The following is a 56250-nucleotide window of genomic DNA, read 5'->3' as shown; positions in this document are numbered from 1 at the left end:
GATATGCCCCTGATGACGGAGAACGGCACCTTCGTCATCAACGGTACCGAGCGCGTGATCGTTTCGCAGATGCACCGTTCGCCCGGCGTGCTGTTCGACCATGACCGCGGCAAGACGCACTCCTCCGGCAAGTTCCTGTTCGCCGCGCGCGTGATCCCCTATCGCGGCAGCTGGCTGGATTTTGAATTCGACGCCAAGGACATCGTGAACGTGCGTATCGACCGCAAGCGCAAGCTGCCGGTCACTGCGCTGCTGTTCGCGCTCGGCCTCAATGCCGAGGATATCCTGCACCACTTCTATGAAACGGTGACCTGGAAGCGCGGCCCCGGTGGCTGGCAGATCCCCTATCAGGCCGAATCCTGGCGCGGTGCCAAGCCCAGCTTTGCGCTGGTGAACGCCGAAACCGGCGAAGAAGTGTTCCCCGCCGGGCAGAAGGTCAGCCCCCGCGCCGCCAACAAGGCGGAAAAGGACGGCCTCAAGACGCTGCTGATCCCGACCGAGGAAATCTTTGGCCGCTATGCCGCCAATGACCTGATCGACGAGGCGACGGGGCGCATCTACATCGAAGCGGGCGATGAAGTGTCGCCCGAGAACCTCGAAAAGCTTGACGCGGCCGGGATCGATCAGCTCGACCTGCTCGACATCGACCATGTCAACACCGGCCCCTGGATCCGCAACACGCTGGAAGCCGACAAGGCCGAAAACCGCGATGAAGGTCTGGAAGCGATCTACAAGGTCATGCGTCCGGGCGAACCGCCGACCAAGGAAACCGCGGAAGCGCTGTTCGAAGGCCTGTTCTTCGATCCGGAGCGTTATGACCTCTCCGCCGTGGGGCGCGTGAAGCTGAATATGCGCCTCGGCCTTGATGCCGAAGACACCGTCACCACGCTGCGCAAGGAAGATATCCTGGCGGTGGTGAAGGAATTGGTGAACCTCAAGGACGGCAAGGGCGAGGTTGACGATATCGACAACCTCGGCAACCGCCGCGTGCGTTCGGTGGGCGAGCTGCTGGAGAACCAGTACCGCGTCGGCCTGCTGCGCATGGAGCGCGCCGTGAAGGAGCGCATGAGCAGCGTCGATGTATCCACCGTGATGCCGAACGACCTGATCAACGCCAAGCCCGCCGTGGCCGCGGTGCGCGAATTCTTCGGCTCCAGCCAGCTCTCGCAGTTCATGGACCAGACCAACCCGCTGTCCGAAGTGACCCACAAGCGCCGCGTTTCGGCGCTCGGGCCGGGCGGTCTGACGCGTGAGCGGGCGGGCTTTGAAGTGCGCGACGTTCACCCGACCCATTACGGCCGCATCTGCCCGATTGAAACGCCCGAAGGCCCGAACATCGGCCTCATCAACTCGCTGTCGACCTTCGCCCGCGTCAACAAATACGGCTTCATCGAAACGCCCTACCGCAAGGTGATCGACGGCAAGGTCACCGGCGAGGTGCAGTATCTCTCCGCCATGGAAGAGCAGAAGCACACCGTGGCGCAGGCTTCGGCGGAGCTCGATGCCGAGGGCCGTTTCGTAGAGGAGCTGATCTCGGCCCGCCAGAATGGCGAGTTCGTGATGGCGCCGCGCGACCAGATCACGCTGATGGACGTCAGCCCCAAGCAGCTCGTCTCGGTCGCCGCATCGCTCATTCCGTTCCTGGAAAACGATGACGCCAACCGCGCGCTGATGGGTTCGAATATGCAGCGTCAGGCCGTGCCGCTTGTGAAGGCAGAGGCGCCGTGGGTGGGCACCGGCATGGAAGAGACCGTGGCGCGCGATTCCGGTGCCGCGATCGGCGCAACCCGTGCCGGCGTGGTCGACCAGGTGGACGCCACCCGTATCGTGATCCGCGCCAGCGGTGATATCGAGCCGGGCCAGTCGGGCGTGGACATCTACACGCTGCAGAAGTTCCAGCGTTCGAACCAGAACACCTGCATCAACCAGCGCCCGCTGGTGAAGGTGGGCGATGTGGTCGAAGCTGGCGACATCATTGCCGATGGCCCCTCGACCGATCTTGGCGAACTGGCGCTGGGCAAGAACAGCCTCGTCGCCTTCATGCCCTGGAACGGCTACAACTACGAAGACTCGATCCTGATCAGCGAACGCATCGTGAAGGACGATGTGTTCACCTCGATCCATATCGAGGAATTCGAAGTCATGGCCCGCGACACCAAGCTGGGGCCGGAAGACATCACCCGCGACATTCCCAATGTGGGCGAGGAAGCGCTGCGCAATCTCGACGAGGCGGGCATCGTCTATATCGGCGCGGAAGTGCACCCCGGTGACATTCTGGTGGGCAAGATCACGCCCAAGGGCGAAAGCCCGATGACGCCGGAAGAAAAGCTGCTGCGCGCGATCTTCGGTGAAAAGGCGTCCGATGTGCGCGACACCTCGCTGCGTCTGCCGCCGGGCGTGGCGGGCACGGTCGTGGAAGTGCGCGTGTTCAACCGCCACGGCATTGAGATCGACGACCGTACCCGTGCGATCCAGAACGAGGAAATCGAACGCCTCAAGAAGGACAGCGAGGACGAGCGCAACATTCTCAACCGCGCCACCTACAATCGCCTGCGCGATATGCTGGTGGGCCAGACCGCTTCGGCTGCCCCCAAGGGCGCGAAGAAGGGCGAGGTCATTACCGAAGCCGTGCTGGACGAAGTCGAGCGCCACGAATGGTTCAAGTTCGCCGTGGCGGATGACCGGATGCAGGCGCAGCTGGAAGCCGTGAAGGCCCAGTATGACGAGGCGATCAAGGCCATCAAGGACAAGTTCGAGGATCGCAAGGAGAAGCTCGAACGCGGGGACGAACTCGCCCCCGGCGTGCTCAAGATGGTCAAGGTTTTCGTCGCGGTGAAACGCAAGCTGCAGCCGGGCGACAAGATGGCCGGCCGCCACGGCAACAAGGGTGTGATTTCGCGCATCCTGCCGATCGAGGATATGCCCTTCCTCGAAGATGGCACCCCGGTCGATCTGGTGCTCAACCCGCTGGGCGTGCCGTCGCGCATGAATGTCGGCCAGATCTTCGAGACGCATCTGGGCTTTGCCGCCCGCGCCTTGGGTCATCAGGTTGCCGCCGCGCTGGACGACTGGCGCGCTGCCAACCCGAACCCCGAAGCGGGCCCGCCGCCCACCGCGGTGGTGGAGAAGCTGAAGGATATCTATGGCGAACAATACCACGCCGATCTCGACAGCCGCTCGACCGAAGAAATAGTCGAACTTGCGAACAATCTGCGTGCAGGCGTGCCGATGGGCACACCGGTATTCGACGGGGCGCGGGAAAGCGATGTGTCCAATATGCTGGTCAAGGCCGGGCTCGATTCATCGGGTCAGTCCACGCTGTATGACGGGCGGACCGGCGAAGCGTTCGACCGCAAGGTGACCGTGGGCATCATCTATATGCTCAAGCTGCACCACCTGGTGGACGACAAGATACACGCGCGTTCGATCGGGCCGTATTCGCTCGTCACCCAGCAGCCGCTGGGCGGCAAGGCGCAGTTCGGCGGCCAGCGTTTCGGCGAAATGGAAGTGTGGGCACTCCAGGCATACGGCGCGGCCTATACCTTGCAGGAAATGCTCACGGTGAAGTCCGACGACGTGGTCGGCCGCACCAAGGTCTATGAAGCGATCGTCAAGGGCGACGACACCTTCGAGGCGGGCATTCCCGAAAGCTTCAACGTGCTGGTCAAGGAAATGCGCTCGCTCGGCCTCAATGTCGATCTGTCATCGCTTACCGATACGGATGATGACGACGGCCTGCAGATCGCTGCTGAATAACAGGGGCGCGGGGCGGCGCTGCGGTGCCGCCCTCAACCCCGCCCCCCTGTTGAACCCTCCCCAAGGGATTTAAGACATGAACGAACTTTCGAAATTCACCAACCAGATCGCGAAGCCGGAAACCTTCGACCAGATCCAGATCGGCATCGCCTCGCCGGAGCGCATCCGGTCGTGGTCGTTCGGCGAGATCAAGAAGCCCGAGACGATCAATTACCGGACCTTCAAGCCGGAGCGCGACGGCCTGTTCTGCGCCCGCATCTTTGGCCCGGTGAAGGATTACGAATGCCTGTGCGGCAAGTACAAGCGCATGAAGTACAAGGGCGTCGTGTGCGAAAAATGCGGCGTCGAAGTGACCGTGACCAAGGTCCGCCGCGAGCGCATGGGCCATATCGAACTGGCCGCGCCCGTCGCGCATATCTGGTTCCTCAAGTCGCTGCCTTCGCGCATCGGCCTGCTGCTCGATATGCAGCTCAAGCAGCTTGAGCGCATCCTCTATTTCGAAAGCTATGTGGTGATCGAACCGGGCCTTACCCCGCTTGAGAAGTACCAGCTGCTGACCGAGGACGAGCTGCTCGATTACCAGGACGAGTATGGCGAAGACGCCTTCAGCGCCGGAATCGGGGCCGAGGCGGTCAAGACCATGCTGATGGACCTCGATCTGGAGCAAGAGCGTCGGGACCTGATGGAGGAGTTGGCGACGACCAAGTCGGCGCTGAAGCCCAAGAAGATCATCAAGCGCCTGAAGGTCGTCGAAAGCTTCATCGACAGCGGCAACAAGCCTGAATGGATGATCCTCGACGTCGTGCCAGTCATCCCGCCGGAACTGCGCCCGCTGGTGCCGCTGGATGGTGGCCGCTTTGCGACTTCTGACCTCAACGACCTCTATCGCCGCGTCATCAACCGCAACAACCGCCTGAAGCGGCTGATGGAACTGCGCGCGCCCGACATCATCGTGCGCAACGAAAAGCGTATGCTGCAGGAAGCCGTTGACGCGCTGTTCGACAATGGCCGCCGCGGCCGCGTGATTACGGGTGCCAACAAGCGCCCGCTGAAGTCGCTGTCCGATATGCTCAAGGGCAAGCAGGGCCGCTTCCGCCAGAACCTGCTCGGCAAGCGCGTCGACTATTCGGGCCGCTCGGTCATCGTGACCGGCCCCGAACTCAAGCTGCACCAGTGCGGCCTGCCCAAGAAGATGGCGCTCGAACTGTTCAAGCCGTTCATCTATGCGCGCCTCGATGCCAAGGGTCTGTCGATGACCCTGAAGCAGGCGAAGAAGTGGGTGGAGAAGGAACGCAAGGAAGTCTGGGACATCCTGGACGAAGTGATCCGCGAACACCCGGTGCTTCTGAACCGCGCGCCCACGCTGCACCGCCTCGGCATTCAGGCGTTCGAGCCCGTGCTGATCGAAGGCAAGGCCATCCAGCTGCACCCGCTCGTCTGTTCGGCCTTCAACGCCGACTTCGACGGTGACCAGATGGCCGTCCACGTGCCGCTGAGCCTTGAGGCGCAGCTCGAAGCGCGCGTGTTGATGATGTCGACCAACAACATCCTCAGTCCCGCCAACGGCAAGCCGATCATCGTGCCGTCGCAGGACATGGTGCTGGGCCTCTATTACCTGTCGATGGACCGCGAGGGTGAGCCGGGCGAAGGCAAGATCCTGGCCGATATCAACGAAGTGCATCAGGCGCTCCATGTCGGCGCGGTGACGCTGCACTCCAAGATCACCACCCGCGTTCCGCAGACGGACGAAGCCGGCAACACCTATATGAAGCGGGTGGAAACCACGCCGGGCCGGATGCTGATCGGTGAATGCCTGCCCAAGAACTTCAAGGTGCCATTCGAAACCGTCAACCGCCTGCTGACCAAGAAGGACATCGGCGACGTGATCGACGAGGTCTATCGCCACACCGGCCAGAAGGACACCGTGCTGTTTGCCGACGCCATCATGGCGCTGGGCTTCCGCCACGCGTTCAAGGCGGGCATCTCCTTCGGCAAGGATGACATGATCATTCCCGAAGAGAAGGAAGGCCTGATCGAAGAGACCAAGGCGCTGGTTGCCGATTACGAGCAGCAGTACCAGGACGGCTTCATCACCCAGCAGGAAAAGTACAACAAGGTGATCGATGCGTGGAGCCGTTGCGGCGACCAGGTGGCGAATGCCATGATGGACAAGATCCGCGCCACGCCCAAGGACGAGAACGGGCGGCAGAAGCCGATCAACTCGATCTACATGATGTCGCACTCCGGTGCGCGTGGTTCGCCGGCGCAGATGAAGCAGCTGGCGGGTATGCGCGGCCTCATGGCCAAGCCGAGCGGCGAGATCATCGAAACGCCGATCATCTCGAACTTCAAGGAAGGTCTGACCGTTCTTGAATACTTCAACTCCACCCACGGCGCGCGCAAGGGGCTGGCCGACACCGCGCTCAAGACGGCGAATTCGGGCTATCTGACGCGCCGTCTGGTCGATGTGTCGCAGGACTGCGTCATCGTGGAGGAGGATTGCGGCACGCAGAACGCGCTCGAAATGCGCGCGATCATTCAGGGCGGCAGCGTGATTGCCTCGTTGGGCGAGCGTATTCTGGGCCGCACCGTGGCCGAGGACATCCTCAACGCTTCGACCGGTGAAGTGATCGTGACAGCGGGCACGATGGTGGACGAAAACATGGTCAAGGCGATCGAGGAGGCCGAAGTTGTGGTCGCCAAGATCCGTTCGCCGCTGGTCTGCGAAGCCGAACAGGGCGTCTGCGCCACCTGCTATGGCCGTGACCTGGCGCGCGGCACGCCGGTGAACATTGGTGAGGCCGTGGGCGTGATCGCCGCGCAGTCCATCGGTGAACCAGGCACGCAGCTGACCATGCGCACCTTCCACATCGGCGGTGCGGCGCAGGTCAATGAGACCAGCCACCTCGAAGCGATCAGCGATGGCAAGGTGATCTACCGCGATATGCCGACGATCACCGACAAGCGCGGCCGCCGGCTGTCGCTGGCCCGCACGGGCGAGATGGTTTTGGTTGACGCCGAAGGGCGTGAACGTGCGATCCACCGTGTGCCTTATGGCACCATGCTGATGCACGAAGATGGCGCATCGGTGAAGGAAGGTGAACGCCTGGCCGAATGGGACCCCTTCACCCTGCCGATCATCACCGAAACCGCCGGTATCGTGCGGTATCAGGATCTGGTCGAAGGCAAGACGCTGGAAGAACGGGTGGACGATGCCACCGGTATCGCCCAGCGCGTGGTGATCGAATACCGCGCCGCAGGCCGCTCCAAGAAGGAAGACCTGCGTCCGCGTCTGACCCTGCTGGGTGAAGCGGGCGGAGAGACCGAGGCGGCACGTTATATGCTGGCTCCCGGCACCACGCTTTCGGTCGAGGACGGACAGGAAGTGGCCGCAGGCGACATTCTGGCCCGTGCCAGCCGCGAAGCGGCCAAGACGCGCGACATCACCGGCGGTCTGCCGCGTGTGGCCGAGCTGTTCGAAGCACGCGTGCCCAAGGACAATGCGGTGATTGCCAAGATTTCCGGCCGCATCGAATTCGTCCGCGACTACAAGGCCAAGCGCAAGATCGCGATCATCCCGGAAGAGGGGGATCCGGTGGAATATCTGGTCCCCAAGACCAAGGTGATCGACGTGCAGGAAGGCGACTTCGTGAAGAAGGGGGACACCCTGATTTCCGGCTCGCCCAACCCGCACGACATTCTCGATGTGCTGGGCGTGGAAGCGCTGGCCGAATACCTCGTGGCCGAAATCCAGGAGGTCTATCGCTTGCAGGGCGTGAAGATCAACGACAAGCACATCGAGGTGATCGTTCGCCAGATGCTGCAGAAGGTCGAGATCACCGATGGCGGCGACACCACGCTGCTGCCGGGCGAGCAGGTTGACCGTCAGGAAATGGACGAAATGAACGCCAAGGTGCCCAAGGGCGGCCGCCATGCCACGGGCACTCCGGTGCTGCTGGGCATCACCAAGGCGAGCCTGCAAACGCGCAGCTTCATTTCGGCCGCATCCTTCCAGGAAACCACCCGCGTGCTCACGCAGGCGGCGGTTGAAGGCAAGAAGGATTCGCTTATCGGCCTGAAGGAAAACGTCATCGTGGGCCGCCTGATCCCGGCGGGCACGGGCGCAGGCCTCAACCGCCTGCGCGTGACGGCGAACAGCCGCGACGCGGCGCTGCGCGCGCAGTATCGCCGCATGGCCGAAGCCTCGCTGCCGGTGGCCGAAGCGGAAGAGCCTGCCGATGCCGTGCCGAGCGAGGACGCGATGAAGGCGGCCATGGCTGCAATGGGCGGCGCTGCGGTGGCGGAAGCCGACATGGACGACAATGCTGCCGAGGATGCGGGCGAGGAGTAATCTACTCTCCGCATACCAGCAGCACGACAGAACAAGCCCCGCCGGAGCAATCTGGCGGGGCTTTTCGCATTCGGGCTTGCGGAACCGATGGCGATGCGCCGAGTATAGCGTCCATGCGTGCACTTCCCGCCTTGGCCGTCATCCTGCTCGCCGCTTGTTCGCAGCAGGCGGCGCCGCCGCCTCCGGCCGTGACCGAGGGCGACGAGCGCCCCGCCGCCATGCCTCTGGCTGAAGTCGCCACCTTGGCAGGCGAATGGCGCGTCGCCGGGATCGATGGGGAGGAGCTGAACGAAACCTATGGCATCGCGCTGAGTGCCAGCGACGCGGAAATCTGGGCGGAGCCGCGCTGCGCCGGCATGGTGCTGGCCTACCGTATTGATGGACTGCGCTATTCCAGCGCACAGGCAGGGGCCGAAATCTCGCCGTCCGAAGCCGGAAACCCGCCCCCGCCGATCTGCGCCATCGCCATGCCGCCGCGCGTGGCGGATGTGTTCACAGCGCTGCGCGAGGCAGACACAATTGGCCGCACCCCCGCAAACGGCATCGCGATTTCCGGGCCAGATCGCAGCGTGCTCTTGTTCAGCCAATAGGGTTTCTTTCAGCCGCCCAAGGCCCCTTGAGCGCGCGCCACCAATCCCCAGATGCACGTTGCCTTGCACAGCGAAAGTATCCCCCCGATGACCGACACCTCGATCCTGTTCCAGCCCTTCGCTTCGTCCAAACTGACCCTCAAGAACCGCATCGTCATGGCCCCGATGACACGCAACATGGCCCCCGATGGCGTGCCGGGGCCAGCCAATGCGGCCTATTACCGGCGGCGGGCGGAAGGCGAAGTGGGCCTGATCCTGTCCGAAGGCACGGTGGTGGATCGCCCGGCCAGCCGCAATCTGCCGCATATCCCCTTCTTCCACGGCGATGCCGCGCTGGCCGGTTGGAAGGGTGTGATCGATGCGGTGCACGAAGCAGGCGGCAAGATGGGCCCGCAAATCTGGCACACCGGCGGCACAACCGCCGACCCCTCTTTCGCACGGCCCGCGCTCGACACGCCCAGCGGTCTCAACAAGCCCGATGAGAAGGTGGGCGAACCGATGAGCGAGGAGGCCATCGCCGATACCGTCCACGCCTTTGCCCGGTCGGCCAAGGCGGCGCAGGCGCTGGGCTTCGACACGGTCGAGATCCACGGCGCGCACGGCTATCTGATCGACCAGTTCTTCTGGGCGGGCACCAACCAGCGCAATGATCGCTGGGGTGGCACCACAATTGGGGGGCGCAGCCGCTTTGCCGCCGAAGTGGTCGCCGCGATCCGGGCCGAGGTGGGCGCGGATTACCCGATCATCCTGCGCCTCAGCCAATGGAAGCAACAGGATTACACCGCGCGGCTCGCCCCGACACCCGCGGAGATGGAGCAATGGCTCGCCCCGCTGGCGCAAGCGGGCGTCGATATCTTCCATTGCTCGCAGCGCCGTTTCTGGGAACCGGAATTTCCCGAAGTCGATGGCGAGGAAGGGCTGAACTTTGCCGGATGGGCCAAGAAGATCACTGGCCTTCCCACGATCAGCGTGGGTTCGGTGGGCCTGTCGAGCGATTTCTTCGGCGCCTTTTCCGGGCAGACATCCGCCGCCGCCGGGCTGGAGCCGCTGATCGCACGCATGGAGCGCGGCGAATTTGACCTGATCGCGGTGGGCCGCGCGCTGCTGAGCGATGCGCATTGGGCGCAAAAGGTGCGCGAAGGGCGGATAAGCGAGCTGGAGGATTTCAACCCGGCGGCGATGGCGGAACTGGTGTGACGCCCCTCACCTAACGCTATTGCGAATTATTCGCATTGCTATCCGGAGAAGAGCAGGTAAAGTTTCTGCGAATCGTTCGCAAGAAAGGTCTGCCATGCCTGCTCCTCGTCCGTGCCGCCCCGATCCGTCCGCAATCAATCCTGCGCGGCGTGCGCTTGTGGATCGCATGGCGCAGCCCCCGCAATTGGCGGACTGCGGCGCCCTGGGGCGCGACACGGTCAGAGCCATTCGCATCCTCGCCGCGCACAGCAGCCGGGGCAGCGATCCCCTGCCCGATTTGCTGCGGCACCTGGGCAGCGTCGATGCGGTGCGCAGCCTGATCGCCTTTGCCGACGCGGCAGGCAATGCCTGGCCCGAACGCGTGCAGGTGCTGCGCCCGTGCTGCGGGCTGGCCTCGCCCGATGAAGTGACGCTGGCCGCGATGGTTGCGGCAGCCGCACGCGCCAACCGGTGGGATTTCGGCCACCAGCTTGCCGGCTTCATCCCGTCCGCGCACCACGATGCGTTATTCGATCTGGCGGTGCGGCTGGCCGCAAGCTGGCGCGGGCCGGAGGGTGGCAGCGTTGCCTGAACGGGCACCCATGCTGGTATTGATCGCGCGCTGCGCTATAGCGGCGCGATCATGGCTACCACCACCCGTTTCGCCCCTTCGCCCACCGGTACGCTGCATATCGGCAATATCCGCACCGCGCTGCACAACTGGCTGCTTGCCCAGAAGGCGAGCGGTCGCTTCCTGCTGCGCATCGACGATACCGATTCAGCGCGCAGCCGCGAGGAATATGTCGACGCGATCCGCGCCGATCTTGCCTGGCTGGGCCTCCATCCCGATGGGGAGGAACGGCAATCGGCCCGGCTGGCGATTTACGAGGACGCGTTCGAACGGCTTAAGGCCGCGGGGCGCGTCTACCGCTGCTATGAAACTGCGCAGGAACTCGACCTCAAGCGCAAGGTGGCGCTGGGGCGCGGCCTGCCGCCGGTTTATGACCGGGCCGCGTTGAAGCTGACCGAAGACGATCACGCCGCCAAGGCCGCCGCCGGCGAAGCGCCGCACTGGCGTTTCCTGCTCAACCATGATGAGCCGATCCGCTGGGACGATGGCGTGCGGGGGTCGCAGAAATTCGACCCGGCGCAGATGTCCGATCCGGTAATCCGCCGCGCCGATGGCAGCTGGCTCTATATGCTGCCTTCGGTGATCGACGATATTGCGATGGGCGTCACCGATGTGCTGCGCGGGGAAGATCACGTGTCCAACACTGCCTCGCAGATCCAGATGTTCACCGCATTGGGAGCCGCGCCGCCCCGCTTCGCGCACGAGGCCTTGCTGGTGGGCAGCGAAGGCAAATTGTCCAAGCGGCTGGGATCGCTGGGCGTTGCCGCCTTTCGGGAGCGCGGGATCGAGCCGCAGGCGCTGATCGCGCTGCTGGCGCGGCTGGGCACGTCGCAGCCGGTGGAACCGGTTGCCGACCGCGCGGTGCTGGCCGCCGGTTTCGACCTGTCCACCTTTGGCCGCGCACCTGCCCGGTTTGACGAGGAAGAACTGGCGCGCCTCAACACCGCGCTGATCCACGCCTTGTCCTATGCCGATGTGGCGGATCGCCTGCCGCAGGGAATGGACGAGGCGGCGTGGCTGGCGATCCGGCCCAATGTCACCGTGCTGGCCGATGCGGCGGAATGGTGGGCGGTTGTCACCGGCCCCATCGCCGTGCCCGCGCCGGACGAGGGCGACCGCGCCTTTCTGCAGGAAGCGGCGCGCACGCTGGCCGTTACAGGGGCCGATTGGGCCGCATTGACCTCCGCCCTCAAATCCACGACCGAACGCAAGGGCAAGGCGCTGTTCCTGCCGCTGCGGCTGGCGCTGACCGGGCGCGATCACGGGCCCGACATGGCAAGCCTCTTGCCGCTGATCGGCGCGGGTGAGGCGCAAGCCCGACTGGAACGCGCGGCGCTCGCCTCCTGATCTTCGCCCCGCGACCGGGCCGACCTCATCGATTGTGCGATGCAAAAAGGGTCTTGGCATCGCGCGTGTTCCGTGCAAATGGGCATGATATACCATTACATAACTAACCTGCGAGTTTGCCCGCCCATGATTCCGTTTTCCCGTTCGCTTGCCCTGTCCGCATCGCTGCTGGCATTGGCCGCGCCCACCAGCCTGATGGCGCAGGATGCCGCCGCCCCTTTGCCGCACACGCACGATCCGCACGGCGCGGAGACAGAGGACACCATCGTGGTGACGGCAGGCGGGCTGGCGCGGCTGGATATGCTGGCAGGCACATCGGTGGTGAGCGAGGCTGAATTGCAGCGCAATATGGCGGGCCAGATTGGCGATGTGCTGGCGCAATTGCCCGGCGTGTCCGCCACCGGCTTCGCCCCCGGTTCCAGCCGCCCGGTGCTGCGCGGTTTACAGGGGGAGCGCGTGCGCGTGCTGGTGGACGGGATCGGCAATATCGATGCCTCCAACACCAGCGTGGATCACGCCGTGTCGATCGACCCGTTGACGGCGGAATCGATCGAAGTGCTGCGCGGCCCGGCCGTGCTGATTTACGGCTCGTCCGCCATTGGCGGCGCGGTGAATGTGATCGACCGGCGGATTCCGCATGAAAAGCCCGAAGGCGGTTACCGCTTTGACGGGGTGCTTTCTGCCGATACCGCCAGCAATCTGCGCGAAGCAGGCGCCAGCCTCGATCTGGCGCTGGGCGATTATGTTGTCTGGCACGCCGATGGCTCCTATCGTGAGACCGGCGACCTTTCGATTGCCGGTTTTGCCCTGTCCCCGCGCCTGCGCGCCCAGTTGCTGGAAGAGGCCGAGGGGGAGGCGGAGGAAGGCCATGACGACGAGGCCGCCGAGCTGATCGAGGCGGCCAATATCCGCGGCCGCCTGCCCGGCAGCGCCACGCGCACCTATTCGCTGGGCACGGGCCTCACCTGGTTTTCCGGGCTCGACAGTTTCGGTATGTCGGTGGGCTATTACAACAGCCTCTACGGCGTGCCGCTCGCTCCCGGAGCGCATCACCATCATGAGGACGAGCATGACGATGATCACGATCACGATCACGACCATGACGATGGACACGAACATGGCGATGAGTCGGTCTCCATCGCCTTGAAGCAATTCCGTGCCGATCTGCGCGGACAATTCCATTTGAGCGACGGGTTCTTCCACGATCTGGTCACGCGCGTCGGCTATTCGAACTACACCCATACCGAGCTGGAAGGCGAGGAAGTGGGCACCGTGTTCGATGTGCAAGGCATCGAAGGGCGGATGGAGATGATCCAGGGCGAACAGTCGCTTGGCACCAACGCCACCTTGCGCGGATCGGTGGGGATACAGTTCTTCCACCGCGATTTCGAGGCTATCGGTGCCGAGGCCTTCGTGCAGCCCAACACCACCGACCAGTTCGCCCTCTTCACGCTACAGGAAGTGCGCAAGGGGCCGTTCGAGGTGGAACTGGGCGCGCGCTACGAACGCACGCGCCAGGAGCTTTCCCCCACCAACACCGTGCGCCGGTTCGATACCGTCTCGGGTGCGCTGGGGCTTTCCTGGACGTTCGATTCCGGCATCCGCACCGGCCTCAATGTCAGCCGGTCGCAGCGCGCACCTTCGGCAGAGGAGCTGTTTGCCGATGGCCCGCATATCGCCACCAGCCAATACGAACTGGGCGATCCCGATCTTGCCAAGGAAGCGGCATGGGGTCTGGAAGCCTATGCCCGCGCCACTTTGGGCGGGGCGGATCTGAGTCTGGCGGTCTATCGCAACTGGTTCGACAACTTCATCTACCTGTCCGATACAGGGCTGGAGGAAGACGAGCTGCCGCTGTTCCAGTTCCTGCAGCAGGATGCGAATTGGTTCGGCGTGGAAGGCGAAGCCAGCTTCCCGCTGGCGCGCCTCGGCGGCGGCACGCTGGTGAGCGATCTGCGGGGCAGCTATATCCGCGCCACGCTGGACGATGGATCACCCGTGCCGCGGATCCCGCCGCTCAGCCTGATGGGTGCGCTCGAATGGCAGGGTAGCGCGGTGGACCTGCGCGGCGAGGTGGAATGGAACGATGCGCAAAACCGCATCTCGCCCGAAGAAACGCCGACCGACAGCTTCGCCCATGTGAACCTGTCCGCCGCCATCCGGCCCTTTGCCGATCAGCGCATCACCGTGCTGCTACAGGCAAACAACATCTTCGATACCGAAGGCCGCCGCCACGCCAGCTACACCAAGGAATTCGTGCCGCTGGCGGGCCGCAATTTCCGCATCAGCCTGCGCACGCGGCTGTAGGCGAACGCAGTTGGAGGCGGCGGCAATTATGGCCCCGCTGCCGCCTCCATCATACTTCGTCGTAATGGAACGGGGCGATGACCGGTTCGGGGAAGGCTTCGTATTCCAGTGACGGCGGCAGATCGGGGGCAAGGCCGCTGATCGATCGCAGCAGCTTCACCCCGCCGCGGTGCCAGCCTTCATCATATTCGCAGTAGAAATTGATGATGCCGTGCAGCGATGCGATGCGCCATTTGCCGCCCTCGCGCTTGTAGCTGTTCTCGTAAGTCGCCTCGCCCCAGCGGCCTTCCTTGCCCAGCCAGCCCACCATCATCAGCGTGCGCCAGCGGCCTTTGGCGGTGCCCGCCGCGCTGTCGATATGGATCACCGGCTGCAATTGCATATGGTTGTAAAGCGTGCCGTGTTCGTAAGGCGGCAGATGGTGCAGGTATGCGCGCACCCGTTCGCGCCCCACAAATATGCCGCGCCCGGCAATTTCCAGCGTGCCATCTGTGGCAAACAGATCGGCCGCATTGTCCCACAGTCCCTTGTCCACATAATAGCCATAGGCGGCCTGCAGGTTCATGAGGTCGCGGTAATCTTCCGCCGCCTGCGCGCGTGCTTCCAGCGCTTCGATCCGGGCCAAAAGCTCTTCGGTGGTTGGCATGGTCTTTCCTCTCCCGTCAGACCGTGAATATCAGAGCCGGGGCAGCGTGACCCCCTGCTGGCCCATATATTTGCCCGCCCGGTCGGCATAGCTGACCTCGCACGGCTCGTTCCCCTGCAGGAACAGGAACTGGCACGCGCCCTCATTGGCGTAGATCTTGGCGGGCAGCGGCGTGGTGTTCGAAAACTCCAGCGTCACATGGCCTTCCCAGCCCGGTTCGAGCGGGGTCACATTCACGATGATGCCGCAGCGGGCATAAGTGCTCTTGCCAAGGCAGATCACCAGAACATCGCGCGGCACGCGGAAATATTCGACCGTGCGCGCCAAGGCGAAGGAATTGGGCGGGATGATGCAGACATCGGTTTCCCGGTCGACAAAACTCTTCGGATCAAACTGTTTGGGATCGACCACGCTGGAATCGACATTGGTGAAAATCTTGAATTCGGGCGCCACCCGCGCGTCATAGCCATAGCTGGACAGGCCATAGGAGATGCAGCCATCGCGCCGCTGCGCCTCCACAAACGGCTCGATCATGCCGTGGGTGAGCGCCTGTTCGCGAATCCATTTGTCCGAAAGAATAGCCATGGCGAAGGGGATTCCCGATGCAGCGGGCAAGGGCAAGGGCGCGGGGCGCAGGCCCGCCAGGTTTATCCCCTATTCCGGCACCCATTCGTAGCGATAGGCATCGCCATCCGCCTTCACGCGGCCTGCGCTGGTCTTGCGGAAATGCGCGGGGAAGCACAGCAGGTCTTCCTCGGCCGCCTTTGCCATCACCCGCTGCCGCGTGGCGCTGGCCTGGCGTGCATCGGCGTCAAACGCGAAGGGCAGATCATAGCGGATCATCTGCAAGGGGTGGTGAATTACATCGCCCCAGAAAATCGCCGCCTCGCCGCCTGCCTGCGCGTGCACGGTGCAGCAGCCGGGCGAATGGCCAAAGGCAGGCTCCAGCCACACACCGTCGCCAATTTCGCGGTGGGCGACATGATCCTCGTCCACCAGAATGCCTTGCCCCGCCTCCATCACCGGCGCGATGGAATCGCGGAAGGCCTCGTAATGCAGCGCCTCGCCTTCGGGGTTCTCCACGAAATAGGCGTAATCGCGCTTCCCGAACAGGTAACGCGCATTGGGGAAAGTGGGCACCCATTTGCCCCCGTCCAGCCGCGTGTTCCAGCCGACATGGTCGAAATGCAGATGGGTGCACATCACCAGATCGATATCTTCCGGCGCAAAGCCTGCGCGGCGCAAATTGCCGAGGTAATCGGTATGGAGCTGGTGCACTTCGGGCAGGGAGCGGTCCTTGTGATTGCCGCAGCACGTGTCGATCAGGATGGTCTGGCCGCCCACCTCGATCACGAAACTGTGCACGCCAAAGGTCATGCGGCTGCTTTCGGGATCGTCGGTCAATTCGTCATCGCCGGGGTCGTACCAGCGTTTCAGCCGCGCCAGATCGGCGGCGGTCACCCCCGGCAACTGCACCAGCAGCGGCGTGGGCGAATCCATTTCGTGCACCTTGTGGACGGTTATCCGCCCCAGTTTGATTGGCTGCATCTGTCTCTCCCGCCGGTGATCCTAGTGCGCGGCACACGCCTGCGCTAGGGTGCGCGGCGATGAAGATCGTGCTGAGCCGCAAGGGTTTTGATTCCACCGCTGGCGGCGGGCCTTCGCCGATTGTGGGGGGCGTGCCCATCAGTCTGCCGATCCCGGCGGGAAGGGGGAGGCCGGGCACATCCTATGCCGCGCTGGGCATGGCAGACCACGCGCTTCGCGCCAGCCGGGGCCGCGTGACGGGCGATGATCTGGCGCATCACGACCCGCTGTTCACCGCTGACGGGCGCTGCGCGCTGGGCCAATGCGGCGCGGCGCAGGCGCATCTGGAAAAGCGGGGTGTGGGGCCGGGCGATCTGTTCCTGTTTTTCGGCCTGTTCCGTGCCGAAGGCGCTGCACCCCATCACCGCATTTTCGGATGGATGTTTGTCGAGGATGTGGTGCGCGTGGGCGATCCGGCCATGGCCAGTCTGGCGGCGCTGAACCATCCGCACGCTTTGGCCGCGCATGGCAGCAATGACGCCATCTGGCGCGGGCCGGGTGGGCGGGCGCGCACAGCGCATCCCGAACTGCAACTCTCCGCCAGCGACAGCCGCCCCAGCCTGTGGCGCGTGCCCGAATGGATCGCGCGGGCGGGCCTCACCTATCATCCCCCCGGCCCCCGCTGGCAGGGCGAGGGCCTGCTGCAAAGCGCCGCGCGCGGGCAGGAATTCGTGGGCGATGCTGGCGATGATGCAGCTGCGCACGCCTGGGCGCATCGGATGCTGGCGCTGATGGCCTAGCCTGCGTCCATTGCGGGCGCGTTGAGCGCGTTGATCGCCTCCACCACCAGCGCTTCGGCCTCCTCGCGCGGCAGACCTGCGGGGATCGGTTGGCCGATGCGGTAGGTAATCGTGCCCGGCACTTTCCACCGCCGGTGATAGAGCGGCCCGCTGTTCACCGCCACCGGCACCACCGGCACGCCCAGCATCTTGTAGAGCGCGGCAAAGCCCGATTTCAGCGGCGGGCGTGTGCCGTGCGGAACGCGCGTGCCTTCGGGGAACAGCACCATGGGGCGCCCTTCCGCTATCCGCTCGCGCGCCTGTTTCAGCATCTTGCGCAAGGTCTTCGCGCCCTCGTCGCGCGCCACTTCGATCCCGCCATAAACCTCTGCCGCACGGCCCCAGCCGGGGATGGCGAACAGCTCCTTCTTGCCGAAGGGTGCGGGGAAATCGAACAGATGCGGCATATCGATCGCTTCGAAAAAGCTTTCGTGCTTCATCACATAGAGCGCCGCGCCTTCCACCATTTCGCCTTCGACCACTACACGGATGCCCAGCAGCCGCTCGGCACAGACGCGGTGCCAGGTGCCCCACGCATCGCACGCCCGGCGCAGCCGCGCGCGGTTGCCCAGATTCAGCACGGCCTTCAGCACGAAAAAGACCGATCCGCCATAAAACGCGATGTAGAACAGGATGTTGCGGATGATCAGCACGCAGGCACTTTCCAAACAGGGGTTCAGATGATGGCCAGAAACCAGGCGGCCAGGAACTTGTGATATTCGCGGAACAGGGTGACGAAGCTGGGCCGTGTGGGCACTCCGTCACGCAGCACGGTCACGCCCTTTGGCAGGCGTTCGCCCAGCTCGATCGCGGCGCGGCGCATATGCCAGTCGGCGGTCACCAGCCGCAGCGAGGCGACTTCGCGGGCCGCCACCCATTCGGCAGCTTCGCGCGCATTGCCGCGCGTGTCGAGCGCGGAGAAGCCCAGCGTGATGCAGCAATCCATCAGCGCCGGTTCCACCCGGTATTCGGCCATGAATTCGGCCGGGCGCACATCGGGATCGACACCGGTGACGAGCATTTGCGGGGATGCGCCCTGCCGCAGCAGGGCAATGCCGCGCTCGATCCGCCCGCCGCTGCCGGTGGGCACCACAATTGCCGCCGTGCGCTCATCCCCCGCAGGGCTGGGCAGTGCCACGCCGAACCAGACGAAACCCAGCGCCCACAGCAGCGCGGCAAAGGCCAGAATGCGCCCGATCACAGGCTGCGCCTCAAGGCGGCGAGCACGGTCAGCCGTGCGGTCAGCATGGCCAGCGCCACACCTGCCAGCGGGACGCAGGCGATCAGCACCCAATCGACGGGGCCAAGGCCGCCGCCTGCGACCAGACCCGATCCCAAGCCTGCAAATTGCTGGCCCAGCAGCAGGATCGCGCCCAGCGCCAGCACCAGGCCCGCCGCTCCGCCCGCCATGGCATCAAGGCCAATCGCGCGCTGAAAGATGGCGGCAATCTGGCTGTCGGTGCCGCCCAGGTGATGGATCACCTCGATCGTGTCGCGATTGGTGCCCAGCGCGCTGCGCGCCGCCAGCCACACGGCCGCCGCGCTGGTGGCCGCCAGCAGCAGGACAAGGCCCAGCGCCAGATATTGCAGCGAGGTGATCGCGCCAAAGACCGGCCGGAGCCATTCGGCCTGCGCATCCACGCGCGCGGCGGGCGCTTGCGTAGCCAGCGTGCTGCGCAGATCCGTCAACCGCGCCTCGGTCACCGCGCCGCGCAGCCGCACATCGATGAGGGCCGGCGTGGGGATTGCCCCCGCGCTGCCGCCTGCCCCCGCGCCGCCGAGCCATGGCTCGATCAGCTTTGCCAGTTCCTCCTCGCTCACGCGGCGCACGCTCGCCACATCGTCACGCGCGGACAGGATGGCGATGGCGGTTTCGGCCTGCCGGTCACGCTCGGCCCTATTGGCCTCGACCACCTGCACCGTCAGCCCGCCCGCGATCTCGCTGCGCGCCTGCTCCGCCAGATTCGCCAGCGCGAGCCCGCCTGCCAGTGCGATCACGGTAAGCGATGTCATGATCGCAATCACCCAGGGCATTGGCCCGGCCAGCCGCGCCTGCGGCAATATGCGCGCCGCATCCCCGCCCAGCCTGTCTGCATGGCGGCGCCAGCTCATGCCTCGAAACTCCCCCGGCGTGGCGGATAGCGCAGCGCGCCGGTGGGATCGGACAGCCGGCCCTTGTCCAGCCGCATGATGAGCGAATCGGGCACCTTGCGCAGCAAATGCACATCGTGCGTCGCCACCACCACCGTGGTGCCGAGCCGGTTGAGCGAATCGAAAAGGCGCAGCAATTTCAGCGCCATGTCGGGATCGACATTGCCGGTCGGCTCGTCCGCCACCAGCAATTGCGGACGCGTGATCACGGCGCGGGCAATCGCCACGCGCTGTTGCTCCCCGCCCGAAAGCGTTTCGGGCCGCGCTTCGGCGCGGTGATCGAGGCCCACCCATTCGAGCATATCGGCCACGGGCTTGCGCACGGCTGCTTCGTCCATGCCCGCAATGCGCAGCGGCAGTGCAACATTGTCGAAGGCGGAAAGGTGCGGCACCAGCCGGAAATCCTGAAACACCGTGCCGATGCGGCGGCGAAAGGCGGGCAGGCGCGCGCGCGGCAGGGTGATCACATCCTGCCCGAACATCCGGATCATGCCCCGCCCCGGCCTTTGCGCCAGATAGAGCAGCTTCAGCAGGCTGGTTTTCCCTGCCCCGCTGGCCCCGGTGAGGAAATAGAAGCTGCCCGGAAACAGCGTGAAGGACACATCGCTCAGCACTTCACGATCCGCGCCGTAACGCAGCCCGACATTGTCGAACTGGACAATGCCCGCCTCGCCCGCGGTCATGCGCGGGTGGTCCGGGAAGGGGGCATGGCGGCAGGCAATGGCATCTCGGCGGGCTATAGCCGGTGTTCGATGTGGAAAAAAGCCACGGCAGGCCGCAACAAAATTGCTCCACAGCTTGTTGCACCCGTCCCCTCTCTCTAGGGTCATGCGTCACGATGCAAATCCAGTGTCCCGCCTGCGCCACACGCTATTTCGTCCCCGACAGCGCCATCGGGCGCGATGGGCGCCGGGTGCGCTGCGCGAAATGCCGGCACAACTGGTTTCAGGAAGGGCCGCCTGCGCCCGGCGAAGGGCAGGATTTGCCCCCCGTCCCGCCAGCCGATGCCGTGCCTGCGCAGGGGCGCGAAGCAGCTGCGCCCGTTTCGCCGCCGCCCCCGCCTCCTCCGCCCCCTCCGCCGCCCCCACCTCCGGCACGCGTCGCGCCCGATCCCGATCTGCCGCCCGCACCCCCGATGATGGAGCGTATCCGCCCGGCAGAGCCGCAATTGCCCGATGCCTCGCCCTTTGATGCCGGGCCGCCGTTCCGCCCCCGGCGCAACTGGTTGAAGATCTGGACATGGGCGGCCGGCATCTTTGCGCTGTTTGCCGCCGGCATCATCTTCGCGGTCAGCTATTGGGGATTGCCCGATTGGGTGCCGGTGACACGGCCCGATTTTGCCGTCGCCCAGCCGGACTTGCAGCTCGATTTCCCGATCGACCAGCAGGAAAAGCGCGAAATGCCCGGCGGGCAGGAATATTTCGCCATCAATGGCACGATCACCAATGTCGGCAGCACCACGCGCCGCGTGCCATCCATTCTGGTGATCCTGCGCGATGCGCGTGAACGCAAGGTGTTCGAGCGCGAGATCGTGCCCGAAAAGACCACGCTGGCGCCGGGCGAGAGCGTGAATGTCACCCGCGCCGTGCTCGACGTGCCGCTTTCGGCGCGCTTCGCCGAGATTGGCTGGAAGGCGCAGTAATCGACCCGTTGGGTCAGGCGCGGCAAAAAGAGCAATCAGCGCGCTTGCAGCACCCCCGACCCTTTGCTAATGGCGCGCTCCTACCTGCCGGGGCCGTGCCATGTGCCGCCCTTGCGATGTGCGGTCGTGGCGGAACTGGTAGACGCGCAACGTTGAGGTCGTTGTGGGCGAAAGCCCGTGGAAGTTCGAGTCTTCTCGACCGCACCAAAACCAGCCGTATCGGGGCGGAATTATCCATACACTGGGTCTGCCTCTCCACCGACCGGCCTATGCTGTCTTTCGACCTAGGCCATCCGGCCAAGGCCGGATGCGCAATTGCCGCAGGCGTGGCGGATCGGCTTATCCGTGGTGCTTTGCCATGGAGCCAGATTGATGCCTGCTTTGCGCCGCCGTTTCCTGTCCTATTTCCTGTCCGTTCCGCTGGCGCTTGCCGCCGCTGCCGCGCCGCAACAGGCGATGGCGAGTGACGAGGCATTCGAATTCTGGCTCAACCCGTCCATCGGCGCTGATCTGGACAGCAATACCGGGGTGGAACTGGAAACCGCCCAGCGCTTGCGTTCGGCAAGTAGCGGGCGGCCCGACACCTATTTTTTCCGCCTGTGGGTGAACCGGGATCTGGCTGACAATGTCACCTTGTCCGGCGCAGTGGAGCAGCGCTTCAACAACGGCGATGATGACGAACGGCGGCTGATCCAGCAACTGTCCACCCGCCATGGCATCCTGCGCACCCGGCTGCGGCTGGAACAGCGGTTCGAGGAAGGGCAGGGCGGGCGCATGGGGCTGCGCCTGCGGCCGCGTCTGGGCGCGAATGTGCCGCTGGATGAAGCGGGCGATTGGTCGCTGAAGGGTGATGCGGAACTGTTCTGGACGTTGCGCTCCACCGCGCCCGGTGGCAGCACGGGCATCACCGGCCTGCGCACGCAGCTAGGTTTTGCCCATGATGTCAGCGACACTCTCTCGCTCAGCCTCATCTATCTGCGGCAGCAGGATTTCCGCGCCGGGAGGCCCGACCGCATCGGCCATGCGCCGCTTATCGGCATTGAATTCGCCTTGTAGGCCGGCAAGCATATCTGGCTGGGCGAAAGCCGCGTCACCGGTTAAGGGCGCGCTACCGGCTACAGCTTGAGGGGGTAAGGGGTGGACCAGATTGCCACATCGCTGATGTCGCCGCCCGTGCTGTTTTTCGTGCTGGGCGCATTGGCTGCGGCGGCAAAATCCGATCTGGCGGTGCCCGAAACCATCGCCAAGGGTATGTCGCTCTATCTGATGGCGGCCATTGGCCTGAAAGGCGGGGTGGAGGTATCGCGCGCGGGCGTGGACGGGCAGTTGGGGCTTGCCTTGCTGGCGGGTCTTGGCCTCAGTTTTGCGATCCCCTTTCTGGTGGCCCCCATTCTGCGCCGGCTTGGCCGACTGGACCGGGTGAATGCGGGCGCGGTAGCGGCGCATTACGGATCGGTCAGCGTGGTGACATTCGTGACCGCCAACCAGATCTATGCCGGCTCCGGCTTTCTGGCGGCGGGCTTCATGGTGGCGGTGCTGGCGGCGATGGAAACGCCCGCGATCCTGTCGGGCCTGGTCATCGCGCGGCGCGAGGCGGGCGGCCGCCTGTTCGAGCCGCGCCTGCTGCACGAAGTGGCGTTCAACGGATCGGTGGTGCTGCTGCTGGGCAGTTTCGCCATCGGGATGCTGCTGGGCGAGGACGGCTATCAGCCGATCCTGCCGCTGTTCACCACCGGCTTTACCGGCGTGCTCTGCCTGTTCCTGCTCGATATGGGGCTGCTCGCCATGCGCCGCCTGATGCAGACCCGTGCGCTGACGGTGCGGCTGGCCATGCTGGGCGTGGCGTTTCCGCTGGTTAATGGCACGCTGGGCGTATTGGCGGGTGTACTGGTGGGGCTGGATGCGCCCTCGGTCGCGGTGCTCGGCGTGCTGGCGGCCAGCGCCTCCTATATCGCGGTGCCCGCGGCCATGCGCCTGTCCTTGCCGCAGGCCGATGCAGGCTTGTATCTGGCGATGTCGCTGGGCGTTACATTTCCCTTCAACATCGTGCTGGGCATCCCGCTGTTCCGCTGGTTGGCCGAAACCCTTACCCCCATGCTGGGAGCCGCGTGATGACCGAGATGACCCGCCGCGAACGGATCGAAGTGCTGGTGGATGCGCCGCTGGTGCGCAAGCTGGCGGAACTGGCGCAGGAAGCGGGTATCACCGGCCATACGCTGTGGCGCGTAACGGGCGGATCGGGCACGGGCGGGGCCTGGAGCGAAGATCTGCTGTCGGGCGCGACGGCCAAATGCCTTTTCCTGGTGATTGCGAATGAAGAGCGGGCCGAAACATTCATGGCCGCGCTTGAGCCGCTGCTCGACAGCCATCAGTTGATCGTGATGCGTTCGGCGGTCGATGTGGTGCGCGCGGCCCGTTTCTAGACTGCCCGTTTGGGATCAGCCGGCCTTCTTCTCTTTCACCGGGAAAGGCGGGATCGGCTGGAGCACGCCGAATTCCTCGGTCAGCGGGGGATGGCCCAGTTCGGGCCAGTCTATCGCCTCATCGGGCATGGCGGTATCGGGCAGGCGATCCAGCAGATTGCGGATCAGCGTCAGCCGCCCCAGCTTCTGATCGTTGAAATCAACGATTGTCCACGGCGCAAACGGCGTGTGGCTGGCGGCCAGCATCTCCTCGCGTGCGGCGGTATATTCGGCATAGAGCGTGCGCGCCTTCGCATCAATGGGCGAGAGTTTCCAGCGTTTGAGCGGATCGGCTACACGCTCGGCAAAGCGCTTCTCCTGCTCCGCCTGGTCGCAGGACAGCCAGTATTTGAACAGACGGATGCCGCTGTCCACCAGCAGCTTTTCGAATACCGGCACGTCGCGCAGAAATTGCGCCACCTGCTCAGGCGTGGCGAAACCCATCACCTTTTCCACGCCCGCGCGGTTGTACCAGCTGCGGTCGAACAGCACGATTTCCCCCGCGGCGGGCAGATGCGGGACATAGCGCTGGAAATACCACTGCGCCGCCTCGGTCTCGCTGGGCTTGGGCAGGGCGACCACGCGGCTCTGGCGCGGATTGAGCCGTTCGCGCAAGGCATGGATCACCCCGCTCTTGCCTGAGGTGTCGCGCCCTTCGAGGATGACGAGGATCTTCTCACCCTTCGCCTTGGCCCAATGCGCCATTGCCACAAGTTCGAGCTGCAGCGGCTCCAGCGCCTCTTCGTAATCGCCATTTTTCATGGCCCGCAATGTTTCACCCTGCGCCCTATCGGGCAAGTGCCAATTGCCCGCACCAGTCGCTGCGGCGGCCCTGCCATTCCTCGGCCAGCCCTTCGTTCACCAGAATCGCGCCAAGGCTTATCCCGCCGCGCCGGACAATCCGCAGCTGGCGGCCATAGCGGTCGGTTGCGCGGCCTTGCGCCTCCAGCGAGAACGGCCCTTCATTGAGCAGTGCCACCAGCCTGTCGCGCGCGGCGCGGCCCCGCTCGGCCTCTGCCGGGCAGGCGGGTTGGCTGATTTCGGGCGTGTTGATGTCGGAAAGGCGGATCTTGTCGCCGCGATACCAGATGGTGTCGCCATCGACCACGCAGGTGATCCGCGCCGCGGTGGTGCAGGGGGCAAAGATGGCGGTCTCCGCATCCTCGGCAGTGGCAGGCTGGGAAAAGGTCGCCAGCAGAAGGAAGGGAAGCGCGGCAAGAGCAAGGCGATGCACTGTCATGCACGGGACGCTGGCCGCCGCCGCCCGTGCCGCCCATCCGCAAGACTACCGGTCCGCAACCACCCTTAACGCACCGCTATGCAGCGCGGCGCAAAGCCATTATGGCGCAGGCCATGGACAAATCGAGCGATCCCCAGATGCTGGCCAAGGCGCAAACGCTGATCGAGGCCCTGCCCTATTTCCAGCGCTATGCCGGGCGCAGTTTCGTGGTGAAATATGGCGGCCATGCCATGGGCGATCCCGAAGCGGCGCAGGACTTTGCCGAGGATATCGTGCTGCTCAAAGCGGTCGGCATCAACCCCGTGGTGGTGCATGGCGGCGGCCCGCAGATCGGTGCGATGCTGAAGAAGCTGGGCGTCGAATCGCAATTCGTCGACGGCCTGCGCGTGACCGACAAGGCCACGGCGGAAGTGGCTGAAATGGTGCTGTCGGGCGCGATCAACAAGGAACTGGTCGGCTGGGTGAACGCTGCCGGGGGCAAGGCCATTGGCCTGTCGGGCAAGGATGCGCGCATGGTCACCGCCACCAAGGTGGCGCGCACGGTGAAAGACCCGGAAAGCAATATCGAACAGGCGGTGGATCTGGGCTTTGTGGGGGAGCCGACTTCGGTCGATACATCCGTGCTCAACACGATCAGCGCGGCCGGCATGATCCCCATCGTCGCCCCGATTGCCAGCGGCGAGGACGGGCAGACCTACAACATCAACGCCGACACGATGGCCGGCGCGATTGCGGCGGCGCTGGGCGCGGCGCGCTTGTTCCTGCTGACCGATGTGGCGGGCGTGCTCGACAAGCAGGGCCAGCTTCTGACCAACCTCAGGCCCGCCGATATTGCCGCCTTGCGCGAAGATGGCACGATCCGCGGCGGGATGATCCCCAAGCTGGAAACCTGCGTCCACGCGGTGGAAGGCGGGTGCGAGGCGGCGGTGGTGCTGGACGGCCGCGTGCCGCACGCCATGCTGCTGGAGTTTTTCACCAGCCAGGGCGCGGGCACGCTCGTGTCGGCGTAAGTCTGCGCAAGCTGCCCGGCGTATTACCCGGTTGATACACTCCCGCAAATTCGGCTAGAACCGCGGCTGTGGGGACAATGACGAACGAAAGGCTTTAACCGCGTGCTGCTCATCACCCTGTCCCAGATCATCGGCTATCTGATTTCCATCGTCATCGTTCTGGTGATCGCGCAATTCGTGCTCAGCCTGCTGATCAGCTTCAACGTGGTCAATATGCAGAACGATTTCGTCGCCGCCATCTGGCGCGCGGTGAATGCGCTGCTGGATCCGATCCTGAACCCGGTGCGCAAGATCATGCCCAATACCGGCGCGATCGATTTTTCGCCGCTGGTGCTGATTATCGGCCTCAACATCCTGGATATCGTGGTGCGCAACCTCGCTTATTCAGCGATGTGACAGCCGCGATGGGCCAGCGGATACACCCTATGGCCACGCGCAATGTCCCCCTCCTCGCCGCAGGCTGCGCCCTGCTCGCCCTGTCTGCCTGTGCCAGCAGCCGCGACCGCCCGCCGCAATCGCGCGTGCCGGGTGGAGAGGCCGCGCAGGCCATGCTGGAACGCGCGCCCGTGCGCCGTCCGGCGCTGGGTCAGCGGGGGGAGCCGGGGATTGTCGCCACGGCCGACCGGGCCTTTGCCCGCGCCGCGCAGGAGGTCGGTCTGTGGAGCGCGTACCGCAGCTTTGCCACCAGCGATGCCGTGCTGCATCTGCCCGATGGCGTGACCGCCGCCGCGCCGTGGCTGGCGGGCCGCGCCGATCCGGCAGCGGCGCCGCAATGGTCGCCCACGGCGGTGTGGAGCAGCTGCGACGGCTCGCTGGCGGTCAGCTTCGGCCGCTATGCCGACCCGGATGGCACGGTGGGCAGCTATGCCGCCATCTGGGCGCGGCAGGATCTGGGCCGCAATGCGCGCGATGCCATGCCCAGCGATGCCTATCGCTTCACCTACAAGCTGCGCGGGCCGGATAATCCGCAGCCCCCGCCGCCCGCGCCGCGCGTGGATGCGGCAATGGCGGGCCCGGATGCCATCGTGGTCGCCGCCATCGGCGTGATCGACGGCAAGGTTGCCGATTGCGCGCGCGGGGCGGTGCCTGCCGCGCCCGGTATTGACGCAGGCGGCACCACCGGCCCGCTCACCACATCGGATGATCGCACGCTGCAGTGGCATTGGGTGCAGGATACCGATGGCACGCGCCGCCTGCTGGTCGATTACTACCGCGAAGGGCGCTGGCAGCGTGCGCTCGATTTCGTGATGCCGCCGGGTGGTGCAAGGCGCTAAGCGCGCTGCTAAGGGAGGGCGATGATCGAACTCTTCCTCTCCGCATTCGTCACGCTGTTCGTGGTGATCGATCCGCCCGGCTGCGCGCCGATCTATGCCGGCCTCACCGCCAATGCCACGCCCGCCGCGCGCCGATCCATGGCGGTGCGCGCCTGCCTGATCGCGGGGCTGATCCTGCTGGGTTTTGCCCTGTTCGGCGCGGACCTTCTGGCGGCGATGCATATCGAAATTGACGCGTTCCGCATTGCGGGCGGCATCATGCTGTTCCTGATCGCGCTCGACATGGTGTTTGAAAAGCGCACCCAGCGGCGCGAAGACCGCGCGGAGAAGGTGAAGGACGACCCGTTGCACGAGGATGTGGCCGTGTTCCCCATGGCCATGCCGATGTTGGCGGGGCCGGGGGCGATTGCCTCGATCATGCTACTGGAAGGCAGCGCGACCGGCCTTGAAGGCACGCTGGTGGTGCTGGCCGCGCTTGCCGCGGTGCTGCTGCTTACTTTGCTCGCACTGATCGCAGCCAGCCCGCTGATGAAGCTGTTCGGGGCAAAGGTGGAGGCGGTTATCACCCGCCTGCTCGGTGTGCTGTTGGCGGCGCTGGCGGCGCAATATGTAATCGACGGAGTGCGGAACTCTTTTTTATGACCTCAGGCGCCAGCGCGGGCATCTGCCCGCTCGGCTATCCTCGCTGCCGGGCAGGCAAGCTGCCCTTCGCTGCGGGCGGCCGTTCGGCCTTGCGGGCCTGCGGACCGCGTGGCTCACGATAAGGCAGGTTGCCGTTGCGGCGACCAGCCGCAGCCAGAGGGCGACCGCCCGCCCACAGGTGTCCCGCATCCCGGCCTTGTGCCGGGGGGAGGGATCAGCACCGAGGACGAAGGCGCGGATGCGCCTTCGCTACTGCAGCGTCACCCGCACTTCATCGGGATCGCCGCGGCCGAAGAATTCCATGAGCTGGATCATCAGCTCGCAGCGCTGTTTCAATGTGGGGGCTTCGAGCAGGGCCTGCTTGGCCGCTGCATCAAACGGGGCGATCTGGCTCATCCCGTTGATGAGCGAGGTGTCATCCAGTCGCGCGACTGAATCCCAATCAACCGAATAACCCTGGGCGTCGGCAAATTTCATCGCCTCGGCTTCGAATGCGGCGCGTTCGCCAAGGCTCAGCGTTTCATGCAGCGGGTCGGCCAGAAATTCGGCCTCGACCTGGCGGAAGGGCGTTGCCACGTCCAGCTCACGCAGGATGCGGAAGCGCGCCTCGCCATGCAGCACGATATTGTAGCGGCCATCCTCGCTCGCTTCGACATCCTCGATCTTGCCTACGCAGCCGATCTGATACAGCGGCGCGCCTTCGCGCATGTCTTGCGGCTGGATCATGCCGATCAGCCGGTCGCGCGCCAGCGCCTCGCCCACCATGGCGCGGTAACGCGGCTCGAAGATATGCAGCGGCAATTGCAGCCCGGGAAACAGCAGCGCGCCCGTCAGCGGGAAAATCGGGATGCGTTTCGGCTTCATCCGAACAGCAGCAGCGACAGGCGGCGGCGCTGGCTGGCAACCCAGGGATCCTCCAGCCCGACCGCTTCGAACATCTTGAGCAGGCGCGCCTTGGCCGCACCCTCGTTCCACGCAGGCTCGCGGCGGATCATGTCGAGCAGCGTATCGGCTGCCTCGTCGCGCGACCCGGCGGCAAAGGCGGCTTCGGCAAAGGCCAGCTGCGCGTCCATATCGGTGGGCCGTTCGGCGGCGGCGGCACGCAAGGCCTGCAATTCGCTGTCGTCCACCTGATTGGCAGCCAGTTCCAGCGCGACCTTCACCTGGGCAAGAGCGGGATCGGACTGCAATTCGGGCGGCAGCGCATCGAATGCGGCCTGCGCTTCCTCCGCCTCGCCATTGGCCAGCAGCGCGCGAACAAACCCGCTCGCCGCCTCGGCACTGTCGGGGGCCATCTGGGCGATCTGCGCGAAGATACCTGCCGCCCGCGCCGCATCGCCTTCGGCCAGCACCGCTTCACCCATGCCGACAAGCTGCGCAATGTCCGCCGCGCCATCATCGGTGCGTGCCGCCGCCGGCTGCACCGGAATCTGCGCCAGGATCTGGTCAAGCGCACCTTTCAGCTGGCTTTCGCTGCGCGCGGGCGTCAGATCGGCCACGGGCTGGCCCTGAAACATGGCATAGACGGTGGGGATGGAGCGGACCTGGAACTGGCTGGCGATGAAGCCTTCCTCGTCCACATTGATCTTGGCCAGCACCACGCCCTTGTCGGCATATTCGGCGCAGACCTTTTCCAGCACCGGCGTCAGCGCCTTGCACGGCCCGCACCATTCGGCCCAGAAATCCACGATGACGAGTTGCGTCATGCTGGGTTCCACCACCTGGGTGCGGAAACGGTCGACGGCTTTCTGTTCGTCGAGGCTGAGGCCCATGCTTGCCAAGTGGCTGCTCCTGCTTGCTGGCATTGTGTGATTGCTTTGTGCCACCCCTATGTGGCGCATTATAGGCATTTGTGAAGGGCGAAGGTGGCGCACGCTGGCAATGCGTTTTGCCTCTTGCGCGAGTCAGGAGCCGGTGTTAGTGGCGCGCCTCCCACCCGGACGCCGCTTCGGGTAGCGCCAGTGAGCGGGCGTAGCTCAGGGGTAGAGCACAACCTTGCCAAGGTTGGGGTCGAGGGTTCGAATCCCTTCGCCCGCTCCAGTTTTCTCCAAGAAAATCAATTGTTTGAACCTCGCGAAGCTCGCGAGGCGCTGGTGACAACGGGCGAGTTCCTAACGATTGTCACCACATTGTCACCGGGCTAGATACGGCTGGGGACAACTCAGGCGTGCTCACTTCTCATCCAGATGGACAATTACGCGTCCGGCGGTTGGATTAGGCCATTCATGCGGGAGTACCAGTGCAGTGATCTGCCCGCTCCTGCACAGAACCAACCACTCGTTTAGCCGCTGATCCCTGGGCTCGAAGCCTGTCCTCCTTCAATCAACCCGTGAAGGGTCCGCTACGCATGCGCGTGCGGCCGCAGCTTTGCTGCGGTGATTGCGTCCAGTCTCCGGCCTGTGGGGCGACTGTCGAGCGGGTTGGTCCCGCTCCTCGACAGGAGCCGCATCATGCCACTTGCAACTGCACAATCGCTTGGCTGGAACCTCTCCCGGACGTTGATGACGGTCATCGTCCTCATCAAGACCGGCCAAGGATATTTCGTAATCCCCGCCGATGAATTCGATGGCGACCCCGAACAGGTCGTTCGTGAATATGACCCATTCGCCCGTTGACCTTAGGCAGAAGCGGACTTTTCGAACCAACTTCCGTCGTGCTAAACTCGCAATGCAGATTGCGCTGAGGTGGTGGTGGCGAGCGCGTCCAGACAGGGGACGCTTATGACCATTTTCCTCATCCTTGGGGCCGCTGCAGGCTTTTACATGCTATGGCTGCTTTTCCGGCTCGCCAGCCTCGCCCTGCCAGTATGCGTCGCGATCGGCACCGGCTTTGCCCTACTCCGCCACGAATTCGGCTATCCGGCAGCAATCCTCGCTGCCTTTGGCGCTGGCATCGCCACGCTGCTCATCGGCCAACTTCTGGTCGTTTTTACCCGATCTCCGTTGCTCAGGCTGGGGATCGCGCTGCTTTTTGCTGTGCCTGCTGCTTTCGCCGGATATCAGGCCGCGCACAGCCTTGGTTCATTGGCAACGAACAGCAGCTCTGTGTTGGCAATTCTCGGTTCGATTGCAGCGTTCGCCACATCCGCTTCAGCCTGGCGAAGTGTGATGGGTGGCAGCGATCATAAAAGCGCAAACTCAGCAGACGACCGGTCGATGAGCAGCAATCCTCATCCGGCCCGGACGATCATCAGCGAATAGGGGGCAAGGCTGTGCTGGCTGAGAGCGTTCGTTACAACGCCACGGGATTTGGCTGGCTTCAACGCCGTCTGAACCGGAAGCCTTACCACGGTGAAACTGCGATCTACGCCAAGGATGCCATTTCCTGCAGGATCGCACCAGTACGGCCTCTTTCGACACGCGCCTATGTCAGCAAGACGCTTCGCTTGGCATACTTGCCGCAACGGTGCGTTTCGGACTTTCTTCCCCCGGCGTGCCGCCGTTCCTCGCGAGGCAAGAAAGACCGATCACCCCGTCCTTCGCTGACGCTACGGGCTGGCGCTGCAGCGTCTGCCACTGACTGACCTTCATCCGCGCATCGAGGCCGCACTGGAGCGGTCCGACTAACGGAAAAAGGAAATACCCATGGCAAAGATCGGCAACTTCAAGAAGGTTTCGGGAGAGCTCCGGGGCCAGATCGCCACTCTTGCACTTCAGGCCAAATCGGTTCGTATCGTCGCAGAGGAAAGCACCAGCCCCAACGCTCCGAGCCACCGCGTCCTCGTCGGCGATATCGAGATGGGCGCCGCATGGGAAAAGCGTACCCAAGATGACCGGCCCTACCTCTCGGTCAAACTTGATGATCCGAGCTTTGTTGCCCCAATCTTCGCCCAGCTTTTCGAAGCCGAAGACGGTAGCCACGATCTGGTCTGGAACCGTCCTGCCCGACGCAGCGATAGCTGAACCGCGAAGTCATCGCCCGGGTAACACCGGGCGATGACGAATCCCTAGTATATTGGGTGGCAGTATATTAGGCTTCCGCCGACCCACGAGGCATGAAGCTTCGGGAGATTTTTGCGACGAATTTAAGGCGAATGCGTCACGCCAGTGGGCTTTCGCAGGAGGAATTGGCGCATCGTGCCGGAATCAACCGCAACTATGTTGGCCTTCTTGAACGCGCGGCCAATTCGCCGACGCTCGACACCATCGAACGACTCGCAGAAGAACTTGGAGTCGCCCCGGCCCGCTTCTTTGATGACCAAGCGGATCATTGACCGGAAGTCGCCTCCACTCCACCGAACCAGCAACGCAAATTTACAATTTCTCAACCGCAGCAAGCAGATGCTGGTGCCTGCTCCTGCGCGGCGTGACATGGGATGGTCCGGGCGTTATGCGGAAAGATGCATAACGCTCTCGCGATTTAGGGAGAAGGATGACCTGCTTCTCCGCTCGCCTTGCGATGAGGCAGCCATTAAACTGGCAGAGCGCCAAGGAGGGACCTATGTCGGCTCCTGATTTTGAAGATCAACCACCGTTGATGGACCGGCTGAGTGCTTATGACGAGGGCCACCTGGTGACATATCTGCGCCTTCTCGACGCTGAGAAAGACGGCGCATCATGGGAAGAAGCCGCGGCGATCATCTTTGCAATCGACCCCGCCAAAGAGCCCGAGCGCGCCAAGCTGGTTCACGACAGCCACCTTGCTCGTGCCAAATGGATGACGCAGACCGGCTACCGTCATTTGCTGGACCCGCGCGCGAACTAAACTCCGGAGCTTCCACCGTTCTGGCGCAATCGATTGTGCCTGCCTCGCAGATAGCGCGCCACAGACTCGAGCACTTCTCGGACCTTGCCGGTAGCATGATCGTCCGACTCCAAAAAACCTCACAGGAGAGCTGTGATGGAGGAGAAGCCCGACTGGCGTTCGGAGAGTTACGCCAAAGCCTTTGAAGCACACGACCGTGCGGACTTCGCGCAGGAATTCCTGCGCCGCAATCCTGATTATCGCGAACAATATGCTCGTGCCATCGACGCAGCGCCGATAGCGCGCAAACGTCTGGCCAAGCACTGGGGGTTGGTCTTTCGCGGCCGACCCTGAACATACCGCCACGCAAAGCCCCGCCATCTGGGACCCCGCCGCATCCGCTACAATCATCCGGCTGCAACCGGATCCAGCCATGACCGGCAGCTTCAATAAGCTTACCGCTGGCAAAGGTGCGACGGTCATCGCCAGCCATATCGCCGATCAAGCGTCACATCTGGTGCTGACATCGAGCAGACGACGCTATCGGCTGACTATCCCAACAGGAGCATCCGATACTGACCCGCTCACCTATATGCTGCCTGCGGACACCTTTTGGGAACTGCGCAGGACCGCAATGTAGGCTTTTCATGAACATATTCATCTTGGTCGGCTGCGTCAGCGACCAGTTTCCCTCGACCCGGGGCCGTCCGAACGCTGGCGTTTGGTGCAATGGTTGAGGCTGCTTGATGCATTGCATGAAGGTGTCAGCGCACGCGAACTCGCAGTTGACCTGATTGCCCGCGATGCGCGCCACTACTCCGCAGCTGAATGGGATGGCTCAAGCGAGCGCAAGCGGATTGGCCGCTGGCACCGCCACGCGCTCGCAGTCCGCGACGGCGGCTACCGTCGCTTGTTGAACGCCATCTGATCGGGACATTCCAGACAGCGCGATATGTCCGTTCACCCAATTCCCTGAAAATCCGATCACTCGCCTCCTGCTCGCCGGTCCAACCCCGTGTGTCCGGCACTTCACAGGAGGATCGTCATGGATGGAGAATTTGTACCCGTCGTTCCGCGCTACGTCCGAACGCCAGACGCAGCCGTTCACCTTGGGCTTTCCGCTCGAACGCTGGAGAAACATCGGTGCTACGGCACAGGCCCAGCCTTTCACAAGCTGGGGCGCCGTATCGTCTATGCCATCGCTGACCTGGACGCCTGGGCACAGAATGGACGCCGCAACTCGACGTCGGACCCTGGAAAAGGCATCTGTCTGTCCGCCCGGCCGGTACGCCGCTGATGCAAGCTTTCGGCACCGCAGCGCAGCTTGAGCTGTTCCGCTCCGCCCCAGGCGAGATCGCAGCGCGGGACGCGCAAGATCTCATGGCGTGGCCATTCTTCAGTCTCGCCAAATCAAAGCGCTGCACACCTATCGATTTTACAATGGGCGCGACGTGGATTTCAGTCGAGGCCGTGCTGGAGCATGGCATGGCAACCATCTGGGACGCCGACATCCTGATCTGGGCGGCTAGCCAGCTCGTCGAGGCCCGCGATGCAGGAAGACCCACGTCGCGCCTCATTGCGGCTCGACCGCACGAAATCTTGACCTTCATCGGGCGCGGGACTGGCAAGGACCATTATGAGCGGCTGCGCGCGGCGCTTGATCGGCTGCAATCCACCACCGTTGCAACGTCAATCCGGCAACAGCACCAACGCCGCCGCCACCGTTTCTCTTGGATCAACGAATGGCGGGAAACACTGGACGACCATGGCCGGGCGACCGGCATCGAGATGATCCTGCCAGACTGGTTCTATGCAGGCGTGCTCGACAGAGGGCTGATTCTGACCATCGACCGGGCCTATTTCAGCCTGACTGGCGGCGTCGAGCGCTGGCTTTACCGGATTGTGCGCAAGCATGGCGGCCATCAGCGCGGTGGCTGGAGCTTCGACGTTCCGCACCTGCATCTCAAATCAGGCGCGCTCTCGCCGCTCAAGCAATTCGCGTTCGAGCTGCGCACGATCGTCCGGCAGCAGTCGCTTCCGGGCTACCATTTGAGCCTCGAGCACAGCTTCGGCCGCGAGCGGCTGATTTTCAAACCCATCCCCGTCGACTCGTTCGTCGCTGCGGCCCGGCGCGTTGGCTTGCCTGTGGAGAAGTTGCCATGACGCTCGGCCTATCGAAAACCGCCAGACTCGGCCCATCGGAAACCCGATCCTCGGCCTATCGGAAACCCGATTGTGCCGGAAACCCGCAGAAATCTGTGGCAAATCGGCTGCTCTCTAACGATGCTAATAGAAAAGAATCCTTCGGATTCTTGCTAACGGCTAGGCCGCCTGTGGAAAAAGCTGGCGCAGCGCCGACGCTTCCAGGCCTCGGGATCGGCGCTTTGCGCTCGGGGTCGGGACGGCAATCATGAGCAGTCCGGCATTGCAACGGTCTGCCGCCAGACCGCAACCACGCAGCGCATTGACCGAGGTCGAACTGACCTGGATCGAGAAGCGTTACGAGCAATGGATCCGCTTCGGCCGCATGGCGACGGATCGGATCATCAACCGCCGCACACGCATCGTCGGCTTCCGTCCTGGGACAACCTTCGCGTTTGTGCGCTGGTTGTCGAACGACTTCGGAACGGTTCACTCCAGCATCGACATCGTCACCGCCGTCAAACCCGGCGAGCCTTACACGACGCTGCCATTCGTGCGCCCGGGCGGTGAAATCCTGTTGCATATCGAAGGCTGGCCCAGGGTCGCACAAGTGCTCCAGGCCATTGATGCCGTAGAAGCTGCCGGGGTCGATCCGTGCGACGCATCACCCGATCATTGGCGCCATGTCTGCAACCGCTTAAGCGCCGGAATGCCGGCTCGCGCCTATACGGATGAGCGCCACGCAGCCTGGCTTCGGCGCAAGGCGCTCGAAGCGTGAGCCGCCGTCCGTATCTGCGCGCGACGATGCTATCGGCATGCCTGTTCAGCGCCGGATTTGCCGCCGTCGCTGTGCTGTCACCGCGACCGCAGTTGATGTGGAACGCGAGCGCCAGCGCGCCCATCGGTCTCTACCGGATCGATAGCGATGCGCCTGTGACGCTCGGCCAGCTCGTCGCTGTCGCGCCGAGCGCCGAGCTTGCCCGATTTCTCGATCGCCGCCGCTATCTGCCGTCCGGCGTGCCGCTTATGAAGCATGTCGCGGCTTTGCCGGGACAGCAGGTCTGCCGCGTCGGTGCAGTCATCACGATCGATGGGCGGCCAATGACTGTGGCCAAATTGCAGGACCGCATGGGTCGCGCGCTGCCTGTCTGGCGCGGCTGCCATCTGATCGGTGCCGGTGAAATCTTCCTCCTCAATCCTGCCCCCGACAGTCTCGACGGGCGCTATTTCGGGGTGCTCCCGGCAGCAGGCCTGATCGGCACCGCGCGCCCGGTCCTCACACGCAATGCACCCGGAGAGCCGCTGCGCTGGCATGTGCCAGACAGACCCACCTCTTCCCCGACGACCAACCAGGAGATCAAGCCATGATGATCGGCGACTTTCAATCCACGCAGGACGGCTTTGCTGGCCGCATCAGGACGCTCATGCTTGATGCTGCTGTGACACTTGTTCCAGCGCCTGCAAACGACAGCGAGAATGCGCCCGACTGGCGCGTTCTGCTTGGCGATGCGGACACCGGCATCGAAATCGGTGCGGGATGGAATCGCACCGGCGAGCGCGCCGGCGCCTATGTCGCGGTGCAGATCGATGACCCGGCTTTTGTCCAGCCTTTGCGCGCCAATCTACTGCGCTCGATGAGTAGGCATGACGAGCATCACCTGCTCTGGTCACGTCCGACACATCGTGATCGGAGATCGCCATGGATCGTCGTTCGCGCTCCGCGAGCAGGCGGCGTCCATTGCGGATCGCATATCGTCTGCACCGCTATCTGCTCCTTCCCGGTCTGTGCCTCGCACTTGGTGTCAGTTCAGTGGCCACACTGCAGGCAGCGTCTGCTACCGGGCCAGACCAGTTCGCGGCCCATCCTTATGCACCGCATGTCGCGGAAGCCTCCCAGCGCTTTGGGATACCCGAACTCTGGATCTGGGCGGTCATGCGGGCTGAAAGCCGGGGCAATTCACGCGCGGTTTCGCCAGCAGGAGCGATGGGCCTGATGCAGATCATGCCAGGCACCTGGGCGATGCTCACCGAGCGCCACCGGCTTGGCTCTGATCCGTTCGATGTCCGCGCCAATATTCTCGGCGGAACGGCCTATCTGCGCGCCATGTGGGACCGATACGGCGACGTCAGCCTGATGCTGGCGGCCTACAATGCCGGGCCGGGCCGGGCGGATGATTATGCAAATGGCCGGCGACGGCTACCCGCAGAGACAGTCAGCTATGTTGCTCAGATCACTCCAAGTCTTGGCATAGCCAGCACTGCGGCCCCTGCTGCAAATCCGGCACCAGCTATGCAATCTTGGCGTCACGCGGCGCTGTTTGCAGCGCGTGACGATGGCGACGCAGAAGTCATGACCGATGCAACTGCCGTGCAGCCGGAGCGCGCGATCAGTGCACCACCACCGGCTTCTCCGCAGCCCAACGAACCGGCTCCCCACCCCCTGTTTATCCCGCTTTCGCCGCGGATCCCGTGATGGTGTTCTCAGTCGCAGTTCTGACGATCACGGCGATGTGCGGGCTAGTTCCGGCGGTTTGGCAGGCATGGGAGAGACAGACCAGTTTTGGAGGGCAAGATAAAAGGACTGCCAGCAGGCTGGCCCTATGTGGTTGGTATGATTGGCAAAATTCGTATGGCAAGAAAGCATGTCGGCCATACACTCATTTGAATTCGGCATTGTTTTCAACGCAAAACAGTATGGCACGCCGCCCATGAGCGCCGATGACAATGAATTTCGCGTCCGGCCGGGAAGGGGGAGGAACAGCGGCAAGGGCGCGGGCCAAAGAGGCCAGAAGCTGGCGGCACAGGTACGCCGTGCTGCAGCACGGTCAGGCCAAACGCGCCTACGCAGAAGTGGGTCGCGAACTGGCCGAAGCTCTGGCAGAGCGGGTCGAGGTCGGCTTGCGCTTGCCGCTATGCGACACCGCTCGCCGGGTCAGCGGCGCGTTACTGTCCTAGCCCGTATCGTCCGGCACAAAGGCGCGCAATATCGCGCCGCGCCGCTCGCTCGCCATATCTCCTATCTCGAACGCGACGGGGTGACCCGCGACGGGCGCGATGCATTCATGTTCGATGCCCGCAGCGACGCGGGTGATCGCGATGTCTTTGCCAAGCGGTGCGAGGATGACCGGCACCACTTCCGCTTCATCGTCAGTCCCGAAGATGCTGGCGACATGCAGGACCTGCGAGACTTCACCCGCGAGTTGATGACCGACATGGCCAAGGATCTCGGCACCAAGCTGGACTGGGTGGCGGTCGACCATTGGAACACCGACAATCCGCACATTCATATCCTAGTGCGCGGTGTGGCTGATGACGGCACCGACCTGATCATCGACCGCGGCTACATCAGTGACGGCCTGCGCCGCCGCGCCGAGGAGCGCGTAACGCTTGAACTTGGACCACGCAGTGAACTGGATATCCGCACGGCGCTTGAACGCGAAGTCGATGCCGAACGGTGGACTGGTCTTGACCGCCAGCTCGTACAACTCGGCGAGGACATGGCGGGCCGTGTCGACCTTCGCCCTGGCAGCGATGGCGAACCCGGCATGCGCCGTCTGCTCATCGGCCGTGCCGCTAAGCTGGAACAGCTAGGCCTTGCGTCCCGCGACGGTCCTGCAGTTTGGACCCTTGATCCCGGTGCCGAGCGCGCCTTGCGCGATCTTTCGGTCCGCAACGACATCATCAAGACCTTGCACCGCGCCATGACCCGGGACGGCGGACGCTTCGATCCATCTGCCCTGGCGCTGCACTCAAAGACGCCCAGCGACCCTATCGTCGGGCGTCTCGTCGAGCGCGGCCTCCAGGATGAACTGGCAGGCAGCGCCTATGCCATCGTCGATGGCACCGATGGCCGCACGCATCACTTACGCTTCGACGACATGGACATGACCGGCGATGCGAGACCGGGATCAATCGTCGAGCTCAGATCATGGGAGGACGCCAAAGGCCAGACCCGGCTCTCACTTGCAACGCGGTCGGACGTCGCCCTTACAGACCAGATCACATCGCCAGGCGCAACATGGCTCGATCACCAACTGGTCGCGCGCGAACCGGTAACAACAGGCGATGGCTTCGGGCTCGAAGTGCGCGACGCGATGGAAGCGCGCGCGCAGCATCTTGAGGCGCAGGGCCTCGCGCGGCGGCAGGGGCAAAGACTGATCCTCGCGCAAGATCTGATCAGCACACTTCGGATCGAGGAGCTTGCGTCGACTGCGCAAGCGATCGCCGCGCGGACCGGGCTTGAGCACAAATCATCGGCGACCGGCGACTACGTCAGCGGCATCTACCGCGAGCGCGTGGCACTGTCGTCCGGTCGGTTCGCCATGATCGATGACGGCATGAGCTTCCAGCTCGTGCCGTGGCGACCAGCGCTCGACAAACATCTGGGGCAACACATCACAGGCACCATGTCGCCCGGCGGAACGGTCGATTGGAGCTTGGGTCGCGGGCGGGGGATCGGCCTGTGACGCACCATTCCCTACAGGACCAAAGCCCATGAATGACAAGATCCTCTGGGGCCAGATACTGGCCGTGTTCGCGATTATCCTGTTCACCATCTGGAGCGCCACCCAGTGGACCGCCGCCGCACTAGGCTATCAGTCGGAGCTGGGAGAGCCGTTGTTCTGGATCGGCGCTTCCCCCATCTATCCGCCTCCGGCTTTCTTCTGGTGGTGGTTCGCATTCGATGCCTATGCGCCCTCAATCTTCGTGCACGGCGCATTCATTGCCGTCTCGGGCGGCTTCCTGTCCTTCATCGTCGCCATCGCCATGTCCATCTGGCGCGCACGTGAACGCCGCAAGGCAGAAACATTCGGCTCTGCCCGCTGGGCCAATGCAGGTGAGATCCGCAAGGCCGGCATGCTCGGCGATGCCGGCGTAATCCTTGGCCGGTTCGGCGGATCGTATCTGCGCCACGATGGCCCTGAACATGTCCTCTGCTTCGCGCCCACACGGTCGGGTAAAGGTGTCGGTCTGGTCGTTCCAACGCTGCTGACCTGGCCGGGATCGGCGATCATTCACGACATCAAGGGCGAGAACTGGCAGCTCACGGCAGGCTTCCGCGCTCGCCATGGCCGGGTCCTGCTGTTTGATCCGACCAATCCCGCTTCCGCAGCCTACAATCCTCTGCTCGAGGTCCGGCGCGGCGAATGGGAAGTGCGCGATGTACAGAATGTCGCCGACGTGCTGGTGGATCCTGAAGGCAGCCTCGAGAAGCGCAACCACTGGGAAAAGACCAGCCACGCTTTGCTTGTCGGCGCGATCCTTCACGTGCTCTACGCCGAGAAGGACAAGTCGCTCGCCGGGGTCGCAGCGTTCCTTTCCGATCCGCGCTGCGGGATCGAAACGACGCTGCACCGGATGAAAGCTACCCGGCATCTTGGAGGCAAAGGTGTCCACCCCGTCGTAGCCGCAGCGGCGCAGGAACTGCTCAACAAGTCGGACAATGAGCGGTCCGGCGTCCTGTCGACCGCAATGTCGTTCCTTGGCCTCTTCCGCGATCCGGTCGTGGCAAAGGTCACCAGTGCATCTCACTGGCGCATCGCAGACCTTATGGCAGGGCAGCATCCAACCTCGCTGTATCTTGTCATTCCGCCAGGCGACATCAGCCGGACCAAGCCGCTGATCCGGCTTATCCTCAACCAGATCGGCCGCCGCCTGACCGAAGACCTCAATCCCGGCAATCGTCCGCAGCGCCTGCTTCTTATGCTCGACGAGTTTCCGGCCCTCGGACGGCTCGACTTCTTCGAAAGCGCGCTGGCCTTCATGGCGGGCTACAAGATCAAGGCGTTCCTGATCGCGCAGTCATTGAACCAGATCGAGAAGGCCTACGGCCAGAACAATGCCATTCTCGACAACTGTCACGTCCGGGTCAGTTTTGCGACCAATGACGAGCGGACCGCCAAGCGTATATCCGACGCCCTTGGAACCGCGACAGAAATGCGCGCCATGAAAAACTATGCAGGGCACCGACTTTCACCTTGGCTAGGGCACCTCATGGTGTCGCGCTCGGAGACGGCGCGGGCCTTGCTTACGCCCGGCGAAGTCATGCAACTGCCGCCCGATGATGAAATCATCATGGCCGCCGGGCTCCCACCAATCCGCGCGCGCAAGGCCCGCTATTTCCTAGACCCGCGATTCACCATGCGTGTGCTCGATCCCCCGAAGCCAGTACATGCCAACATCGGGAAAGCTGCTTCAGATGATTGGTCTGGCCTTGAGCCCATCCAAGCCGAACAGCTTCTCCAGGTTCCCAAGGCCAGTGGACCGTCTACGGTGACTGAGACTTTGACACCCGCCACATCCAGAGCCTCAGTCAAGAAGCGCAACACGAGATTGAAGGCCGATAGTCAGGCCGAGGCCAGCGGCATCCGTCAAGAACCTGGCCTGCCCGAGCATGAGAATATCGCGCCAGAGCCGGATCGTCCCTTCAACCCGTTCGATCCCGACGCCGACTCATCCCCGGACGAGACGGTGCAGAACCGGCAGGCCATTGACCGGGCCATGCGGCGCAATGCCCGCAATGCCTCGCTCGATCCGGATGATGGGATCGATCTGTGAAGAAGCCTGGTCGCCAGAAAATGACATTCCGGATCGACGCCCATCTGGCCCGTCAACTGTCGGAGCGTGCGCGATCCAGGCGGGTATCACAAACGGAAGTGCTCGAAGCAGCGCTCGCTTCGATGCTCACGCCTGACCAAGAGGAGCGGGTCGAGGCTGTGCTGACCAAACGGCTCGACCGGATATCACGCCAGCTTGAGCGCCTTGAATGGCATGTCGAGCTGTCGAATGAAGCGTTCGCGATCTTCGTCCGTTTCTGGCTGACCAGCAATGCTCCGCTGCCGGATGAGGCGATGCGCGCGGCACAGGCAACCGGCAAGAAGCGGTATCAGGCCTTTGTGGAGTCATTGGCGCGGCGGATGGAGGCTGGGCCGAAGCTGCGGGAGGAAGTTGAGGGTTAGGTATGCATCTAGCGCGCCTTATCCGAAGTGAGACTCAGGCGAAATGATCCTAGCCTTGTCTTTCCGTCCTTTTGCAACCCGCAAGCCGTTGATCTAAATCGCCGACCTCTGCTAGGTGAGCGGCTATGGACCTGAAAAACAAACTTTTAAAAGATCTTGACCGCACTGAGGTCGTCGAAGCGCACCTCAGTCTATCGTCTTTCACGGAGACAAAGGACCATATCGTGTACTCCAGCCTGGACGAGGTTGAGCGCGAGATGCGTCAAACTCGCGGCAACATGAACACAAAGCACTATGCTCCGGCACTTTGCGCATTCGCTTTGTTAGACCAAATCGGAAGTTGTTACGAAGACAAGGCGATGCCAGCTCATCAAGCCCAAGGCGGTGGTGCAATCCACCGCGCCCTATATTATTGGGGCGGCTTGCCCCAGCTTGGACCAGAGATAGAGGCGCTTTACGCTTTTCGTAATGGTCTCGTTCATGACGGTTCGCTGACGAGCAAGACCAAAAGAGGGCAGTGGTATATCTTTCGCTACGACGATACCATTCCTGGGCCTGTTGGTCTGGCGAATACCCCTTGGGATGGCACTGCAATAGGGATAGGTTCAGACACTTTGACAAAGATTAATAGCCGCATGCTGACCGATTTGGTGTCAAAGGCTATCTCCGGCGTGCGTGAGTGCCACAAGACGCGGCCAAATGATCTTGACGTTCTCCAAAGCCGAGATGAGATCCTTCACAAATACTGCTTCTGGCGGCGACCTTTGGCCTCAAGCGCCGACGATTGAGCTTCCAACCGATGCGCTAATCGCGCTTCTGCGTCCTAAATCATAGATCTGAAGAGGCAAAGGTAACCCAATTTTGCCGTCCATCTCGGTTGGAGAGCTCACTTGTTTGTGAGGGAGCAGGATCCGCAACCTACGCCCTTCCCTGTTTTTCTGCGCCCCACTACGACGACGCTAAATACTTGTTGAATATGCTCCTTTTCTGCGTCTCTTAATCGTCCCCGTCGAGCAGGACGAACTTGTCCCGCTCCCAAGGCGGGGTATCCGATGGGCGTTGAGCCAGTCAAAATCGAGGCACGTTCACGCGGCGCACGCATGCTGCGCACCGCGATGGGTGCATCGATCTCAACTTGGCTTGCCGATCCGCAGGTCATCGAGATCATGCTCAATCCCGATGGGCGGCTTTGGGTCGACCGTTTGGGTATGGGTCTCTCGGACAGCGGTGACCGGCTAACGGCTGCCGATGGCGAGCGCATAATCCGCTTGGTCGCCCATCATGTCGGGGCCGAAGTCCACAGCGATGCTCCCCGCGTGTCTGCGGAGTTGCCGGAAAGCGGGGAGAGGTTTGAAGGCCTTCTGCCACCGGTGGTGGCCGCACCAACCTTCGCGATCCGCAAACCTGCCGTCGCCGTGTTTCTGCTGGACGATTATGTCAGCGCCGGGATCATGGCTGCGCCGGAAGCGGCCTTGCTTCGTCAAGGCGTAGAAGACCGGCTGAATATCCTCGTGGCTGGCGGCACCGGCACCGGAAAGACGACACTCACCAACGCTCTGCTCGCCGAGGTGGCAAAGACCACGGACCGGGTTGTGCTGATTGAAGACACCCGCGAATTGCAATGCTGCGCGCCGAACCTAGTGGCGATGCGCACGAAGGACGGCGTTGCCTCGCTCTCAGATCTCGTACGATCAAGCCTGCGACTTCGCCCTGACCGGATACCGATCGGTGAGGTCCGGGGTGCTGAGGCACTTGATCTCCTCAAAGCCTGGGGGACGGGCCACCCTGGCGGGATCGGGACAATCCATGCGGGCAGCGCGATTGGTGCGCTGCGGCGCATGGAGCAATTGATCCAGGAGGCGGTGGTCACCGTCCCGCGTGCGCTCATCGCCGAAACAATCGATCTTGTCGCAGTGCTGGTCCGTGATGGGACCGGACGGCGCTTGGCCGAACTTTCGCGTGTCGAGGGGCTCGACCCTGCGACCGGTGACTATCGGCTCACCGCAGTCACTCACACCCAAGGAGATACCCCATGATCCATGCCCTCCGGCGCGGTGCTGACCGCGCTGCGCTTGCCGCTACCGGTGCCTTTGTGCTGCTCGCAACCACTACTCCGGCCTATGCCGGCGGATCGTCGATGCCGTGGGAGGCACCGCTGCAGTCGATCCTTGAGAGTATCGAAGGGCCAGTCGCCAAAATCGTTGCTGTCATCATTATCATCGTCACCGGGCTCAGCCTGGCATTCGGCGATACGTCAGGCGGCTTTCGCCGGCTCATCCAGATCGTATTCGGCCTTTCAATCGCCTTTGCCGCATCGAGTTTCTTTCTCAGCTTCTTCAGCTTCGGCGGGGGAGCACTCATCTGATGACTTCCGCGGACGACATTCCGGGCTTCTACGCACCGGTCCACCGCGCGCTTGCTGAGCCCATTCTCCTCGGTGGTGCGCCGCGAGCTTTAGCGATCGTCAACGGCACATTGGCAGGTGCCATTGGTTTTGGTTTGCGGCTGTGGCTGGCGGGGTTGGCGATTTGGGCTGTCGGTCATCTTCTATCGGTCTGGGCTGCCCGGCGCGACCCACAGTTCGTTGATGTCGCACGTCGCCACCTCAAGTATCCGACTTGGGTGCGGCCATGATGTCGCTCAGGGAATATCGGACCAAATCCGCCAGCCTCGCAGACTTCCTCCCCTGGGTCGCGCTGGTGGGGCCGGGCGTGGTGCTGAACAAGGATGGATCGTTCCAGCGCACGGCGCGCTTTCGCGGACCCGATCTCGACAGTGCCACGCCCGCCGAACTGGTGGCGGTGACCTCGCGCCTCAACAATGCCCTGCGCCGTCTGGGTTCCGGATGGGCTGTGTTTGTCGAAGCACAACGCGTGCCCGCGCAGGCCTATCCGCAGAGCAGTTTCCCGGATCCCGTCTCGGCGCTGATCGACATGGAAAGGCGCGAACAATTCCGGGAGGAGGGCGCGATTTTCGAGAGCAGCTACTACCTTACGTTGCTCTGGATGCCGCCACCGGAAGATGCAGCCCGTGCCGAAGGCTGGCTGTACGAAGGCAAAGCAGCCACCGGCGTCGACCCAACAGAGCTGGTCAAATCATTCACCGATCGCACCGACCGCGTGCTGCATCTGGTCGAAGGCTTCATGCCAGAGACTGGCTGGCTCGACGACGGCGCGACACTGACCTATCTGCACAGCACGGTTTCTACCAAGGCCCAGCGTGTTCGGGTGCCCGAAACGCCAGTCTATCTCGATGCTTTGCTGACCGATGAGCCGCTGACCGGTGGTCTCGAACCCAAACTCGGTAACGCGCATTTGCGCACGCTCACGATCACCGGCTTTCCGACGGCAACCTTTCCAGGACTGCTCGACGAGCTGAACCGGCAAGCCTTCGCCTACCGCTGGTCGACCCGCGCGATCATGCTCGACAAGACTGATGCCACCAAGCTTCTGACCAAAATCCGCCGCCAATGGTTTGCCAAGCGCAAGTCAGTCGCAGCCATCCTGAAGGAGGTGATGACCAACGAGCAATCGGTGCTCATGGACTCAGACGCTTCGAACAAGGCCGCCGATGCTGACATGGCACTGCAGGAGCTCGGCGCCGACCATGCCGGCATTGCTTATGTGACCGCTACTGTCACCGTATGGGACACCGATCCCGCGCTTGCGGCCGAGAAGCTGCGCCTGGTTGAAAAGGTCATACAGGGCCGAGATTTCACCTGCACGATCGAGGGGATGAACGCGATCGAAGCATGGCTCGGGTCACTCCCCGGCCATGTCTACGCCAATGTCCGCCAACCTCCAATTTCAACTCTCAATCTCGCCCACCTGATCCCCCTGTCAGCAGTATGGGCGGGAGCGGAACGGGACGAGCATTTCGGTGACGCCCCCTTGCTTTACGGCAAGACCGAAGGTTCGACCCCGTTCCGCCTTTCTCTTCACGTCGGCGATGTCGGCCATACCCTCATTGTCGGACCGACAGGGGCGGGGAAATCCGTGCTCCTGGCGCTTATGGCGCTCCAGTTCCGGCGGTATGCCCGCGCCCAGATCTTCGCCTTCGATTTTGGGGGATCGATCCGGGCCGCAGCGCTAGGAATGGGCGGCGACTGGCAGGATCTCGGCGGGGCACTCAGCGCCGATGACGAGGACAACAAGGCCGTTGCCCTGCAACCGCTCGCCCGCATCGACAGCCCTGGCGAACGCGCTTGGGCCGCCGAATGGCTGGCCGCCTTGCTCGCCAGCGAAGGTGTAAATGTTGACCCTGCGGCCAAAGAACATCTCTGGTCGGCGCTGACCTCACTTGCGTCGGCCCCTCCATCAGAACGCACCCTCACGGGTCTTGCCGTATTGCTGCAATCGCAGGAGCTGAAGCAAGCCCTCTCGCCCTATCTTGTAGGCGGTCCCTGGGGTCGGTTGCTCGACGCCGAACAGGAACGGCTCGGGAAAGCATCAGTGCAGGCGTTCGAGACCGAAGGCCTGATTGGTGCAACCTCGGCTGCGGCGGTTCTCGCCTATCTTTTTCACCGGATCGAAGGGCGGCTTGATGGCTCGCCCACCATGATCATCATCGATGAAGGCTGGCTCGTGCTCGACAGCCCGGCGTTTGCTGCACAGCTGCGCGAGTGGCTGAAAACGCTGCGCAAGAAGAACGCCAGCGTCATCTTCGCCACGCAGAGCCTGGCCGACATCGAAACCTCGGCAATTGCACCTGCTATCATCGAGAGCTGCCCGACGCGCATATTCCTGCCCAACGAGCGTGCCGCCGAGCCCCAGATCGCGCGGGTGTATGAACGGTTCGGCCTGAACGGTCGGCAGATCGAGATCCTTAGCCGGGCAACGCCGAAGCGCGACTATTACTGCCAGTCCCGGCGCGGCAACCGGTTGTTCGAGCTGGGCCTTGGCGAAATTGCACTCGCCTTCAGCGCCGCATCCTCCAAATCCGACCAGACGCGCATAGCCGAACTCGTTGCCGAACATGGCAGCGAAGGCTTTGCGGCGGCTTGGCTCCGGCACCGCAGCATCGAATGGGCGGCCGAGCTGCTTCGTCCCCTCCCGCCCGCATCCCAGGAGAAGGAACCCGATCAATGAAAATGCCCCTCTTTCGCCATACGGCGATGGCCGTCGGCCTTTCCGCCGCGCTGGTCAGCACCGCGATCGTGGCTGTCCCGGCCCATGCGCAGTTCGGAGGAATAGTCTATGACCCCTCCAACTATGCCCAGAATGTGATGACGGCCGCCCGGTCGCTGCAGCAGATCAACAACCAGATCCAGCAGATCCAGAATCAGGCCACGAGCCTGATCAACGAAGCGCGCAATCTGACCAGTCTGCCGATCTCGACGATTGCGACACTGCAGAGCCAAGTCGACCAGACTCGGCAGTTGCTCCACCAGGCGCAGCGGATCGCCTACGATGTGACCGACGTCCAGCAAGTGTTCAACGGTCGCTACAAGGGCTCGGCCCTGTCGGCGGGACAAGCCCAGATGGTTGCCAACGCGAATGCGCGTTGGCAGGACAGCGTCGGTGCATTCGAAGATGCGATGAAGGTGCAGGCCGGGATCGTAGGAAATCTTGGCGCGACCCGCAGCTCAATCACCACTCTGGTTGGTGCCAGCCAATCGGCCACCGGTGCCCTTCAGGCTGCACAGGCCGGTAACCAGCTGCTGGCACTGCAGACACAGCAGCTCGCCGACTTGACGGCAGCCATTGCCGCGCAAGGCCGTGCCCAATCGCTCGAAGCCGCGCGCAATGCTGCCACTGAGGCCGAAGGCCGCGAGCGCTTCCGGCGTTTCCGGACCCGCAATTGAGATGAGCCGGGTGGTCAAACTTGCCGCGGCAGCAGCATTCGGTGGCTTGCTTGTGGCGGTCGCAGTTGTTTCGACGACCCGGCCGACTGCGCCACCATCGGCTCCGATCCTCGTTCCTGACGAGGCACCGCGCCCCAATGCCTATTCTGCCGAACTCAAGCGCTGCCGGACGATCACCGTGCCGGAAGCCCCCTGCGACGCTGTCTGGGATGCCGAACGCACGCGATTTTTCCACGGAAGGGGCCGTCAGCCATGAATGACACCGGCGTAATCGACCAGTTTCTGGCGGTCTTCACCCAGTACATCGACAGTGGCTTTGGCCTGCTCGGCGGCGAAGTGGCGTTCCTCTCCTCGACCCTGATCGTCATCGATGTGACCATTGCGGCGCTTTTCTGGGCCTGGGGAACGGACGAAGATGTGCTGCAGCGGCTCATCAAGAAGACGCTCTACATCGGCACCTTCGCATTCATTATCGGCAATTTCTCTAGCCTTGCCGGGATCATGCTTCAGAGCTTTGCCGGACTCGGGCTTCAGGCCAGCGGTAGCGGCATGGCCATGGGCGATTTCATGCGCCCGGGCGTCGTTGCTGCCACCGGTCTCGACGCCGGCCAGCCCCTGCTCGATGCGACAGCGGACCTGGTTGGCCCCGTCGGTCTTTTCACCAACTTCGTGCAGATCCTGATCCTTCTGATCGCGTGGCTGATCGTCGTCATCGCGTTCTTCGTGCTGGCGATCCAGGTCTTCGTCACAATCATCGAGTTCAAGTTGGTCACCCTGGCGGGGTTTGTCCTGCTGCCTTTCGCCTTCTTCGGACGCACTGCCTTCATGGCCGAACGCGTGCTCGGCCACATCATTTCCTCCGGGATCAAGGTGCTGGTGCTGGCCGTCATCACCGGCATCGGCACGACATTGTTCGCACAGTTCATCAACGCTGGCCTGGGGGTCGAACCCGACATCCAGCAGGTCATGGCCATCGCCCTTGCCGCGTTGACGCTTCTTGGCCTAGGCATCTTCGGACCGAGCATCGCCAATGGGATCGTTGCAGGGGGCCCACAACTCGGTGCAGGAGCTGCTGCCGGAACGGCGATCGCTGCCGGCGCAACTCTCGCTGGTGGCATCGCTGGTGCGAAACTCGCCGCCGGTGCCGCAGGATCAGCCATGGCTGGTGCCGCCAGTGGCGGTGCTCGCGCCGCAGGTGGGGCTTCCGGCGCCTACTCGGCTGGGGCCGCCGGGAAGTCTGGCAGAGCTGCCGTCACCTCTGGCCTCGGCAACGTCGCAAAGTCCGCAGCAGGCGCAGCGACCTCGCCCCTTAGGCGTGCCGCCGACAACCTCAAGGCCAACTATGCTGCGGCAAGGGGAGGCGCGCCGAAAAGCGCCGCCGCAACTTTATCCTCCGAGGGCCCACCGGCTTGGGCCACTGCCATGCGGCAGCGGCAGGCGATGAGCCAGGGCGCCTCGATTGCGGCGCACACGCTCAAGGGCGGCGATAGCCACTCCAGCGGTCAAGGCCCCGACATCACTGACAAGAGCTGAATTACTCAAGAGGTCCTTCCCATGTTCCGACGCCCATCCATCCGCTATGGTACCAATCCCGAACCGATCACTCCGTACCAACGCGCAGCCCAGGTCTGGGATGACCGGATCGGTTCGGCCCGTGTTCAGGCCAAGAACTGGCGCCTCGCCTTTTTTGGCTGTCTCGTTCTCTCGGGTGGGCTCGCAGGAGGTCTGGTCTGGCAATCCGCACGCGGCACAATCACCCCTTGGGTGGTCGAGGTCGACAAATTGGGACAGGCTCAGGCCATTGCGCCGGCAGATGCCGATTTTCGTCCAACCGATCCGCAAATGGCCTTCCACCTCGCCCGGTTCATTGAGCAGGTGCGCTCCATTCCGGCCGATCCCATTGTGCTGCGGCAGGACTGGCTGAGAGCTTACGACTTCACCACTGATCGGGGCGCACAGGCACTCAATGACTATGCGCGCGGCAACGATCCATTCGCCCAAGTCGGCAAGGTCCAGGTCGCAGTGGATGTCTCAAGCGTCATCCGTGCATCGAACGACAGCTTCCGCGTCGCATGGACCGAGCGGCGCTACCAGGACGGGGCGCTGATCGAAACCTCGCGTTGGTCTGCCATTCTGACCACAGTCGTGCAGCCGCCACGTACCCCGGACGCCCTGCGAAAGAATCCGCTCGGCCTGTTTGTCAACGCCATCAACTGGTCAAAGGAGCTTAGCCAATGATCCCCCATGCGCGCGTGCTGCGCTTTTCGATCCTTCTCTCGGCAATCGCGATCGGCGGCATGCCTGTCCCCGTTTTCGCGAGCGGGGCTCCCGCACGTTCTATGGCGCAGCCGCCGGTGGCCAAACCCGAGCCCACAGACCCGCGCACACGCATCGGGCGTGCGAATGCTGCGGCGCGCGTACAACCGGAGCGGACAAGCTATTTCAATGCGATCCAGCAATATGCCTATGCTGAAGGTGCCCTGTTCCAGATTTACACCTCGCCGGGGCATGTCACCAATATCATGCTCCAGGAAGGGGAGGAGCTGGTTGGGCCGGGGCCGGTCGCGTCGGGCGATACGGTCCGCTGGATCATTGGAGATACAGTGAGCGGCAGCGGCCTCATGCGCCGCGTCCACATTTTGGTGAAGCCGACGCGGGCCGATATCAGCACCAATCTCGTGATCAACACAAATCGCCGCACCTATCACCTGGAGCTGAGCGCCACGACTTCCACCTATATGGCAGCGGTCTCATGGACCTATCCGCAGGACGCCCTGATTGCTCTGCGCAACGCTGAAGCCGAGACCGAGCGCAGCGCCCCGGTTGCCGCTGGGATCGACTTTTCGTCTCTGAGCTTTGACTATCGCTTGTCAGGAGACCGGCCGGCATGGCGACCGGTGCGTGTCTTTGATGATGGGCGGCAGGTCTTCATCGAATTTCCGGCAAGCATCGCCAACGGCGATATGCCTCCTTTGTTCGTAGTTGCTGCAGACGGTTCGGCGGAACTCGTCAATTATCGGGTGCAAGGACGCTACATGGTTGTCGACCGGTTGTTCGATAAGGCCGAGCTGCGCCTCGGTGCTGGCCGCAATGTCCGTCAGGTTCGCATCCAACGCGAAATCCCCCGCAGCAGGGGGCGGGCATGAAAACGCCATCCCATATTGATCCGCCGTCTGCCGACGAGCAGCACGAGGACGAGTCCGATAAGCTGAACGAGGAAGCCCCGGTGGCGCCGTCCAGCCCGGACGGCTTTCGCCTTGGCGGAGAGCCCCCACGCGTAATGCGGCTATCGCGCAAGGCTCTTGCAACGCTTGGCGTGGCTGCCAGCGTCGCTATTGGCGGTTCGTTAATTTACGCCCTTCAGCCCAAGACGCCTGTACCGCCGGAAAACCTCTACGATACCAACAGTCGCAATCGTGCTGATCAGGTAACGGGCGCCCCTGCAAATTATAGCGATGTCCCCAAACTAGGGCCTCCGCTACCGGGTGATCTGGGAAGGCCGATCGTCGCTGCACAACAGGATGGTCAAAATGTCCCGATCCCCCCAATCGGATCGCCAGCCAAGGACACGCCAACGCCGGATCCGAGGCGTGCAGCCGCTGAGCAGGCGCGGGAACGAGCCGCGCAGGAACGCGACAGCGCGCGAACGAGTCAGCTCTTCCTCGCTGGCGGCACTGGCAGTAGTGACAACCGCACACCTTCAGCTGGTGGTCTGCAGTCGGCAATCTCGAACGACGTCCCCGCCGCTTCTCAGGTGCCGACGCCGACCTCCAACCGCCGTGGATTTTTTGAACAGCGCGGAAGTCGCGTGACGGAAAGCCCGGAACGGATCATGCGTCTCAGCTCTCCCCATGTCGTGCAGGCTGGCAGCATCATTCCCGCAGCGCTGATCACCGGCATTCGTTCAGATCTGCCCGGCCAGATCACGGCGCAGGTGACCCAGAATGTCTATGACAGCCCGACCGGACGCATTCTGCTGATACCGCAGGGATCACGCCTGATCGGCGAGTATGACAGTGATGTCGCAGCAGGCCAGAACCGTGTGCTGCTGGCATGGGATCGGCTCATTTTTCCGGGTGGTCATTCGATCTTGCTCGACCGCCTGCCGGGCGCGGATGTCGCCGGCATGGCAGGTCTTGAAGACCGCACCGATTATCACTGGGGCAACATGCTGAAGGCCGCCCTGATTTCCACCTTATTGGGAGCAGGAACAGAACTCGTCGCCAGCGACGACAGCGACCTCGTCCGCGCGTTGCGCTTCGGGACGCAGGATACGGTCAACCAAACCGGACGGCAGGTGGTGCAACGCCAGCTCAACGTGCCGCCGACCCTGACTGTACGACCAGGGTTCGCCTTGAGGATTGTGGTCACACGCGATCTGGTCCTCGAACCATTCCAACAAGGAGTGCCCCGATGACCCGCCTTAAACTCGCTGATCTCGCAGACGAAAAGCCCGTCCGGCTTACCTTGGAAATATCAGCGCGACTGCATCGGGATCTGACGGCGTACGCGCTTGCGGTGAACGGCGGGGATCCCAAGGGCGCCCCCACAGTCGAGCGGCTCATCCCGCCCATGCTGGAGCGCTTCATCTCTACCGACCGAGGTTTCTCGAAGGCTCGAAAGTCGATTCAGGCAGGGTAGCGTTCGTTGATGAGGGTGAAAAAGCGCTGCAGAGCGGGATTTTCATTATCGTCGCGCCAGTAGACCGAAAATTCCAGCCGTGCCGTGCCGTTCTGGTCATGGATTTCCCGGAAATTGAGGTCAGGCCAGGTGACCCCTTGCGATGCTTCGGTCACCACAGTGATGAAGCGTCCGACCGATACTATGCTGAGGACGCTTTCAAGACTGGTGTCCTGGGTGATGATGTTTGGACGATAGCCCTGCTCGGTGAGGCGAGCCGAAAGGAGGTTGGCAACGATGGGCCCTATGCCGCCGCTCGGCACAACGAAAACCTCCCGCCGAAGGTCGGTCCAATAGATTCGATCATTTTCGAGCAACCGGTGGCCATCGAGAAGGGTGACCATGAGCCGATCCGACCAAACCTGGCGTGAACGGACGCCACTCTCTTCCATGCCGGTCGGTGCGACCGCGACATCGATTGTTCGTGATTGCAGGGAATGCATAAGCTTTTCAGGCCCTGCCTCCACCCCGTCGAACTGCACGTCCGGGAACCGAGTCAAATAGTCGGCAAAGGTCTGCTTGAGGTTTCCGGCCATCAACGACGAACTGTAGCCCACCGCAAGGCGGCCCTGTTCGCCATAGCTGACTGCACGTGCCGTGGTTTGCAGATTGTCGATATCCGTTAGGATGCGACGTGCGGTTTCGATGAACACTTTACCCAATTCAGTCGGCTCTGCGCCGCGGGTCGACCGGGTGAAAAGCTTGATACCGAGCTGATCTTCGAGCTGGGTGACACGCTGGCTGAGCGTTGATTGCCGCATGTGGAGAGCTGCTGCGGCTCGGGAAAGGCTACTCATTTCCGCCGTAAGAACTGCGTATCGTAATTGCCGCACCTCAATCGTCATGCTGAACCGCTCCCCTCGCTTTTTAAATCAAGAAGTTGAGCCAGCGTCCAGCCATATTCGTAATGAGATAATAGTTAGGCTGGGATACGCGAGATACGTTTCATCCGAAGACAGAAACTCACTGCCAAGAAACTGTTACTGCCCCTATCGCCCAAAGCGAGCTAATAGGGTCAGTTGCCGTTCACTATGACAAAAAGATGTGGCTACTCTACGGCCTTCTCCGAAAACCCGAGAGTGTTCGCATTCTCGATGAGGGTCCGAACTTTCGCACGGTCCAGGCCACCCGGCACTTCAGCATCGATTTCAAGCCGCAAAGTTACCTTGCTTCCGGGGAGCGTGGTCAATTGCTCAACAATCGCCTCAACAATCTGATGCATGTCGCGGGCCGGACGGTCGGGCGAAATTGCAACTACACCACTGAACCGGGTCGGGTTGCGCTCGGACGGTGTGGGGGTAGAGGTCGGCAGCGCATGGGCCTGCTCCCCCGGCATTGTAGGTGCCCCTGCTTGCGGTGCACCGAAATCGGTCGCTGACGGTTCTGCAGGCTTTGGCCTATGAGCTTCGGCTGCGTCCGGCTTTATGATCACGCTATCGCCATCAATGACGACCATGGCATTGTTGGCATGATCGATGGCCAAGCCAAGATAAGCGCCCGCAGCTTCATCCCATCGTTCCGCATAGGCGAAGGGGCCAGGCAACATTCCGGCTACAGCTGACTGTACCGATCGGATCAGCACGTCCTGATTCTTGAGACGCGGCAGGTAGATATAGCGATTGAGGTATTCCCTCAGGTCTCGGAGCGAGAGATGGGGTTTCCCGTTCCAGATGTACTTCTGAAGGTCGCGATCTAGCCTCGTGGGTCCGAGTTCGGTCAGCAGACCCTCCTCGCCGACCAACTTCTTGCTGGCGCGCGCCAGCAGTCCGTCCTGAGCAGGGATCTTACCTGACACCCATTCGACTTCAGATTGCGCGCTCTCCTGCGCCGGGTAGTGCAAATAACACCACGCCTCCTTGAGGCGGGTTTTCACCGTTTCATTGGCTTCGGTCAGCTTTGTCTTTGCAAGCGCGCTATCACTCTGCGTGAGGTTCAGGCGGTCTGTGTCGCGGACGATCTCGGTCCAAGCAAGCCAAGCCCGCACCGCATCTTTGAGATTGTCGAGCTGGCGCGCGTCGGCAGAAATGAAGACCAGCATATTTCGATACACCCGCGGCGTGCTTCCGCGCTGTAAGAGTATCTCTTTCGCTTCGGTCAAGGCTTCCGAACCGTCCCGGCCATTGTGGGCATGCGCCACCCCGAGAACCACAGCACGGACACCGCCTGCCTCGTCGGGCACTTCGGCGGAGCCGGATGGGGCCACCTGAACCGCATCGAAGTGTCCCCGGTCCGCCAAGGCGTTCACGTACTTGGTGAGTTCCGCGTCGATCGTCACATCGACCAGCGCGGACTCGATCTGCGCAGCCCGGTCGGTCGCAATGCGGTTGAGGCTGGCCGACATGGAATACCAATAGCGACCCAGATCCGCATGCATGAACTTCGCTTGGTTCGTCAGCCGCCTCAGGGCGTCGCCGAAAATCGCAGGACGCTCCCCGGGCTGTACAACGCCGAGGTTGATCTGCTTGTCGTCCAACCCGGTATTCTGCTGCTGGTGCGTTGGTGCGGTGCCCATGAAGATCGCTCGGGCGACGCGCCGTGTGGCCGAATAGCGGTTCAAGTTCGGGGCCGATTGATCGATCTTGTAAGGCGTCGATGCGGTTCCATCCACGTCGCCCGCGATGATCGACTGCCAGCTGAGATCAAGGTAGTGAAGCAGCTCCGGCTCGACGCGGGGGGAACTGACCGCAACGCTGCCGGGCATGATCATCACCGAAGGGTCGCCGCTCATCCACAGCTCGTGGATCGCCTGAGCCATCAGTCGCAGCACGCCGCGCGTTCGCTGAAATTTCTCCAGCGAACCCCAGCTGGTGTAGAGCTGGTCAAACAATTCAGGGTGGATCGGATAGGCTTTTTCCAGCTTGCGCCGATAGTCTTCATCAGCACAGCCTTGCGGGAAATCGTTGGTGTTCTCCCGGTAGAGCTTGGCGAATTGCTTCAGCGTATTGTCGCGATGATGGAACTTGTCGCCCGAGATTTCCTTGAACAGGCGTCGGCGAACAATCTCGTAGCTTTCTTCCTGGCTTGCGGGACGCCAAGACGATTCTACGCGGCTGAACGTCTGCTTCAGGCGCGCCAATGCCTCTTGGCCGCCTTCGCCGCCCACTTCAATTTGAGACGCCGGCAGCGATGCCACCAGTAGCGTTCCTGGGCTCGCCTTTACCGCCTCAGTGAGCGACTGGACGAAGGACAGGTTGGCATCGAACGATCCTGAGGGAAGGCCCTCGACCTTGTAGATCTGGCGGAGATAGGCGACCCATTCGTCAATCAGGATCAGGCACGGTGCGCACTTCCTGAAAATTTCCTCGAGCAGGTGCGAACCCGGTGCGATGCCGTTGGCGTCGTTTTCCGCGATCATGTCGAAGGCTTCCGCACCTCCGAGCTGCCATGCGAGTTCGCCCCAGGTCGTCCGGATCTTGCGACCGCCATCGGCATTGAGCACGTCTTGCGGGCCGCGCGAGGTGCCGACAAGCACGGCTCGGTTGATGCCGTCAGGAACGCTCAGCCTCTCGCGTTCGAGCAGCTGGTCGAGACCGGAAAGGTCTTGAACCGGCGTTGGTCCCGCCATGTGATAGAGCGCCAGCATCGAGTGGGTCTTGCCCCCACCAAAGTTGGTCTGCAGTTCGACGACCGGATCACCGCCGTTACCAGATAGGCGCTTGGCCGCACCCAGAAGCAGCGTGCTTAGGCCTTCGGTCAGGTATGTGCGACTGAAGAACTGCTTCGGATCGCGGTATTCTGCTGGCGCGCTGCCCGAATGCACCTTTGCAAGGTCGGCCGCGAATTCGGCCTGCTGAAATTCCCCGGTCGCTACGTCCTGATGCGGTTCGACCACCTCGCGCCACGGCAGCAGTCCGGCCACAGTCTCCACCGAGATTTCGAGGCGCTGGGTCTTCCGGCGCTCTTCATTTCGCGCCAGCTCTGAAAACTTGATGCGCAGGATGGTGTCGCGCATCTTGCCGATCTGTTCGGCCACTTCCCCTGCGCTGATCGCCTCCATCAGCCTGCGCATGGAATCGAGTGCGCGTTCGGCATCGTCGTAGGTGAAGTTCTCGTTGTGCGAGAGCTTATTGCGGGCAGCGACAAGTTCGTTGACCAGGGCGCGCTCAGCACGGCCCAGAACCGCCTTGAACGCCTCGGCCCAATATCGGTCCATGCAATTGAACAGCGCTGCCTGGTCCCATCCGATCGTCCCAGTACTGTTGGGCCGCAGGTTCAACCGCTCGGCGACCTCAATCTGCCAATGGCCCTTGAGGGAACTCTCAAGGCGCTTTTCCACGAAGGGAGCCAGCGCGGCCGGAAGCAGTTCCATGCCTTCTGGTCTGAGCCCCTAGATTTCTTCCAGTGATAAGTAGAGTCCGGCCCTGAGAAGGAGACGGACGAATGAAGCGGAGC

General features: G+C 63.1%; 57 protein-coding genes, 2 tRNA genes and 1 pseudogene (1 of these 60 only partly in view). 47 read left to right on the top strand and 13 right to left on the bottom strand.

What is annotated here, in order from left to right:
* From rpoB to WFP44_RS10965, 7 genes are all read left to right on the top strand, one after another.
* Positions 1–3756, top strand: the 3' portion of a protein-coding gene (gene rpoB, locus WFP44_RS10995) for a DNA-directed RNA polymerase subunit beta (protein WP_336926606.1). 420 nt of this gene lie to the left of the window's left edge; 3756 of the gene's 4176 nt are visible here — the last part of the coding sequence; the start codon falls outside the window, past its left edge; it ends in the stop codon at positions 3754–3756.
* A gap of 76 nt (positions 3757–3832) precedes the next feature.
* Positions 3833–8107: a DNA-directed RNA polymerase subunit beta' gene (gene rpoC / locus WFP44_RS10990; protein WP_336926605.1), complete on the top strand. Its 4275-nt coding sequence runs from the start codon at positions 3833–3835 to the stop codon at positions 8105–8107.
* Positions 8108–8220: 113 nt separating this feature from the next.
* Complete coding sequence (locus WFP44_RS10985) at positions 8221–8697, top strand: hypothetical protein (protein WP_336926604.1); 477 nt, start codon at positions 8221–8223, stop codon at positions 8695–8697.
* A gap of 87 nt (positions 8698–8784) precedes the next feature.
* Entirely contained in the window at positions 8785–9894 is a 1110-nt protein-coding gene (locus WFP44_RS10980) for an NADH:flavin oxidoreductase (RefSeq protein WP_336926603.1), read from the top strand.
* A 94-nt stretch (positions 9895–9988) separates the two neighbouring features.
* Positions 9989–10465 carry a hypothetical protein gene (locus WFP44_RS10975; RefSeq protein ID WP_336926602.1) on the top strand — a complete coding sequence of 159 codons (477 nt, stop codon included), beginning with the start codon at positions 9989–9991 and terminating at the stop codon, positions 10463–10465.
* A gap of 51 nt (positions 10466–10516) precedes the next feature.
* A complete protein-coding gene (gltX, locus tag WFP44_RS10970) occupies positions 10517–11851 on the top strand; it encodes a glutamate--tRNA ligase (protein WP_336926601.1) in 1335 nt (444 codons plus the stop codon).
* Between the two features lie 174 nt (positions 11852–12025).
* Complete coding sequence (locus tag WFP44_RS10965; protein ID WP_377923083.1) at positions 12026–14158, top strand: TonB-dependent receptor; 2133 nt, start codon at positions 12026–12028, stop codon at positions 14156–14158.
* A gap of 49 nt (positions 14159–14207) precedes the next feature.
* Here WFP44_RS10965 and WFP44_RS10960 read toward each other — a convergent pair whose 3' ends face one another.
* From WFP44_RS10960 to WFP44_RS10950, 3 genes are all read right to left on the bottom strand, one after another.
* The gene (locus WFP44_RS10960; protein WP_336926599.1) at positions 14208–14804 is read right to left on the bottom strand and encodes a nuclear transport factor 2 family protein; all 597 of its coding nucleotides are present in this window, start codon (positions 14802–14804) and stop codon (positions 14208–14210) included.
* 30 nt (positions 14805–14834) lie between these two features.
* The gene (gene dcd, locus WFP44_RS10955) at positions 14835–15389 is read right to left on the bottom strand and encodes a dCTP deaminase (protein WP_336919330.1); all 555 of its coding nucleotides are present in this window, start codon (positions 15387–15389) and stop codon (positions 14835–14837) included.
* A gap of 69 nt (positions 15390–15458) precedes the next feature.
* Positions 15459–16352: an MBL fold metallo-hydrolase gene (locus WFP44_RS10950; RefSeq protein ID WP_336926598.1), complete on the bottom strand. Its 894-nt coding sequence runs from the start codon at positions 16350–16352 to the stop codon at positions 15459–15461.
* A 59-nt stretch (positions 16353–16411) separates the two neighbouring features.
* On the opposite strand from WFP44_RS10950, the gene WFP44_RS10945 reads away from it, so the two are divergent.
* A complete protein-coding gene (locus tag WFP44_RS10945) occupies positions 16412–17131 on the top strand; it encodes an Nmad3 family putative nucleotide modification protein (protein ID WP_336926597.1) in 720 nt (239 codons plus the stop codon).
* On the opposite strand, the gene WFP44_RS10940 is transcribed toward WFP44_RS10945, so the two are convergent.
* Genes WFP44_RS10940 through ftsE form a run of 4 tightly spaced genes read right to left on the bottom strand, consistent with a single transcriptional unit; the run spans position 17128 to position 20004 of the window.
* A complete protein-coding gene (locus tag WFP44_RS10940; RefSeq protein WP_336926596.1) occupies positions 17128–17823 on the bottom strand; it encodes a lysophospholipid acyltransferase family protein in 696 nt (231 codons plus the stop codon). The genes WFP44_RS10945 and WFP44_RS10940 overlap by 4 nt on opposite strands.
* A 23-nt stretch (positions 17824–17846) precedes the next feature.
* On the bottom strand, positions 17847–18371 hold the full coding sequence (locus WFP44_RS10935; RefSeq protein WP_336926595.1) for a YdcF family protein: 525 nt from the start codon (positions 18369–18371) through the stop codon (positions 17847–17849).
* The gene (locus tag WFP44_RS10930; RefSeq protein ID WP_336926594.1) at positions 18368–19282 is read right to left on the bottom strand and encodes a cell division protein FtsX; all 915 of its coding nucleotides are present in this window, start codon (positions 19280–19282) and stop codon (positions 18368–18370) included. The genes WFP44_RS10935 and WFP44_RS10930 overlap by 4 nt, the downstream gene beginning before the upstream one ends.
* Complete coding sequence (ftsE, locus tag WFP44_RS10925) at positions 19279–20004, bottom strand: cell division ATP-binding protein FtsE (RefSeq protein ID WP_336926593.1); 726 nt, start codon at positions 20002–20004, stop codon at positions 19279–19281. The genes WFP44_RS10930 and ftsE overlap by 4 nt, the downstream gene beginning before the upstream one ends.
* Positions 20005–20159: 155 nt before the next feature.
* On the opposite strand from ftsE, the gene WFP44_RS10920 reads away from it, so the two are divergent.
* The 5 genes from WFP44_RS10920 (at position 20160) to WFP44_RS10900 (ending at position 23386) form a co-directional block, all read left to right on the top strand.
* Positions 20160–20963, top strand: coding sequence for an MJ0042-type zinc finger domain-containing protein (locus tag WFP44_RS10920; protein WP_336926592.1), 804 nt, complete (start codon positions 20160–20162; stop codon positions 20961–20963).
* 120 nt (positions 20964–21083) lie between these two features.
* Positions 21084–21170: transfer RNA gene (locus tag WFP44_RS10915), tRNA-Leu, on the top strand.
* 165 nt (positions 21171–21335) lie between these two features.
* Positions 21336–22019: a DUF2490 domain-containing protein gene (locus WFP44_RS10910; protein WP_336926591.1), complete on the top strand. Its 684-nt coding sequence runs from the start codon at positions 21336–21338 to the stop codon at positions 22017–22019.
* Between the two features lie 81 nt (positions 22020–22100).
* Positions 22101–23075 (top strand): sodium-dependent bicarbonate transport family permease, encoded by a 975-nt coding sequence (locus WFP44_RS10905; protein WP_336926590.1) that lies wholly within the window; start codon positions 22101–22103, stop codon positions 23073–23075.
* The gene (locus WFP44_RS10900; protein ID WP_336926589.1) at positions 23075–23386 is read left to right on the top strand and encodes a P-II family nitrogen regulator; all 312 of its coding nucleotides are present in this window, start codon (positions 23075–23077) and stop codon (positions 23384–23386) included. Before WFP44_RS10905 ends, WFP44_RS10900 begins: the two co-directional genes overlap by 1 nt.
* A gap of 15 nt (positions 23387–23401) precedes the next feature.
* On the opposite strand, the gene ppk2 is transcribed toward WFP44_RS10900, so the two are convergent.
* Both ppk2 and WFP44_RS10890 read right to left on the bottom strand, forming a co-directional pair.
* Positions 23402–24187, bottom strand: a complete 786-nt coding sequence (gene ppk2, locus WFP44_RS10895; RefSeq protein WP_336926588.1) for a polyphosphate kinase 2 — start codon at positions 24185–24187, stop codon at positions 23402–23404.
* Between the two features lie 25 nt (positions 24188–24212).
* The gene (locus tag WFP44_RS10890; protein WP_336926587.1) at positions 24213–24665 is read right to left on the bottom strand and encodes a thermonuclease family protein; all 453 of its coding nucleotides are present in this window, start codon (positions 24663–24665) and stop codon (positions 24213–24215) included.
* Positions 24666–24766: 101 nt separating this feature from the next.
* Here WFP44_RS10890 and argB point away from each other — a divergent pair, with 101 nt between their 5' ends.
* The 4 genes from argB to WFP44_RS10870 all read left to right on the top strand — a co-directional run bounded on the left by argB (position 24767) and on the right by WFP44_RS10870 (position 27591).
* Positions 24767–25675 carry an acetylglutamate kinase gene (gene argB, locus WFP44_RS10885; RefSeq protein ID WP_377923077.1) on the top strand — a complete coding sequence of 303 codons (909 nt, stop codon included), beginning with the start codon at positions 24767–24769 and terminating at the stop codon, positions 25673–25675.
* Between the two features lie 102 nt (positions 25676–25777).
* Positions 25778–26071, top strand: a complete 294-nt coding sequence (locus WFP44_RS10880) for a YggT family protein (RefSeq protein WP_336926586.1) — start codon at positions 25778–25780, stop codon at positions 26069–26071.
* Positions 26072–26100: 29 nt separating this feature from the next.
* Complete coding sequence (locus WFP44_RS10875) at positions 26101–26949, top strand: hypothetical protein (RefSeq protein ID WP_336926585.1); 849 nt, start codon at positions 26101–26103, stop codon at positions 26947–26949.
* Between the two features lie 21 nt (positions 26950–26970).
* Complete coding sequence (locus WFP44_RS10870) at positions 26971–27591, top strand: MarC family protein (RefSeq protein WP_336926584.1); 621 nt, start codon at positions 26971–26973, stop codon at positions 27589–27591.
* 249 nt (positions 27592–27840) lie between these two features.
* Here WFP44_RS10870 and WFP44_RS10865 read toward each other — a convergent pair whose 3' ends face one another.
* Both WFP44_RS10865 and WFP44_RS10860 read right to left on the bottom strand, forming a co-directional pair.
* On the bottom strand, positions 27841–28455 hold the full coding sequence (locus WFP44_RS10865) for an LON peptidase substrate-binding domain-containing protein (protein WP_336926583.1): 615 nt from the start codon (positions 28453–28455) through the stop codon (positions 27841–27843).
* Complete coding sequence (locus WFP44_RS10860) at positions 28452–29363, bottom strand: tetratricopeptide repeat protein (RefSeq protein WP_336926709.1); 912 nt, start codon at positions 29361–29363, stop codon at positions 28452–28454. Before WFP44_RS10860 ends, WFP44_RS10865 begins: the two co-directional genes overlap by 4 nt.
* Positions 29364–29556: 193 nt before the next feature.
* Between WFP44_RS10860 and WFP44_RS10855 the strand changes: the two genes are divergently transcribed.
* From WFP44_RS10855 to WFP44_RS10710, 30 genes and pseudogenes are all read left to right on the top strand, one after another.
* Positions 29557–29631: transfer RNA gene (locus tag WFP44_RS10855), tRNA-Gly, on the top strand.
* A gap of 410 nt (positions 29632–30041) precedes the next feature.
* Entirely contained in the window at positions 30042–30206 is a 165-nt protein-coding gene (locus WFP44_RS10850; protein ID WP_167398546.1) for a hypothetical protein, read from the top strand.
* A 105-nt stretch (positions 30207–30311) separates the two neighbouring features.
* The gene (locus WFP44_RS10845) at positions 30312–30791 is read left to right on the top strand and encodes a hypothetical protein (RefSeq protein ID WP_336926582.1); all 480 of its coding nucleotides are present in this window, start codon (positions 30312–30314) and stop codon (positions 30789–30791) included.
* Between the two features lie 384 nt (positions 30792–31175).
* Positions 31176–31493: a DUF736 domain-containing protein gene (locus WFP44_RS10840; RefSeq protein ID WP_336926581.1), complete on the top strand. Its 318-nt coding sequence runs from the start codon at positions 31176–31178 to the stop codon at positions 31491–31493.
* 92 nt (positions 31494–31585) lie between these two features.
* On the top strand, positions 31586–31804 hold the full coding sequence (locus tag WFP44_RS10835) for a helix-turn-helix domain-containing protein (protein WP_110299384.1): 219 nt from the start codon (positions 31586–31588) through the stop codon (positions 31802–31804).
* A gap of 227 nt (positions 31805–32031) precedes the next feature.
* Positions 32032–32295: a DNA -binding domain-containing protein gene (locus tag WFP44_RS10830; protein WP_336926580.1), complete on the top strand. Its 264-nt coding sequence runs from the start codon at positions 32032–32034 to the stop codon at positions 32293–32295.
* Between the two features lie 135 nt (positions 32296–32430).
* Positions 32431–32628, top strand: a complete 198-nt coding sequence (locus tag WFP44_RS10825) for a transcriptional regulator domain-containing protein (RefSeq protein WP_336926579.1) — start codon at positions 32431–32433, stop codon at positions 32626–32628.
* A 79-nt stretch (positions 32629–32707) separates the two neighbouring features.
* Complete coding sequence (locus WFP44_RS10820; protein WP_336926578.1) at positions 32708–32914, top strand: hypothetical protein; 207 nt, start codon at positions 32708–32710, stop codon at positions 32912–32914.
* Between the two features lie 15 nt (positions 32915–32929).
* The gene (locus WFP44_RS10815) at positions 32930–33202 is read left to right on the top strand and encodes a DNA -binding domain-containing protein (protein WP_336926708.1); all 273 of its coding nucleotides are present in this window, start codon (positions 32930–32932) and stop codon (positions 33200–33202) included.
* Positions 33203–33319: 117 nt separating this feature from the next.
* Positions 33320–33571, top strand: coding sequence for a helix-turn-helix transcriptional regulator (locus WFP44_RS10810; protein ID WP_081097054.1), 252 nt, complete (start codon positions 33320–33322; stop codon positions 33569–33571).
* Positions 33571–34437 (top strand): replication initiator protein A, encoded by an 867-nt coding sequence (locus WFP44_RS10805; protein ID WP_336926577.1) that lies wholly within the window; start codon positions 33571–33573, stop codon positions 34435–34437. The genes WFP44_RS10810 and WFP44_RS10805 overlap by 1 nt, the downstream gene beginning before the upstream one ends.
* A 247-nt stretch (positions 34438–34684) precedes the next feature.
* A complete protein-coding gene (locus tag WFP44_RS10800; protein WP_336926576.1) occupies positions 34685–35194 on the top strand; it encodes a DUF2840 domain-containing protein in 510 nt (169 codons plus the stop codon).
* Positions 35191–35784 carry a S26 family signal peptidase gene (locus tag WFP44_RS10795; protein ID WP_336926575.1) on the top strand — a complete coding sequence of 198 codons (594 nt, stop codon included), beginning with the start codon at positions 35191–35193 and terminating at the stop codon, positions 35782–35784. The genes WFP44_RS10800 and WFP44_RS10795 overlap by 4 nt, the downstream gene beginning before the upstream one ends.
* Positions 35781–36110 (top strand): annotated as a pseudogene (locus WFP44_RS10790) (DUF736 domain-containing protein); the annotation flags it as partial. The gene WFP44_RS10795 and the pseudogene WFP44_RS10790, both read left to right, overlap by 4 nt.
* A gap of 5 nt (positions 36111–36115) precedes the next feature.
* Complete coding sequence (locus WFP44_RS10785; RefSeq protein ID WP_377923076.1) at positions 36116–36889, top strand: lytic transglycosylase domain-containing protein; 774 nt, start codon at positions 36116–36118, stop codon at positions 36887–36889.
* 235 nt (positions 36890–37124) lie between these two features.
* Positions 37125–38882, top strand: coding sequence for a relaxase/mobilization nuclease domain-containing protein (locus WFP44_RS10780; protein ID WP_336926707.1), 1758 nt, complete (start codon positions 37125–37127; stop codon positions 38880–38882).
* A 28-nt stretch (positions 38883–38910) separates the two neighbouring features.
* Positions 38911–40974: a conjugal transfer protein TraG gene (locus WFP44_RS10775; protein WP_336926573.1), complete on the top strand. Its 2064-nt coding sequence runs from the start codon at positions 38911–38913 to the stop codon at positions 40972–40974.
* 20 nt (positions 40975–40994) lie between these two features.
* Complete coding sequence (locus tag WFP44_RS10770) at positions 40995–41375, top strand: CopG family transcriptional regulator (RefSeq protein WP_377923082.1); 381 nt, start codon at positions 40995–40997, stop codon at positions 41373–41375.
* 125 nt (positions 41376–41500) lie between these two features.
* Complete coding sequence (locus WFP44_RS10765) at positions 41501–42163, top strand: hypothetical protein (RefSeq protein ID WP_336926571.1); 663 nt, start codon at positions 41501–41503, stop codon at positions 42161–42163.
* 264 nt (positions 42164–42427) lie between these two features.
* Positions 42428–43411 (top strand): P-type conjugative transfer ATPase TrbB, encoded by a 984-nt coding sequence (gene trbB / locus WFP44_RS10760; RefSeq protein WP_336926570.1) that lies wholly within the window; start codon positions 42428–42430, stop codon positions 43409–43411.
* Positions 43408–43740, top strand: coding sequence for a TrbC/VirB2 family type IV secretion system protein (locus tag WFP44_RS10755; protein WP_336926569.1), 333 nt, complete (start codon positions 43408–43410; stop codon positions 43738–43740). The genes trbB and WFP44_RS10755 overlap by 4 nt, the downstream gene beginning before the upstream one ends.
* The gene (locus WFP44_RS10750; protein WP_336926568.1) at positions 43740–44009 is read left to right on the top strand and encodes a VirB3 family type IV secretion system protein; all 270 of its coding nucleotides are present in this window, start codon (positions 43740–43742) and stop codon (positions 44007–44009) included. Before WFP44_RS10755 ends, WFP44_RS10750 begins: the two co-directional genes overlap by 1 nt.
* Positions 44006–46462, top strand: coding sequence for a conjugal transfer protein TrbE (gene trbE, locus WFP44_RS10745; protein ID WP_336926567.1), 2457 nt, complete (start codon positions 44006–44008; stop codon positions 46460–46462). Before WFP44_RS10750 ends, trbE begins: the two co-directional genes overlap by 4 nt.
* A gap of 26 nt (positions 46463–46488) precedes the next feature.
* Positions 46489–47178, top strand: coding sequence for a P-type conjugative transfer protein TrbJ (gene trbJ, locus WFP44_RS10740; RefSeq protein WP_336926706.1), 690 nt, complete (start codon positions 46489–46491; stop codon positions 47176–47178).
* Positions 47120–47434 carry a putative entry exclusion protein TrbK-alt gene (gene trbK-alt, locus WFP44_RS10735; protein ID WP_336926566.1) on the top strand — a complete coding sequence of 105 codons (315 nt, stop codon included), beginning with the start codon at positions 47120–47122 and terminating at the stop codon, positions 47432–47434. The genes trbJ and trbK-alt overlap by 59 nt, the downstream gene beginning before the upstream one ends.
* Positions 47431–48711 carry a P-type conjugative transfer protein TrbL gene (gene trbL, locus WFP44_RS10730; protein WP_336926565.1) on the top strand — a complete coding sequence of 427 codons (1281 nt, stop codon included), beginning with the start codon at positions 47431–47433 and terminating at the stop codon, positions 48709–48711. The genes trbK-alt and trbL overlap by 4 nt, the downstream gene beginning before the upstream one ends.
* Before the next feature lie 21 nt (positions 48712–48732).
* Positions 48733–49416 (top strand): conjugal transfer protein TrbF, encoded by a 684-nt coding sequence (gene trbF / locus WFP44_RS10725; protein WP_336926564.1) that lies wholly within the window; start codon positions 48733–48735, stop codon positions 49414–49416.
* A complete protein-coding gene (gene trbG, locus WFP44_RS10720; protein ID WP_336926563.1) occupies positions 49413–50324 on the top strand; it encodes a P-type conjugative transfer protein TrbG in 912 nt (303 codons plus the stop codon). The genes trbF and trbG overlap by 4 nt, the downstream gene beginning before the upstream one ends.
* Positions 50321–51595: a TraB/TrbI/VirB10 family type IV secretion system protein gene (locus WFP44_RS10715; RefSeq protein ID WP_336926562.1), complete on the top strand. Its 1275-nt coding sequence runs from the start codon at positions 50321–50323 to the stop codon at positions 51593–51595. The genes trbG and WFP44_RS10715 overlap by 4 nt, the downstream gene beginning before the upstream one ends.
* Entirely contained in the window at positions 51592–51819 is a 228-nt protein-coding gene (locus tag WFP44_RS10710) for a DUF2274 domain-containing protein (protein ID WP_336926561.1), read from the top strand. Before WFP44_RS10715 ends, WFP44_RS10710 begins: the two co-directional genes overlap by 4 nt.
* Here WFP44_RS10710 and WFP44_RS10705 read toward each other — a convergent pair.
* Entirely contained in the window at positions 51807–52703 is an 897-nt protein-coding gene (locus tag WFP44_RS10705) for a LysR family transcriptional regulator (protein WP_336926560.1), read from the bottom strand. The two genes, WFP44_RS10710 and WFP44_RS10705, sit on opposite strands and share 13 nt — an antisense overlap.
* A gap of 203 nt (positions 52704–52906) precedes the next feature.
* Entirely contained in the window at positions 52907–56167 is a 3261-nt protein-coding gene (locus tag WFP44_RS10700; protein ID WP_336926559.1) for a DUF499 domain-containing protein, read from the bottom strand.
* Between the last annotated feature and the right edge of the window lie 83 nt (positions 56168–56250).

Source organism: Alteraurantiacibacter palmitatis, assembly GCF_037154115.1.
GTDB lineage: Bacteria > Pseudomonadota > Alphaproteobacteria > Sphingomonadales > Sphingomonadaceae > Alteraurantiacibacter > Alteraurantiacibacter palmitatis.
This window is presented reverse-complemented; position numbering and strand designations above follow the sequence as displayed.

Bases quoted from the DNA above. Each gene is read 5' to 3' on its own strand.
- WFP44_RS10830 (WP_336926580.1), top strand. From the start codon at position 32,032: ATGTCGGCTCCTGATTTTGAAGATCAACCACCGTTGATGGACCGGCTG.
- WFP44_RS10715 (WP_336926562.1), top strand. From the start codon at position 50,321: ATGAAAACGCCATCCCATATTGATCCGCCGTCTGCCGACGAGCAGCAC.
- WFP44_RS10860 (WP_336926709.1), bottom strand. From the start codon at position 29,363: ATGGGCCTCAGCCTCGACGAACAGAAAGCCGTCGACCGTTTCCGCACC.
- trbG (WP_336926563.1), top strand. From the start codon at position 49,413: ATGATCCCCCATGCGCGCGTGCTGCGCTTTTCGATCCTTCTCTCGGCA.
- WFP44_RS10840 (WP_336926581.1), top strand. From the start codon at position 31,176: ATGGCAAAGATCGGCAACTTCAAGAAGGTTTCGGGAGAGCTCCGGGGC.
- WFP44_RS10835 (WP_110299384.1), top strand. From the start codon at position 31,586: ATGAAGCTTCGGGAGATTTTTGCGACGAATTTAAGGCGAATGCGTCAC.
- WFP44_RS10700 (WP_336926559.1), bottom strand. From the start codon at position 56,167: ATGGAACTGCTTCCGGCCGCGCTGGCTCCCTTCGTGGAAAAGCGCCTT.
- WFP44_RS10980 (WP_336926603.1), top strand. From the start codon at position 8,785: ATGACCGACACCTCGATCCTGTTCCAGCCCTTCGCTTCGTCCAAACTG.
- trbL (WP_336926565.1), top strand. From the start codon at position 47,431: ATGAATGACACCGGCGTAATCGACCAGTTTCTGGCGGTCTTCACCCAG.
- WFP44_RS10950 (WP_336926598.1), bottom strand. From the start codon at position 16,352: ATGCAGCCAATCAAACTGGGGCGGATAACCGTCCACAAGGTGCACGAA.
- argB (WP_377923077.1), top strand. From the start codon at position 24,767: ATGGCGCAGGCCATGGACAAATCGAGCGATCCCCAGATGCTGGCCAAG.
- WFP44_RS10780 (WP_336926707.1), top strand. From the start codon at position 37,125: ATGAGCGCCGATGACAATGAATTTCGCGTCCGGCCGGGAAGGGGGAGG.
- WFP44_RS10910 (WP_336926591.1), top strand. From the start codon at position 21,336: ATGCCTGCTTTGCGCCGCCGTTTCCTGTCCTATTTCCTGTCCGTTCCG.
- WFP44_RS10775 (WP_336926573.1), top strand. From the start codon at position 38,911: ATGAATGACAAGATCCTCTGGGGCCAGATACTGGCCGTGTTCGCGATT.
- WFP44_RS10960 (WP_336926599.1), bottom strand. From the start codon at position 14,804: ATGCCAACCACCGAAGAGCTTTTGGCCCGGATCGAAGCGCTGGAAGCA.
- gltX (WP_336926601.1), top strand. From the start codon at position 10,517: ATGGCTACCACCACCCGTTTCGCCCCTTCGCCCACCGGTACGCTGCAT.
- WFP44_RS10985 (WP_336926604.1), top strand. From the start codon at position 8,221: ATGCGTGCACTTCCCGCCTTGGCCGTCATCCTGCTCGCCGCTTGTTCG.
- WFP44_RS10770 (WP_377923082.1), top strand. From the start codon at position 40,995: ATGACATTCCGGATCGACGCCCATCTGGCCCGTCAACTGTCGGAGCGT.
- WFP44_RS10845 (WP_336926582.1), top strand. From the start codon at position 30,312: ATGACCATTTTCCTCATCCTTGGGGCCGCTGCAGGCTTTTACATGCTA.
- WFP44_RS10820 (WP_336926578.1), top strand. From the start codon at position 32,708: ATGACCGGCAGCTTCAATAAGCTTACCGCTGGCAAAGGTGCGACGGTC.
- WFP44_RS10930 (WP_336926594.1), bottom strand. From the start codon at position 19,282: ATGAGCTGGCGCCGCCATGCAGACAGGCTGGGCGGGGATGCGGCGCGC.
- WFP44_RS10975 (WP_336926602.1), top strand. From the start codon at position 9,989: ATGCCTGCTCCTCGTCCGTGCCGCCCCGATCCGTCCGCAATCAATCCT.
- WFP44_RS10805 (WP_336926577.1), top strand. From the start codon at position 33,571: ATGCAAGCTTTCGGCACCGCAGCGCAGCTTGAGCTGTTCCGCTCCGCC.
- WFP44_RS10765 (WP_336926571.1), top strand. From the start codon at position 41,501: ATGGACCTGAAAAACAAACTTTTAAAAGATCTTGACCGCACTGAGGTC.
- trbB (WP_336926570.1), top strand. From the start codon at position 42,428: ATGGGCGTTGAGCCAGTCAAAATCGAGGCACGTTCACGCGGCGCACGC.
- WFP44_RS10810 (WP_081097054.1), top strand. From the start codon at position 33,320: ATGGATGGAGAATTTGTACCCGTCGTTCCGCGCTACGTCCGAACGCCA.
- trbE (WP_336926567.1), top strand. From the start codon at position 44,006: ATGATGTCGCTCAGGGAATATCGGACCAAATCCGCCAGCCTCGCAGAC.
- WFP44_RS10865 (WP_336926583.1), bottom strand. From the start codon at position 28,455: ATGAAGCCGAAACGCATCCCGATTTTCCCGCTGACGGGCGCGCTGCTG.
- WFP44_RS10710 (WP_336926561.1), top strand. From the start codon at position 51,592: ATGACCCGCCTTAAACTCGCTGATCTCGCAGACGAAAAGCCCGTCCGG.
- trbF (WP_336926564.1), top strand. From the start codon at position 48,733: ATGTTCCGACGCCCATCCATCCGCTATGGTACCAATCCCGAACCGATC.
- trbK-alt (WP_336926566.1), top strand. From the start codon at position 47,120: ATGCTGCCACTGAGGCCGAAGGCCGCGAGCGCTTCCGGCGTTTCCGGA.
- WFP44_RS10705 (WP_336926560.1), bottom strand. From the start codon at position 52,703: ATGACGATTGAGGTGCGGCAATTACGATACGCAGTTCTTACGGCGGAA.
- ftsE (WP_336926593.1), bottom strand. From the start codon at position 20,004: ATGACCGCGGGCGAGGCGGGCATTGTCCAGTTCGACAATGTCGGGCTG.
- WFP44_RS10825 (WP_336926579.1), top strand. From the start codon at position 32,431: ATGGAGGAGAAGCCCGACTGGCGTTCGGAGAGTTACGCCAAAGCCTTT.
- ppk2 (WP_336926588.1), bottom strand. From the start codon at position 24,187: ATGAAAAATGGCGATTACGAAGAGGCGCTGGAGCCGCTGCAGCTCGAA.
- WFP44_RS10785 (WP_377923076.1), top strand. From the start codon at position 36,116: ATGGATCGTCGTTCGCGCTCCGCGAGCAGGCGGCGTCCATTGCGGATC.
- WFP44_RS10900 (WP_336926589.1), top strand. From the start codon at position 23,075: ATGACCGAGATGACCCGCCGCGAACGGATCGAAGTGCTGGTGGATGCG.
- WFP44_RS10755 (WP_336926569.1), top strand. From the start codon at position 43,408: ATGATCCATGCCCTCCGGCGCGGTGCTGACCGCGCTGCGCTTGCCGCT.
- trbJ (WP_336926706.1), top strand. From the start codon at position 46,489: ATGGCCGTCGGCCTTTCCGCCGCGCTGGTCAGCACCGCGATCGTGGCT.
- rpoC (WP_336926605.1), top strand. From the start codon at position 3,833: ATGAACGAACTTTCGAAATTCACCAACCAGATCGCGAAGCCGGAAACC.
- WFP44_RS10870 (WP_336926584.1), top strand. From the start codon at position 26,971: ATGATCGAACTCTTCCTCTCCGCATTCGTCACGCTGTTCGTGGTGATC.
- WFP44_RS10945 (WP_336926597.1), top strand. From the start codon at position 16,412: ATGAAGATCGTGCTGAGCCGCAAGGGTTTTGATTCCACCGCTGGCGGC.
- WFP44_RS10800 (WP_336926576.1), top strand. From the start codon at position 34,685: ATGAGCAGTCCGGCATTGCAACGGTCTGCCGCCAGACCGCAACCACGC.
- WFP44_RS10875 (WP_336926585.1), top strand. From the start codon at position 26,101: ATGGCCACGCGCAATGTCCCCCTCCTCGCCGCAGGCTGCGCCCTGCTC.
- WFP44_RS10890 (WP_336926587.1), bottom strand. From the start codon at position 24,665: ATGACAGTGCATCGCCTTGCTCTTGCCGCGCTTCCCTTCCTTCTGCTG.
- dcd (WP_336919330.1), bottom strand. From the start codon at position 15,389: ATGGCTATTCTTTCGGACAAATGGATTCGCGAACAGGCGCTCACCCAC.
- WFP44_RS10750 (WP_336926568.1), top strand. From the start codon at position 43,740: ATGACTTCCGCGGACGACATTCCGGGCTTCTACGCACCGGTCCACCGC.
- WFP44_RS10920 (WP_336926592.1), top strand. From the start codon at position 20,160: ATGCAAATCCAGTGTCCCGCCTGCGCCACACGCTATTTCGTCCCCGAC.
- WFP44_RS10850 (WP_167398546.1), top strand. From the start codon at position 30,042: ATGCCACTTGCAACTGCACAATCGCTTGGCTGGAACCTCTCCCGGACG.